We start from the raw sequence: 57,671 nt of genomic DNA, 5'->3' as shown, positions 1-57,671 counted from the left end.
GTGTACATTTTTCCCTTTTTTTCCACAGCGTTAACACTTCAAGCTTGTAAGTTTCGCGCCACGTTGTAGACTTTACAACGCCAAGGTTGCTCTATAATGCCAACGTAAAGTGGCAAGTTCTTAATTGACGCAATAACCTTGGCGCAAGGATTTTAACCAAGGGCTTACAGCTTAAAGCTCAATTGCCTATTTGGATGATAACGAGGCGCAAAAATGAAAAAGACAGCTATCGCATTAGCAGTGGCACTGGCAGGTTTCGCTACCGTAGCGCAAGCCGCCCCTAAAGATAACACCTGGTATACCGGTGGTAAATTGGGCTGGTCCCAATACCATGACACTGGTTTCGCAAATGCTTACGAAGGTATCGGCAACGGCCCTACCCACGAAAGCCAACTGGGTGCAGGTGCGTTCTTGGGTTACCAAGCGAACCAATACCTGGGCTTTGAAATGGGATATGACTGGCTTGGTCGCATGCCTTCTAAAGGCAGCGTAAACAACGGCGCGTTCAAAGCACAAGGCGTTCAGCTGGCTGCTAAATTGAGCTACCCACTGACTGACGATCTGGACCTGTACACCCGTCTGGGTGGTATGGTTTGGCGTGCAGATTCAAAAGGTAACTTCAACAATGGCGCTGCTGGCCGCATCAGCGACCACGACACCGGTGTTTCTCCACTGGCAGCCGTTGGTGTTGAATACGCAGTAACCAAAAACTGGGCTACCCGTCTGGACTACCAGTGGGTTAACAACATCGGTGACGCAGCTACAGTTGGCGCACGTCCTGATAACGGCATGCTGTCTGTGGGTGTTTCTTACCGTTTCGGTCAAGATGAAGCAGCTGCTCCAGTTGTTGCTCCAGCACCAGCTCCAGCTCCAGTTGTAGAGACTAAGAAATTCACTCTGAAATCTGACGTTCTCTTCAACTTCAACAAATCGACCCTGAAACCAGAAGGCCAACAGGCTCTGGATCAACTGTACAGCCAGTTGAGCTCAATCGATCCTAAAGACGGTTCTGTTATCGTTCTGGGTTACACCGACCGTATCGGTTCAGAACAATACAACCAGAAACTGTCTGAGCAACGTGCACAGAGCGTAGTAGATTACCTGGTATCTAAAGGTATCCCTGCTAACAAGATCTCTGCACAAGGCCAAGGTAAATCTAACCCAGTTACTGGTTCTACCTGTGACTCCGTTAAAGGTCGTGCTGCTCTGATCGACTGCCTGGCACCAGACCGTCGTGTAGAAATCGAAGTTAAAGGCTACAAAGATACTGTTACTCAGCCACAGGCTTAATAACACTCTTTAGCTTTTGCTACAGATACTAAAAACCCCGCCTCGGCGGGGTTTTTTTATGTCCTGATTTAACCATCAGAAGCGAAACCGGAACAGATAACGTTGCTAATCAGAAAGGATATAGCGACAGGTCAGCTATCTTGTTTACCCAGAATTTGCTGTAAATCTTCCTTCAGTGATGACATCTGATTCGCATATTTCTCTTTACGCTCAGCATCTTCAAGCAACTGTATAATCGTATCCGACAACGTTGCCCCGCGACGTTGTGCGAGCCCTGCAAGACGCTGCCAGACCAAAAACTCCAGATCGATAGACTTCTTACGGGTGTGCTGATGTTCAGCATTGAAATGGCGTTTACGGCGGGCGCGAATGGTTTGCTTGAGACGATTTTCCAGCGCCGGATTCATATTATTAGCAATCCAGTCCATGACCTTTACCGGTTCATTTTCCAGGCTAAGAAGTTGATTCACTGATTCATGCGCAGCGCTGTTTTCTAAATGGCGGGTGATCCGCTCACCTTCCCGGTGTTTTTTCACCAGATACTTCCATTTCCAACCGCTTTCGAGATTTTCCAGTTGCTGATATTTCATCGTGAACTCTTCTGTGACCACGTAACTTTAGTAAGCATAACAGTTTTATTTCAATTTTCACTGCAAATAAACCCGCCAATTTGTTTGTTTTTTGCGCACCCGTTCAGCAATGTGCGTTAACTCGGATTTGGGGGTGACTCTCATTGTATGCAGCCGTGTTTATTCTTGTATAATCGCACTTTCCCTTTTTATAGAAAACAGCTAACACATTGACCAATAACCGACTTGACTGGCAGCTTTTACTGCCCGACTCCGCGCCTTATGAGGCAATCTTTGCAACGGCTGCCCAGTTAGCCCCTGTCGATTTCGCTGGAACTCAGCCTCGGCTGGAAAATGGTTTAACGCTGTTTTGTCATCCCCGCTCGCGCCCCCGCTTTATGGTCCTTAAAGCACAGGAAAACCGTGAGTATCTGTCACGTATCTCGAATGTGGTCAGCGAGCTGCTCCCTGAGCCGCAAGAAATTGCCGGTAACCGCTATCACATCGAAGGCAATAAAGTGACGCTGCTGGCAGCAAAATCGGCAGAAGATGCCTTTGCAGCCAAAAATACCTGTCAGTACCGTGAGTGGGTTGAGCCGGAACAGCTGTTTGGCTGCGTGCGGATCTATAAAGACCAGATTCAGCTTGAACCGGGTTTAGTTCATCATCTGAACGGTGGCGTTCTGATTCTGTCGATTCGCAGCCTGCTCGCGCAGCCTCTGATGTGGTTACGTCTCAAGCAGATGATTACCGAAGGGCAATATCACTGGGTTTCTCCCGATGAAACACGCCCGTTGCCGGCAACCATTCCGCCAATGCCGTTGGATATCCGCCTGATTCTGGTGGGTGACCGCCTGTCTCTTGGCGATCTCAGCGACATGGAACCTGAGCTGATGGATTCCTCCATCTACGGTGAATTTGAAGCCGACCTGCCGTTGACTGAAACCAGCGATATGGAAACCTGGTGTGGTTACGTCAATACGCTGGCAGATGAGCTGGATGTCCCGCGTCTTGCCGCTGATGCCTGGCCAGAGTTCCTGAAGATAGCGATTCGCCAGAGCACCGATCAAGGCAGCCTGATTCTGGATCCGGTCTGGCTGAACACGCAGCTTAGTGAAGCCGCGCTCTACAATGAAGATGAATTGCTGAGTGCGAAAGCATTTGAAGCTGCGACCAGCTCCCGCGCATGGCGTGAGAGTTATTTACAAGAACGCATGCAGGATGAAATCGAACTTGGGCAAATTCTCATCGAAACCGATGGTGAAGTTGTCGGGCAGATCAATGGGCTGTCCGTTCTTGAATATCCGGGCCACCCGCGAGCACTGGGTGAACCTTCACGTATTAGTTGTGTCGTACACACCGGCGACGGTGAGTTTACTGACGTCGAGCGCAAAGCAGAACTGGGCGGTAATCTTCATGCGAAAGGCATGATGATCATGCAGGCCTTTCTGATTTCTGAACTGGAGCTCGACCAGCCTCTGCCCTTCTCCGCGTCTATTGTGTTTGAGCAATCTTACGGAGAAGTCGACGGCGACAGCGCCTCCCTGGCTGAACTTTGTGCACTGGTCAGTGCGCTTTCAATGCAGCCGATCAACCAGCAAATTGCTGTGACCGGTTCTGTTGATCAGTTTGGGAACGTGCAACCTATTGGTGGCGTAAATGAAAAAATCGAAGGTTTCTTCGAAGTTTGTCAGCGCCGTGGTCTGACCGGGAAACAAGGGGTCATTCTGCCCACCAGCAACGTGCGTAATTTGTGCCTGCATCCGCAGGTTATAGACGCCGTTCGCGAAGGCCAGTTTCATTTATGGGCAGTTGATAACGCAGCCGAAGCGCTGCCTATCCTGACCGGACTGATTTACTCAAACGAAGGTGAAGTTGAAGAAGAACGTCCGAGTTTGTTGGGGTTGATTCAGCAGCGCATTGCGCTGGCAACATCGCAAGGTGGCCCGCGTTATCCCTGGCCTCTTCGTTGGTTGAACTGGTTCAGTCGCAGCTGATCGGAGTTGTTCAGCTTACAGCTGTAAGCTAATCTTCGTCCTTCATTAAAATAAGGCTTACATAGAACATGGTAGATAAACGCGATTCCTATACGAAAGAAGACCTCATAGCTTCCGGCCGCAGTGAACTCTTCGGCGCAGGCGGTCCTCCGTTACCGTCAGGCAACATGCTGATGATGGATCGCATCGTCAAGATGCAAGAAGATGGCGGCACCCATGGCAAAGGCTATGTAGAAGCTGAACTGGATATCAATCCGGACCTGTGGTTCTTCGGTTGTCACTTCATCGGTGACCCGGTGATGCCTGGTTGTCTGGGTCTGGACGCTATGTGGCAGTTAGTGGGCTTCTATCTGGGCTGGCTCGGTGGCGAAGGCAAAGGCCGCGCACTGGGCGTCGGCGAGGTGAAATTCACCGGTCAGGTTCTGCCTACGGCTAGAGTGGTGACTTATCGCCTGAACTTCAAACGCGTGATTAACCGTAAACTGATCATGGGCGTTGCCGATGGTGAAGTGCTGGTTGACGGTGTTGTGATCTATACCGCAACAGATCTGAAAGTAGGTTTGTTCAAGGACGCTGCTGCGTTCTGATTCGGCAAATACTGCAGTTAACAGAACGGCGGGTCTTCGGATCCGCCGTTTTTTTATGCCTGATTTATCTCTGATCTCTGATAAGAGATAATTGTGAGTGAGATAAACGTCTCAGTGATGACTACCCGCATAAACGAAAACCTCCGCGCGTAGCGGAGGTTGTTCCTTTTTCTGCCAGTGCCGCCGCTTAAGCGGTTACGGCCCTGACCTCCATGGCTTGTCGCCAACCCCCGAGCCAATGTGATCGGGCATCTAATGATTGGTAGGGGCAAATCTCTTTTGAGCGCCCGCCAATACCTGCTTGATATCCACGTGATTGTGCCCGTTCCAGGCGATCGCGTTTTTGTCTCTTCATGCCTTGTATCCCTCATTATTCAGGTCAGGTGGAAAGAAAACAGTGGTGCGCTTCTGCGTCCACCCCTAATAAATAGCGGCTATCAGCAAGGAGGTCAATGCTCAAAATTCACGCCAATGTCATAAATATGAGATATTTTATCGGATTGCGCGCAAATGAATCGCGCCTTAAGAATCACATCTGGCTGATCACAAATAAAAAATCCCGGCATCTGAAAATCAGAAGCCGGGATTTTTATTATTTAGCTCAAATTAAATTAAGCTTAAAAAGTTTTTATCTTACCTGAGCCGCTATCTGGCTTGCTTCTTGCTGCCAGCCGGTAGCCAGAGTTCTGACCAGTGCATCATAACCGTCTTCACCCTGTTTCAGATTCAGCGCAAAATCACGCTGAATTGTCTGGCCGTTTCGGTTCAGCGTCCAGCTGCCGCTCACCACCACGATGCCATCGTATCGGCCATGGAAACCGGTGACATTAACGTTCAACACGTCCTGATCGTCAGAGCTGGCGGGCTGACCGGAAACCAGATACCCCGGTAAATCACGGCGCAGATAGGTCACCAGAGACTGCTGTAGCTGCTGATCCAGCGGGCTGGCCCACAGGTTATTTTGAGTCAGCGTGTATTGCACATCATTGGTCTGATACACCAGCCCTGAACCTGCCAGGTAATCAGCGACACTCACGTGCTCTACCCACAGCTTACGCTGCTCCGTCATGCCGGACGACATCACGCTACCGGCAGCCGTTGTACTGCTTAGCAGCGGCAGCTGGTAGTAGGTCTTCTGATTACTGCTGCTACAGGCAGTCAGGAATAATGCTAAGACGACAGGTATCCATTTTTTCATTATTTGGCCTTCTTCGGCTGAGGATCATCTTGCCCAGGGGCTGCGAAAATCAGAGCGTTACTTTTCTGGTTCAGCGTTTTCAGGACTGGCTGTAGCTCGCGCAACGTCTTGTCCAGACTTTGCATATCGCCCACCAGATTGCCGTACGCCGGAGAACCAGGCTGGAATCCTTTCAGACTGCGGTTCAGCTGGATTAGCGTCTGCTGCATGTCTTTCGGCAGATTCTTCATCTCTTTGCTGCCAACGATCGCATTAAGAGATTCGATCGTTTTCTGCGTTGCCCGCATCGTTTTCTGACTTTCCGCCAGCGTGCTGGTGGCTTCACGCATCATCGGTTCGATAGGCAGATTGTTGATTTTATCCAGTGTGGCAATGAGTTTCTGCTGGATCTGCGCAAACCCACCGCTCACCGTTGGCAGCAGTTTGTGCCCGGCCAGTTCCAGCGGCCCTTTCCACGGTTTCTCATTAGGATAGAAATCAAGATCGATGTACATCGAGCCCGTCAGCAGGTTAGCGGATTTCATCGACGCACGAAGACCATGAGCAATGCCATCACGAATGTGATCTTCAATATTGAAGTTACTGCCGAGCAATTGAACAAAGCGATCGGGTTCAATGCGGATCAGTACTGGAATACGATAATCGTCTGACATCTGCTGATTCAGCACATTCAACGGATAAGGAACTTCTGCTACTGTCCCCAGACGTATGCCACGGAATTCGACCGGCGCGCCAGGTTGCAGACCGCGAACGGAGTCAGAGAAGAACATCACGTAATCCATGTGGCGGGTATACAGCGATTCCTGAATACTTTTCTGGTCGTCAAACAGCTGATAGTTATCGCCGTTTTTAGCCGCCTGCCCCTGCGTCCAGCCATTAGGAATATCGAAGCTCACGCCACCGCTGAACAGCGTGGTCAGAGAGCCCATTTCCACACGCATTCCGGCAGCAGACATATCAAAATTCACGCCGCTGTCTTTCCAGAAGCGGACATTGTCGGATACCAGCGTGTCGTAAGGCGCACGAATGAACAGCTGATATTTGATATTGCGGGCTTTAGGATCGAAGTGGCTGGTTTCCACTGTACCGACCTGGAATCCACGGAACAGCACCGGGTCACCCGGACTTAGCTGACCGGAGCGTTCACTTTCCAGGACGACACGGATCCCTTTGGCATCCGGTGACGCCAGTGGCGGGGAGTCATCGAGTTTATATTCCGTTTTCTCGCCGCCTTTATTTCCCGGCTGAAGCTGGATATAAGCCCCGGATAACAGTGTCCCCAAACCAGAAACGCCTTCACGGCCAATTTGCGGTTTCACCACCCAGAAGACGGAGTCATCGTGCAGCATTTTTTCCATGCCGGTATTAAGACGCGCTTTGATAATCACCTGCTGAAGGTCATCGCTCAGGGTGACTGATTCAACTTTGCCGACGTCCACGTTACGGCTTTTGATGGTAGTTTTCCCACCCTCAATACCTTCGGCCGTCGCGGTAATCAGCGTCACTTCCGGTCCCTGGTGGCTGTAATGATAAAAAAGGATCCATGCACCGATCAGCGCAGTAACGATCGGGACAATCCACACCGGTGACCAGCGTTTAATCTTTTCTACTTTGGCAGTTCCGTCATGCTCTGCCATGTTATTTCCTGCCATCTTGTGGCTCCTTTGTAGACTTCATTCCGGCACGATCCCAAATGAGCCTTGGGTCAAACGTCATTGCAGCGAACATAGTGAGGATGACGACGCCAGCAAACAGCAGCGCGCCGATGTCCGGATAAATACTCATGAGCTGCCCCATTCTTACCAGTGCAGAAAGTACCGCAATCACAAACACGTCAATCATCGACCAGCGGCCAACAAATTCAACAAGTTCGTAAATCACATGCAACCTTTCACGGTCAATTTCTTTATTGCTGTTCGCATCCCAGCACAGCCAGGCAATCGCGATCATTTTTAACGTCGGCACCATGATACTGGCGATAAAAATCACCATCGCCACCGGATAAGAACCATCACTCCACAGCAGCACCACACCGGCCATGATCGTCGAAGGCATCGGGGTTCCCAGCACCTGAGTGATCATGATCGGCAACAGATTGGCCGGAAGATAGAGCAGAACCGAGGTGACCAAAAGCGCCATCGTCCATTGCAGGCTGTTTTTACGCCGTGCATGGCCATGGCTCTTGCAGCGGCCGCACTCTTTTTGATCAACGGGCAAAATCGCCATACAGCAGTGACATGAACGCAGCCCCTGTCGCAGGCCACTTTCGCCCACGCGAACAGGGTGTTCAACCGCCGGAGCAGGCTCGATATGCTGCCATAACCAGAAGCGGTCAGTGCACTGGAACGCGCGTAATTGCAATAAACAGAACAGAACATAGGGGATGAAACTGGTCCCGACGCCAACGTCGCCGTAGGCCATCAGCTTAACGAAACTGACCAGAACACCGGCGAGAAATATCTCCACCATGCACCAGCTTTTCAGCCTGAACAGGGTACGCGCGATACTCACTTTCCAGTGAACGGGGATGTTTATGCCCTGATAGAGAATAATGATAGACACCATGCAGATGGCCGGGAGCAGTTGCACCACGATCATAAACAGTGAGGCCATACTGGCGTAATCTTCTGACACCAGCACCTGCGGGATTTGCACCAGCGTAACTTCGCTGCTCAGTCCGGCAACGTTCATATTCACAAAGGGGAAAAGGTTGGCGAGCAACAGCATAAACAAGGCGCTGATTGCGTAACCGACAGGACGTCTGCGAGGCTCATTCCAGCGGGTTGTCAGCGTCGTATGGCAACGTGGACAAACGGCCTTTTGCCCGATATTCAAACCAGGTATTGCCACCAGCATGTCGCATTGGGGGCATAAGATGTGCGGACCATGGGCATCAGAACACACAAGCGACTCCTCAATAGCGGAAAGGCCAAAGATTTCGGCAACCGGTATTCCCTATAGCCGGTTGCCGATAAGCGTGCAGTGTTAGCCGTTTTTCTGCGCTTCCAGCGCTTCCCAACGTTCGAACGCCTGCTCTAACTCCTGCTCTGCAGCAGCGAAAGCCGCAAGCACTTGCTGAGTTTCTTCATGAGGAAGTGTGAAGAAATTCGCATCGCTCATCTGCTGTTGCAGTGCTTCAATTTTTTCTTCCAGTGTGCTGATTTGCAGTGGCAATTGTTCAAGCTCACGTTGTTGATTATAGCTGAGCTTGTTCGCCGTGCGTTTGGCCTGTTCTGCTTTCGGCTGCGCAGGTGCTTTATTTTCAGCTGCCGCAACCTGACGGATTGGCTTCTGATGACGGCGTTGATGCTGCGCGTCATGGTAACCGCCGACATAGCTGTTGATCACGCCGTTGCCTTCGTAAATCCAGCATTCAGTGGCCGAGTTATCAACAAATTCACGGTCATGGCTCACCAGCATTACGGTGCCCTGATAGGAATCGATCATCTCTTCCAGCAGCTCGAGAGTTTCCACATCCAGGTCATTGGTTGGTTCATCGAGAATCAACAGGTTGCTTGGGCGCAGGAACAATTTTGCCAGCAGCAGACGGTTACGTTCGCCGCCCGAGAGTGCTTTCACCGGGGTCATTGCACGTTTTGGATGGAACAGGAAGTCCTGGAGGTAGCCCAGAACATGGCGTGAACGGCCATTGACCATCACTTCCTGCTTACCTTCCGCGAGGTTATCCATCACGGTACGTTCAGGATCCAGCTCGGCACGGTGCTGATCGAAATACGCCACTTCCAGCTTGGTACCGCAGTGAACACGGCCACTGTCAGCCTTAATCTGGCTTAACATCAGTTTCAGCAGCGTCGTTTTGCCACAACCGTTCGGACCGATCAGCGCAATTTTATCGCCGCGCATCACCTGAGCCGAGAAGTTGCTGACCAGTTGTTTACCGGCCACGCTGTAGTTAACGTCTTCCATTTCAAAGACGATCTTGCCGGAGCTTGCGGCTTCAACCACCTGCATTTTGGCGGTGCCCATCACTTCACGGCGATCGGAGCGCTCTTTACGCAGGGCTTTCAGGGCGCGTACGCGGCCTTCGTTACGGGTACGTCGGGCTTTGATACCCTGGCGGATCCACACTTCTTCCTGCGCCAGTTTTTTATCGAACTCGGCATTTTGCAGCTCTTCAACGCGCAGCGCTTCTTCTTTCGCCAGCAGATAAGCTTCGTAGTTACCCGGGTAGGAAACCAGTTTGCCGCGGTCGAGATCGACAATGCGGGTCGCCATATTGCGAATGAAAGAACGGTCATGGGAAATGAAGATTATGCTGCCCTGGAATTCTTTCAGGAACTCTTCCAGCCACGCGATACTTTCGATATCCAGGTGGTTGGTCGGTTCATCGAGCAACAAAATCTGGGGAGCGCTGACCAGCGCACGTCCCAGCGCGGCTTTACGCAGCCAGCCGCCAGACAGTGCTTTCAGTTCGGTGTCAGCATCCAGACCCAGTTTCAAGAGCACTTCGTTGATACGGCTGTCGAGCTGCCACAGGCCCTGGTGATCGAGGATTTCCATCACCTGCGCCAGTTTGTTCAGGTTCTTTTCGCTCGGATCGGTTTCGACCAGATGCGAAATAGCGTGATACGCCTTCAGATGTTCAGCTTGCTCGAAGACGCCTTCAGAGACGAAGTCAAATACGGTACCGGCAACGTTACGCGGTGGATCCTGTTGCAGACGCGCCACAATCAAATCCTGCTCGTACACGATGCGCCCGTCATCCAGCGGCACTTCACGGTTGAGAATTTTCATCAGCGTCGATTTACCGGCGCCGTTACGTCCAACCAGACACACGCGCTCGTTCGGCTCGATGTGCAATTCGGTGTTATCCAACAGCGGCGAGTCACTGAATGACAGCCAGGCACCTGACATACTAATTAACGACATAAACTTTATTTTTCCTCGCCAGCGTGAGAGAGCAGCCAGCAGTTATGAATTTGACGATTACGGGCGAAATCCTGTGACAGGGTTTGGCTGGTGATTTCTTTCGCGCTCAGACCCAGTTTGCTCAGTCCGTCGAGATCCATCTGGAAGCCGCGCTTGTTGTTGGAGAACATGATGGTACCGTTGCGACGCAGGATACGCTTCAAATCTTTCATTAATGAAAGGTGATCGCGCTGCACGTCGAAACTTTCAGCCATACGTTTGGAGTTTGAGAATGTCGGCGGATCGATAAAGATCACATCGAACTGTTCGTCGCACATGCCGAGATAGGACAGGCAATCCGCCTGAATCAGACGATGCTGACGACCGGTCAGGCCATTAACGCGCAGGTTTTTCTCAGCCCACTCCAGATAGGTTCGGGACATATCTACGGTAGTCGTACTGCGTGCGCCGCCCAGACCTGCATGAACACTGGCTGTTCCGGTATAAGCAAACAGGTTCAGGAAGTCTTTACCGTTGCTCATTTCGCCCAGCATTTTGCGCGCGATACGGTGATCGAGGAACAGACCTGTGTCGAGATAATCGGTCAGGTTCACCCACAGCTTAGCGTTAAATTCTTCTACCAGCTGGAACTCACCTTTTTGCGCGAGTTTTTCATACTGGTTAGTGCCCTTCTGACGTTCACGGGTTTTCAACACCAGCTGGCTGGAGGAAACATCCAGCACCGCAAGCGTAGCGTTGATCACGTCGAACAGACGCTGACGGGCTTTTTGCGCATCCACGGTTTTTGGTGGCGCGTATTCCTGCACCACGACTTTACTGCCGTAGCGGTCAACCGCCACGTTGTAATCCGGCAAATCAGCGTCATACAGGCGATAGCATTCAATCCCCTGCTGTTTGGCCCATTTTTCCAGCTTTTTGACGTTTTTACGCAGACGGTTGGCATAGTCTTCTGCCATCTGCACGCCCGCAGCACCGGTTGGGTTTTCCGACAACTGATAGTTTTTCTGCACGCATTCCAGCGGGCCGTTCTTCGCTTTGAACTGGCGATCGGCGCGCAACTGCACACAGCTCAGCAGCTCAGGCGATGCGCTGAACAGGGACAACTGCCAGCCGCCAAACTGCATCTTCATGATGCGGCCCAGCTGATTATGCAAGGCAATCAGCGCCGGTTCACTTTCCAGACGCTCGCCGTATGGCGGGTTACTGATGACAGTACCGGTCGGGCCTTCAGGCAACGGATTAACCAGTTTGCCCACTTCAGCCGCTTCGAAGCTGATAATTTCTGACACACCGGCGCGACGGGCGTTGGAGCGCGCCATCTCGATCACACGGCGGTCGATATCAGAACCGAAGAAACGAGAGGACGTTTCCTGCACGGCGCGGCGGGTACGAACCTGCGCTTCCGTTGTCAGTTCACGCCACAGCTCGGTATCGAATTTGTTCCACCCGGTGAAACCCCAGTGTGGACGGTGCAGACCCGGTGCACGATCGGCGGCGATCATTGCGGCTTCAATCAGCAAGGTGCCTGAACCACACATCGGATCCAGCATCGGTGTGCCCGACTGCCAGCCGGAGCGCATCACGATAGCGGCAGCCAGATTTTCTTTCAGCGGTGCCTGACCGGCAAGGTCACGGTAGCCACGCTGATGCAGGCCTTCGCCGCTCAGATCCAGCGCGACGCTGGCGGTATCACGTTGCAGAAATACGTTAACGCGGATGTCGGGCAACTGCTTCGCCACATTCGGACGTTCATCCATTTTGCGGGTAAAGCTGTCAACGATGGCGTCTTTCACTTTCAGCGCACCGTACTGACTGTTGCGGATTTCGTCGTTCAGGCCGCTGAAATGCACCGCGAAGGTTTTATCAACGCTGAAAATTTCCGGCCAGTCGATGGCCATTACGCCAAGATAAAGATCTAAGTCACTGTGGACTTTAAATTCGTTCAGAGGCAGCAGGATGCGCGAAGCCAGGCGGCTCCACAGCAAGCTTTTATACATCAGGCGATCGTCACCTTCAAAATGCACCCCTCCCTGCACAACTTTGCAGGCTTGCGCACCCAGCGTTTCCAGTTCGCTTTTTAACAGTTCTTCCAGTCCACGCGCCGTGCTGGCAAACAAAGAGTTCATATCGACATATCACCAAAAATAAAATTGTTGCGCATTATAGCTAATCCCGGGCGCTTGTCATAAAGTCTCTGGTTCTCTTTTAAGATCGAAAATCAGAGAGGCGATGTTAAGTGCCCATTCTTTCACGTTTATTTGTTCACCCGATAAAATCCATGCGTGGCCTGCAAGTGTCTCATTCGCTGGTCACCGCAACGGGTCTGGCGTTTGATCGCCAGTTTATGCTGACCGACCCTCAGGGCATGTTTATTACCGCCCGCCAGTATCCGAGTCTGGTGTTGTTCACCCCGGTTCTGTTACCCGATGGCCTGATGATTGTCCCGCCGGAAGGCGAGAGCATCAGCGTCAAATTCAGTGAATTCAACGGCCAGAATCAGCCGACAGAAGTCTGGGGCAATCAGTTTACCTCACTCATCGCGCCAGAACCGGTAAATCGCTGGTTGAGTGGTTATTTAAAGCGTGACGTTCAGTTGCGCTGGGTAGGTGACGAACCGACCCGCCGGGTCAAAAAACATCCTGAAGTGCCGCTTTCGTTTGCCGACGGATTCCCGTATTTACTGATCAATGAAGCTTCGATGCAGGATTTACAACGTCGCTGTCCGGGTGGCGTCAGAACGGAGCAGTTCCGCCCTAATATCGTTGTGAGCGGCGCAGAAGCCTACGCCGAGGACACGTGGCAGACGATCCGTATCGGCGAAGTGATCTTCGATCTGGTTAAACCTTGCAGCCGCTGTATTTTCACGACCGTCAGTATTGAGCGAGGGCGTAAGCATCCGGGCGGGGAGCCGCTGAAAACTCTGCAAAGCTACCGTACGGCCAGCGACGGCGATGTGGATTTCGGTCAGAACATGATTGCCCGCAATTCAGGCGTGATCCGCGCCGGCGACAGCGTGCAGATCCTGACGACTAAACCGCCCCGCCCTTACGGCGCGGGTCAAGTGATTGAAAGTGTTGAAGCGCCTAAAAACAGCGCACAGACTCTGACCATTAATTATCAGGGCACCGAATTTACCGGCAACAATCAGCAGATTTTACTCGAACAGCTGGAGTTACAGGGGTTACGCATCCCTTATTCATGCAGGGCGGGAATTTGCGGAGCCTGTAAAATGACGTTGAAAGACGGGCAGGTGTCACCGCTGAAAGAAAGTGCGGTCGGTAAAGACGGGACGATTCTGGCGTGCAGTTGTATTCCGGCCTCGGATATCGTGCTCAGCTAGAATTGTAGAGTTCGGAAATTTGAGATCGGAAAGAACAGGCGGTTTTATCAGAGCGTCGCTGATAAAGGATTACACCGCCTGGTCATACACATCGCGGCTGCTGGTTCTGATCGTTGCGGGCATCAGCCGGTCATGCATGATTTTAATCGCATCCCCCAGCACCATGCCGCGCCCTGCCACTGTCAGCCTTTCCTGCGCCAGTAAGCACAAGCTCGCATTATCGCCTGACTCAACAATCAGCAGCGTGGCCTGTTCGCCGCTTTCCATCACCTGCACTTGTGCAAGCTGGCCGTTACCCGGCTGGAACGGACGCACCTGCTGACTGAAATGCCAGCTCTTGGGCATCAGCGGCTTTAAAAAACGAAAAGCGACCAGAGCATTTAATACTAATTCGGCGCGCTGCTCTGCCCCGAGTTTAATCTGTTTACATTGTTCTTCGAAATCGAAATACAGCGCCGCATCATCGACGCAAAAAGTCATTTCGCCAAAAGCATCAGGCGTGAGCATTTTAGCCGGAAAACGGGAACGGAAAATCATGCCATTGGCGAGATCCAACATCAGTCGGTCATGTTCAGCATCAAAATACCAACGCCAATTATCATCTGGTTTGATTTTCATTTCGTCATCCTGTTCACCCTCAATGCCCGCAATCTGACTTCATTACCTGCTATCCCGATAAGAATAGATTTTTTTATAATGAAAAGAAATCAGACAAATCCTGAGCCTGAATTAAACTCAGTGGACAAAATATAGACGAGCCGGGTTAATAAATAAACCCCTGACTCGTCATGAGGAAGAAAAATATTAGATGTGGGTAACAATATCTTTGATCAGACCAGGGCCTTTGAAGATAAATCCGGAATAGATTTGAATTAAGGATGACCCGGCAGCCATCTTTTCGCGCGCAGCGGTTAATGAATCAATCCCGCCCACGCCAATAATAGGCAGACGGCCTTGTAATTCATTCGACAACATACGGATGATTTCTGTACTGCGAAGCTGCACCGGACGCCCGCTGAGGCCACCGACCTGCTCACAATAATTAAGCCCCTGAACGAGTTTACGATCGAGCGTGGTGTTAGTCGCAATTACGCCATCCATATTATGACGCACCAGACTGTCAGCTATTTGGATCAATTCTTCCTGAGAAAGATCGGGCGCGATCTTCACGGCAACAGGAACATATTTCTGATGACGCTGTTGGAGTTCGAGCTGTTTATTCTTGATCGCTGCCAGTAAATCATCCAGCGCTTCGCCGTATTGCAGCGAACGTAATCCCGGTGTGTTGGGGGATGAAATATTCACGGCGATATAGCCCGCATACGGATATACCTTCTCCATACAGGTCAGATAATCGTCTTTGCCCTGCTCTACCGGCGTATCTTTATTCTTACCGATATTAATGCCGATGATGCCGCCAAAATGGGATTTTTTGACGTTATTGACCAGATTATCAACACCGTGGTTATTAAAGCCCATGCGGTTAATCAGGCCTTCCGCTTCCACTATACGGAATAAACGCGGTTTATCATTGCCGTCCTGCGCACGCGGGGTAACGGTTCCGACCTCAATAAATCCAAAGCCCATGGCACCAAACGCATCAATACATTCGCCATCTTTATCAAGACCGGCGGCCAGCCCTAGCGGGTTTTTAAAAGACAGCCCCATACAGTTCACCGGTTTCGTCGGTACTGACTGGCGGATCAAAAATTCAAGCGGTGTGCCGGAAATACGGCTCAGCTGACGAAAGGTTAACTCGTGGGCGCGCTCTGGATTGAGCTGAAACAGTGCTTTCCTGACAAGAGGATAATACATGGAGACTCCTGGATTCCCGGTGGCTAGACGGGGCAGTATTATCGACTAACCGCCGGTCAATTGGAAACGATAACCGGCCAATTGCCGTAATAAATGCCCACGTGCGCAAACGATTACTTTTTCTTTACTTCTGATTCACGTTTTCTTCCGTTCCTGCCTCAGGGTGCCCCTCCCGCTGAGGGCGCTTTATCCGTTTTGCGACTATTGATAGCCAAAATTGAGATTTCCGCTCCGCCGCCTCTGCCTGTTACGTTAATTTCACTTTGTTAATGAAAATAATGGTTCTATAACTATTTGTTATAAGGAATAGAGATGCGCGTTATAACTCTGGCAGGCAGCCCGCGACAACCTTCCCGCTCTTCTTCCCTGCTGGCGCTCAGTCACCAGTGGCTGGCGAGCCGTGGCGTGGAGGTCTTCACCTACAATCTTCAGGATTTTTCCGCCGATGACCTGCTGTTTGCAAATTTCTCCAGCCCGCAGCTGAAACAACTGATTGCCGAGCTGGCAAGTGCAGATGGTTTGATTGTCGCGACGCCGGTCTATAAAGCGTCGTTTTCAGGTGCGTTAAAAACGCTGCTGGATCTGCTGCCGGAACGCGCACTGGATCACAAAGTCGTTCTGCCCCTGGCCACGGCGGGTTCCATCGGCCACATGCTTGCGGTGGATTACGCACTCAAACCGGTGCTCGCTTCGCTGAAAGCGCAGGAAGTTCTGCAAGGTGTTTTCGCCGATGACAGCCTGATCACTGATTATCAAACGTTCCCGGCCACGCTGGACCCGGCACTGGCCGAGCGTCTTAACGAATCGCTGGAAAACTTCTATCTGGCACTCAGCCGTCGCCGTCCGGTTGCCACGCCCGCAGCCTCTCTTTCAGCGCAAGTTCTGCGCGTCTGACAAAAAGGAATTCGCCATGACTGCGTCATTTTCGTTCTCTTTATCGTCTCTTCGCCGTCTGCCGGTGGTCGCCAGCTTGCTCACCAGCCTGCTCCTCAGCAGTCACGCGGTGGCTGACGAAAAGGCGCCGGAGCAACTTCGCATCGCCTATCAGAAAGGCTCGGTTGGTCTGGTGCTGGCAAAATCGCACAAATTACTGGAAACACGTTTTCCGAATACCAAAATCACCTGGATTGAGTTCCCGGCCGGGCCGCAAATTCTGGAAGCCCTTAACGTCGGCAGTATCGATTTAGGCGGCACCGGTGATCTCCCCCCGTTGTTCGCTCAGGCGGCGGGTGCCGATTTGCTCTATATCGGTTCGGAACCGCCGAAGCCGAAAGCCGAAGTTATTCTGGTTGATGAAAACAGCCCGATCAAAAGCGTCGCCGATCTGAAAGGTCACAAAGTGGCATTTCAGAAAGGCTCCAGCTCGCATAATTTGCTGATCCGCGCCCTGCAACAGGCCGGGCTAAAACTCAGCGATATTCAGCCGGTATACCTGACGCCAGCCGATGCCCGCGCCGCCTTCCAGCAACATGACGTGGATGCCTGGGCCATCTGGGATCCCTATTATTCCGCCGCACAGGTACAGGGAAATGTCCGGGTGCTGACCGATGGTTCCTCATTGCATCAGACCGGTTCGTTCTATCTGGCACCCAAGAAATATACCGAAGCCAATCCGCAGTTTATTCAACAGGTTCTGACGGTGTTAACGCAGGCGAATGCGCTGACCAAAACCGATCGTGAGCAAAGTATCAAACTGCTTTCCCAGTCGATGGGACTGCCCGAAAAAGTGGTTGCGTCATATCTGGATCATCTGCCGGATCTGCCGATTACGCCGGTCAGCGCTGAAACAGAAAAGCGCCAGCAGCAAACCGCCGATCTGTTCTATGAGAATCACATTTTGCCTAAGCAGGTCGAGATCAAAGACCGCATCTGGAAACCGACCGTTCAGGCTAATTAATTATCTGACGACTTAACCGCCATCACGAGCGGAAACAAACGAGAGAGGAGTAACCCATGAGTCTCAACGTATTCTGGTTTTTACCTACCCACGGTGACGGTCGCTACTTAGGCACAGAAGAAGGTGCACGCGTCGTTGATCACAGTTATTTGCAACAAATTGCACAAGCGGCTGACCGCCTCGGTTTCGGCGGCGTATTACTGCCGACCGGCCGTTCCTGCGAAGACTCATGGTTAGTGGCTGCTTCACTGATTTCTGTCACGCAACGCCTGAAATTCCTGGTGGCGCTGCGTCCTGGCATTATTTCCCCGACACTGGCCGCCCGTCAGGCAGCGACGCTTGACCGGCTTTCCGGCGGCCGGGCGCTGTTTAATCTGGTTACCGGAGGCGATCCGGCCGAGCTGGCTGCCGAAGGTCTGCACCTCAATCACAAAGAACGTTATGAAGCCTCGGCAGAATTCACCCGCATCTGGCGTCGTGTGCTGGAAGGCGAAACGGTGGATTACGAGGGCAAACATATTCAGGTGAAAGGCGCGAGCCTGATGCACCCGCCGGTTCAGTACCCTCGCCCGCCGTTATATTTCGGCGGTTCTTCTGACGAAGCGCAGGATCTGGCCGCAGAACAGGTGGAACTGTACCTGACCTGGGGCGAGCCGCCGGCGTTAGTGAAAGAGAAAATCGAGCAGGTGCGCGCGAAGGCCGCCGCAAAAGGCCGCACGGTGCGTTTCGGCATTCGTCTGCATGTGATTGTGCGCGAAACCAATGAGGAAGCGTGGCGCGCCGCCGACAAGCTGATCGCAAACGTTGATGATGAAACCATTCAACGCGCACAGGCTGCGTTTGCCAAAACCGACTCCGTCGGCCAGCACCGCATGGCAGCTTTGCACGGTGGCGATCGCAATAAACTGGAAATTTATCCGAATCTTTGGGCCGGTATTGGTCTGGTGCGTACCGGTGCAGGCACTGCGCTGGTCGGTGACGGTCCGACCGTTGCGGCGCGGATGCAGGAATATGCCGATCTGGGCATCGACACCTTTATTTTCTCCGGCTATCCGCATCTTGAGGAAGCGTACCGCGTCAGCGAACTGCTGTTCCCGCATCTGGATCTGGCGAAACCGGAAGACGAGAGCGTGGTGAAGAAAGCCATTTTGCCGCGTGGTGAACTGGTCGCTCACGACTTTGCCAATAAAAGCGTCACCCGTCAGCATTAAGGAGAACGGACATGAACGCATCACAACGCTGGCTGCACCGTATTTTGCCGTGGATTGTACCGGTGGTGCTGATCGGAGGCTGGCAGGTGGCGGTCGAAGCGGGCTGGTTATCCAACCGCATTCTTCCTGCGCCCAGCGCCGTGGTCGAAGCCTTCTGGACCTTAGCGAAAAGCGGCGATCTTTGGCAAAACCTGAAGATCAGTACGTTTCGCGCGCTGACCGGTTTCGCCATTGGCGGCAGCCTGGGTTTACTGCTCGGCTTTATAACCGGACTCTCCCGCTGGGGCGAGCGTCTGCTCGACAGTTCACTGCAAATGCTGCGCAACATTCCCCATCTGGCGCTGATCCCGCTGGTGATTTTATGGTTCGGCATCGACGAAACCGCCAAAATTTTCCTGGTGGCACTGGGTACGCTGTTCCCGATCTATCTCAATACCTATCACGGCATCCGCAATATTGACCGTGGTTTACTGGAGATGTCCCGCAGCTATGGGTTGTCCGGTTTTCCGCTGTTTATTCAGGTGGTTTTACCGGGCGCACTGCCGTCCATTATGGTCGGTGTGCGCTTTGCGCTGGGTTTCATGTGGCTGACGCTGATTGTCGCCGAAACCATTTCTGCTAACTCAGGCATCGGCTATCTGGCGATGAATGCGCGCGAATTTTTGCAAACTGACGTTGTGGTCGTCGCCATCGTACTTTATGCCATCCTCGGCAAACTCGCCGATATTCTGGCCCGTCAGCTGGAAAGTGTCTGGTTGCGCTGGCACCCCGCTTATCAGAAAAAACAAGGAGACGCCGCATGAGCGCACCTGCACGCATACCGCAAGGCACGCCGGTCACATTGTCTGGCATCACCAAAAAATACGGCACCCGCACCGTGCTCAATGACATCAACCTGCGTATTCCTCCCGGCCAGTTTGTGGCGGTGGTGGGCCGCAGCGGTTGCGGAAAAAGTACGCTGTTGCGTCTTCTTGCCGGACTGGAAAAAACCACGCAGGGCGAACTGCTCAGCGCCAGCGCCCCGCTCAGTCAGGTGCGTGACGACACCCGTCTGATGTTTCAGGACGACCGCCTGCTGCCGTGGAAGCGGGTGATTGATAACGTTGGCTTAGGCTTAAAAGGCAAATGGCGCGATGCAGCGCTTGCGGCCCTGGAAGAAGTCGGGCTGGCCGATCGCGCTGACGAATGGCCCTCGGCGCTGTCGGGTGGACAAAAACAGCGGGTGGCGCTGGCACGTGCATTGATCCATCGCCCACGCCTGCTATTGCTCGACGAACCGCTGGGCGCGCTGGATGCCCTGACGCGCATCGAAATGCAAAGTCTGATCGAGCGACTGTGGCAGCAACATGATTTCACCGTGCTGCTGGTGACGCATGATGTCAGTGAAGCGGTGACTGTCGCCGACCGGGTGATCCTGATCGACCAGGGGCAGATTGGTCTGGATTTGACGGTGGATTTGCCACGCCCGCGCCGTAAAGGCTCGGCGAAACTGGCTGAACTGGAAGCCGAAGTGCTGGAACGCGTACTGACGCCGCAATCTCAGCAAACCGTGCCGCCGCAGGCAAAACGCGCACAACACTGACCCTGGCATTCTGTGAATTCACAATAAAAAAAGGGCGATGTTTCCATCGCCCTTTTGCATTCCCGCTATTTACCGTTAACGGTGATTACGCATCTAACGCTTTGGTAATTTTCTCGAACAAATCCCCGGACAGGTTTTCCAGTCCTTTCAGCTGTTCCAGCGCCTTGCGCATTTGCGCCTGACGGCCTGCATCATAACGTTTCAGGCGGATCAGCGGTTCAATCATACGTGCCGCCACCTGCGGGTTACGCGTATTCAAATCGGTCAGCATTTCGGTCAGGAACTGATAACCGCTGCCGTCGGCAGCGTGGAACGCTGAAGGGTTTGCAGACGCGAAGGCACCGACTAAAGAACGCACACGGTTCGGGTTGCCCATGCTGAATGAACGGTGGTTAAGCAGTGAACGCACTTTTTGCAGAACATCCGCAGACGGGCTGGTCGCTTGCAGGATAAACCATTTATCCATCACCAGGCCGTCGTGGTGCCAGCGCTCATCGTACGCCGCCATCAGCGCTTCACGGCAAGGCAACTGAGCAGACACAGCAGCCGACATCGCCGCCAGAGAATCGGTCATGTTGTCTGCCTGTTCGAACTGGGTTTTCACCAGCTGATCGGCCAGCGTCACATCGGCGAAGGCCAGATAACGCAGGCAGGTGTTACGCAGGGTACGTTTACCGATATCCTCGTGCACCACGCGGTAGGCTGGCAGACGGTTAGCGTTGTAAACCGCCAGGAACTCATCGGCCATTTCGGTTGCCAGGCAACGGGTAATGGCTTCATGCACGGCGCTGATCGCTTCGGGATCGATAATCTCAAACAACTCGGCGATTTCGTTATCCGTCGGCAGCGTAAGGATCTGCGCCGCCAGTCCCGGATCGATACTCTCATCCAGCAGTACTGCGCGGAATGCGTCAGCTACGTGCAGCGGCAACGACAGCGGTTGTTTCTGCTGGTGACGCGCGACGTTCAGTTTGATGTAGATAGCCAGCAGGCTTTGAGCCGCATCCCAGCGGGCGAAATCGTTGCGTGCGTGTTTCATCAGGAAAGTCAGCTGATGATCGCCCCACTTGTAATCAAGTTTGACTGGCGCGGAGAATTCACGTAACAGAGAAGGCACCGGTGGCGCTTCGACGTCGTCGAACACAAACGTCTGCTCAGCTTCAGTGACATTGAGCACGTTGCTGACGGTCTGACCATTTTGTTTCAGCGCAATCACATTGCCCTGCGGATCGTACAATTCGATGTCCAGAGGAATATGCAATGGCAGCTTTTCACTCTGATCTGGCGTCGGCGGCGTTTTCTGGCTGACGGTCAGGGTGTACTGCTGTTTTTCCACATCATAGTCGTCACGAACGGTCAGTACCGGCGTACCAGACTGACTGTACCAGCGGCGGAAAAGCGATAAATCCACATTGGAGGCATCTTCCATGGCCTGTACGAAATCGTCACAGGTCGCCGCACTGCCGTCATGGCGTTCGAAATAGAGCTGGATGCCGGCCTGGAATTTCTCTTCGCCAAGCAGCGTATGCAGCATACGGATGACTTCAGACCCTTTCTCATACACCGTCAGGGTGTAGAAGTTATTCATCTCAATGACTTTATCGGGACGGATCGGGTGCGCCATCGGGCTGGCATCTTCCGAGAACTGGGCGCCACGCATAACGCGGACGTTATCAATACGGTTGACCGAGCGCGAACCGAGATCTGAGCTGAATTCCTGATCACGGAAAACTGTCAGGCCTTCTTTCAGGCTCAGCTGGAACCAGTCGCGACAGGTCACGCGGTTACCGGTCCAGTTATGGAAGTATTCGTGGCCGATCACCGCTTCGATACCCAGATAATCTTTGTCGGTGGCGGTTTCGGCTTTCGCCAGCACATATTTGGAGTTAAAGACGTTAAGGCCTTTATTTTCCATTGCGCCCATGTTGAAGAAATCAACGGCGACAATCATAAAGATGTCGAGGTCGTATTCCAGATTGAAACGGGTTTCGTCCCATTTCATCGATTGTTTCAGGGATTCCATCGCCCAGCCGGCACGATCCAGATTGCCGCGGTCGACGAACAATTCCAGCGCCACATCACGGCCTGAACGGGTTTTAAACGTGTCACGCAGAACGTCGAAATCACCGGCCACCAGCGCAAACAGGTAGCAAGGTTTCGGGAACGGATCCTGCCATTTGATCCAATGTTTACCGCCTTCCAGTTCTCCCTGGTCGATACGGTTACCGTTCGACAGCAGGAACGGATAACGGGCTTTATCGGCCACGATGCGGGTCGAGAAACGCGCCAGCACATCCGGACGGTCAAGATAATAAGTAATGTGGCGGAAGCCTTCAGCTTCACACTGAGTACACAGCGCTTCACCCGACAGGTACAACCCTTCCAGCGCGGTGTTTTTCGCCGGATGAATTTCGTTGACGATGGTCAGTTCAAACGCTTCCGGCAGGCCGTCGATCGCCAGCGCACCTTCCTGCAGCTGATACTTCGGCCAGTCCTGACCGTTAATTTTCAGGCTGATCAGCGTCAGATCTTCACCATTGAGCACCAGGGAAGCGCCCTCGGCACCAAGACGTTTGATCTGGCTGACTGCGGTCACCAACGTCTTCTGTGCATCAAGTTCGAAATTAAGGTCGATATCCGTGATCGTAAAGTCCGGCGCACGGTAATCGTGGCGAAACTTGGCTTGCGGCAGTTGAGTCATAAAAAACCTTTTAGCGTTTTCATAGTTAAGGATGATGACAATTTATGGCGATGAAGGGAGGTTCCTGTCATCAGCGCACGGCTGCACAGAACCTGAAACGACCTTCAGCTTTCTCTCTAAACTCTAACACAGGCATCAGGAAATCCCAGATTGTTGCAAGGTTGTGAGTTCGTATGCGCACCTTTCAACCAAAACACAGAGTTTTCCACAAAGTGAAGGGAAAGAACCCGGATTTGCGCGCAAGAATGTAATCAATTTGTGCCTTATTTATTGCGAAGAATGGCGTAAACAGCCTTTCAGGCCGCCTGTGAGCACATTTAAGCCTCGACCGATCGCGGACAATTATGATGTGATGTGGGTTCTTTAGCGGGATATTACGGTATACTTCACAGACTTTTGCTGTTTTATTCAGAACGTTTTTTTACGGAACGGTTGTTTGTGTTCAAACACTCAGTTTCTGACGAGGATGCTGTAAAGCGCTATGACTCCATACGCCTCCCCGATTTTGACTTCGCTGTTAGATACCGATGCCTACAAGCTTCATATGCAGCAAGCGGTTTTCCATCGCTATCATCATATCAACGTGGTGGCCGAATTCCGATGCCGTGGCGATGAACTGCTGGGCGAATACGCCGACGATATCCGTCAGCAAATCCAGTTGATGAGCGAACTGGCGCTGACAGACGATGAGTTTACTTATCTCTCCGGGCTGCCGTTCTTCACGCAGGACTATCTCAGCTGGCTGAAAACGTTCCGCTATAATCCGCAACATGTCACGGTTTCTGACCGCGACGGGCATCTGCATGTGCGCATCGAAGGGCCATGGCGCGAAGTGATCATGTGGGAAGTGCCCCTGCTGGCCGTGATCAGCGAAGTGGTGCATCGTCATCGTTCACCACAGATCACCGCCGGAATGGCCGTGGAACAACTGCGCATGAATCTGGCCAGCTTTAATGAACAAGCCGCTGATGTTGATCTTTCCGCTTTCCGTCTGATGGATTTCGGTACACGCCGTCGTTTTTCAGGTGAGGTGCAGGAAGCCATTGTCAGCACCCTCAAAAACGAATTCCCCTACCTGGTCGGCACCAGCAATTACGATGTCGCCCACAAATTGCAACTGGCGCCGGTCGGTACGCAGGCGCATGAATGGTTCCAGGCGCATCAGCAGATAAGCCCGGTGCTGGCCAACAGCCAGCGGGCTGCGTTGCAGGCCTGGCTGGATGAATATCCTGACCAACTTGGCATCGCCCTGACCGACTGCATTACGATGGATGCCTTTTTGCGGGATTTCGGGCCGAAATTTGCCAACGCCTATCAGGGCCTTCGTCATGATTCCGGGGATCCGTTTGAATGGGGTGAAAAGGCTATCGCGCATTATCATGCACTTGATATTGATCCGATGACCAAGACGCTGGTGTTCTCCGATAATCTCGATCTGGATAAAGCGCTGCATTTATATCGCCATTTCCACAAGCGTGTGAATCTGGTCTTCGGAATAGGAACGCGGCTGACCTGTAATATTCCCGGTGTGAAACCGCTGAATATTGTGATCAAGCTGGTGCAATGTAATGGTAAACCGGTGGCGAAATTATCCGACAGCCCCGGTAAAACCATTTGTCAGGATAAAGCGTTCGTGAAAGCGCTGCGCAAAGCATTTGATCTGCCTCTGGTCAAAAAAGCCTCCTGATCTCCCCCCCACGCCGGATCGCAAACATCCGGCGTTTTGCTGCTTTTTTCCTCTCTTTCATTCTTTCCTTTATATAGATGATATTTAATTCGCTCGGCTTTCATTCATTCCATCCATAATTTCTGTTTATCGCAGGCCCGGCCTGATAATTCTTATCCCGCGACGATGATTTCTGCTTGTGTCCTGAGAAAGGCTAAGTAACATAGCAAAATCCCTTTTTACAGGGTGTCCATTATTTCTTAATCAACATCTGTATATAAAGAAAGAGAGAAATCTATGAGCGTTGTGCCTGTAGTCGACGTACTGCAAGGCCGTGCTGCGGTTGACAGTGAAGTCACCGTACGCGGTTGGGTACGTACCCGGAGAGATTCTAAAGCTGGTATCTCATTCCTCGCCGTTTATGACGGCTCCTGCTTTAATCCATTACAGGCCGTCGTCAATAATTCTCTGCCCAATTATCAGGACGATGTTCTGCACCTGACGACCGGTTGTTCTGTTGAAGTGACCGGCAACGTGGTGGCCTCCCCTGGCGAAGGCCAGAGTTTTGAACTGCAGGCGACCGCGATCAAAGTTGTAGGCTGGGTGGATGACCCTGATACCTATCCGATGGCAGCGAAACGTCACAGCATCGAGTATCTGCGTGAGGTGGCTCACCTGCGTCCGCGCACCAACCTGATTGGCGCAGTGGCTCGCGTGCGTAACACCCTGTCTCAGGCGATTCACCGTTTCTATCACGAAAACGGCTACTTCTGGGTGTCAACTCCGCTGATTACCGCATCCGATACTGAAGGTGCGGGTGAGATGTTCCGCGTATCTACACTGGACCTGCAAAACCTGCCGCGCACTGACAAAGGCGAAATCGACTTCAGTGAAGACTTCTTTGGTAAAGAATCCTTCCTGACCGTATCCGGTCAGTTGAATGGCGAAGCTTACGCTTGCGCACTCTCCAAGGTGTACACCTTTGGCCCGACGTTCCGTGCAGAAAACTCCAACACCAGCCGTCACCTCGCTGAGTTCTGGATGGTCGAACCGGAAGTGGCATTTGCCACGCTGGACGACATCGCCTCTCTGGCTGAAAACATGCTCAAATATGTTTTCCAGGCAGTATTGAACGAACGTTCAGACGATATGGCCTTCTTCGCTGAGCGCGTAGACAAAGATGCGGTTGCCCGCCTTGAGCGTTTTGTAACCTCCGATTTCGCGCAGGTGGATTACACCGAAGCAGTAGAAATCTTAATGAATTGCGGTCAGAAATTCGAAAACGCGGTTTCATGGGGTGTCGATCTTTCTTCCGAGCATGAACGTTATCTTGCTGAGCAACATTTCAAAGCGCCGGTGGTCGTGAAAAACTATCCGAAAGATATCAAGTCCTTCTACATGCGCCTGAACGATGATGGCAAAACCGTTGCCGCAATGGACGTGTTAGCACCGGGTATCGGCGAAATCATCGGCGGTTCACAGCGTGAAGAACGTCTGGACGTATTGGATGCACGAATGGTCGAAATGGGACTCAAAACTGAAGATTATTGGTGGTATCGCGATCTTCGCCGTTACGGCACAGTGCCTCATTCCGGCTTCGGTTTAGGGTTTGAACGTTTAGTGGCCTATGTCACCGGGGTTCAGAACGTTCGTGACGTGATTCCGTTCCCGCGCACACCACGTAATGCAACCTTCTAATAAATTAAACTATTTTTAATTTACAGAATAATTACAAAACTAAGGCCAGCATTGCTGGCCTTAGTCATTTTTAAAAATAGATCCCCGTCACAAAGTTCCCTAAAATACACATTTTGTAATACATTCTTTCCCGCTGAAACATATTTAGTAATTTAGTAGCATTTTCGCTGTAGATTAAGCGAACCTCGGATGGAATAGTGCGTTCAGACACAGGAGACACCAAACTTTCATGAATAGTTCCCCAAAGAATTATTGACGGCAGTGGCAGGTGTCCGAATAAAACCAATGAGGGTAATAATAATGATGAAGCGCAACATTCTTGCAGTAGTAATCCCAGCATTGTTAGTAGCTGGCGCAGCTAATGCAGCAGAGATCTATAACAAAGACGGCAACAAACTGGATTTGTACGGTAAAGTTGACGCACGCCACAACTTCTCTGATAACGCCAGCGATGATGGCGACCAGACTTATGTTCGTTTCGGCTTCAAAGGCGAAACCCAAATTACTGACCAACTGACCGGTTACGGCCAGTGGGAATACAACGTTCAGGCTAACCATGCAGAAAGCGCTGGTGACGAAGGCAACAAAACTCGTCTGGGCTTCGCAGGTCTGAAATTTGGCGATGCAGGTTCATTCGACTACGGTCGTAACTACGGCGTAATCTACGACGTAATGTCCTACACCGACCAATTGCCAATCTTTGGTGATGACACTATGTACCAGAACAACGACAACTTTATGATTGGTCGTGGTAATGGTATGGCAACTTACCGTAACAGCAACTTCTTCGGTCTGGTTGATGGCCTGAGCTTCGCTGTTCAGTACCAGGGCAAAAACGACGAAGGTCGTGATAGCCGTGGCCCAATTGATTCCAATGGCGACGGCTGGGGTACTTCTGCAGCATACGCACTGGGCAACTCCGGTGTTAGCCTGACAGGTGCTTACTTCTCTTCTAACCGTACCTCTACTCAGAAAGCAGACGGTAACGGCGACAAAGCTGACGCATACGCATTCGGCGCGAAATACGACGCTAACAACCTGTACCTGGCAACCTTCTACGGTGAATCACGCAACACCACCGATTACGGCAACCCGGCTGCAATTGCTAACAAAACTCAGAACTTCGAAGTGGTTGCACAGTACCAGTTCGACTTCGGTCTGCGCCCATCAATCGCTTACCTGCAGTCTAAAGGCAAGCAGCTGAACGGCTTCACCGACAACGGCTCTACTTACACCGGCGGCGATGCTGACCTGGTTAAATACGTAGAAGTTGGTACTTACTACTACTTCAACAAAAACATGTCTACCTACGTTGACTACAAAATCAACCTGCTGGACGACAACAGCTACACCAAAGCCGCCGGTCGCAGCACCGACGACACTGTGGGTGTTGGCTTGCAATACCAGTTCTAATATCGCTTAACGATGCACTTACGGGTGCATCAAAGTGGATATCAAGGCAGAGCTTCGGCTCTGCCTTTTGCATTTATGTCTTACTGAAAAGCCTCTTTACCCGCGGCTTGCCATAAAATATTTTAATCTCGGATTCGCCCTCACAACTCTGCTTACTTTTTCCCGCAAACGGTTGGCAAATAACCCTCTCTGGCGTTACCCTTAAAGCCTCTTTCGCACTATCAGGCTAATGGAAATTTCCAACATGTTTGAAAAAATCACAGCAGCACCCGCCGATCCTATTCTGGGTCTTTCCGATCTTTTCCGCGCTGACGACCGCTCTGATAAAATCAATCTTGGGATTGGTGTTTATAAAGATGAAACTGGTAAAACGCCGGTTCTGGCCAGCGTGAAAAAAGCCGAACAATTCCTGTTGGAAAATGAAACGACGAAAACCTATCTGAGCATCGACGGGTTGCCTGATTTCGCACACTGCACGCAGGAATTGCTGTTCGGAAAAGACAGTGCCGTGATCGCGGAAAAACGCGCCCGCACCGCGCAGACCCCAGGCGGCACCGGCGCATTGCGTATTGCTGCTGATTTCATTGCCACGCAGACCAGCGCTAAACGCGTGTGGGTCAGTAACCCGAGCTGGCCAAACCATAAAGGCGTGTTTAATGCCGCCGGTCTTGAAGTCGCTGAATACAATTATTACGACGCGCCGAATCACACCCTTGATTTCGACGGTATGCTGAAAAGCCTGAGCGAAGCCCAGGCCGGTGACGTGGTGTTATTCCACGGCTGCTGCCATAACCCGACCGGTATCGATCCTACGCAAGCGCAGTGGGCGCAACTGGCTGAACTCTCCGTCAGTAAAGGCTGGTTGCCGCTGTTTGATTTCGCCTATCAGGGCTTTGCCAAAGGTCTGGAAGAAGATGCGGGTGGCCTGCGCCTGTTCGTGGAAAAACACAAAGAGTTACTGGTTGCCAGTTCCTACTCCAAAAACTTTGGTCTGTATAACGAACGAGTGGGCGCATGTACTTTAGTTGCCGCAGATGCCGACACTGCAGATCGCGCCTTCAGTCAGGTGAAATCCGTTATCCGTGCAAACTACTCTAACCCACCGGCACACGGCGCAGCCGTTGTGGCGACCATATTGGGTAACCCTGCCCTGCGCACCTTGTGGGAGCAGGAACTGAGCGACATGCGCCAGCGTATCCACCGCATGCGTCAGTTGTTCGTCACCACCTTGCAGGAAAAAGGCGCTAAACAGGACTTTAGTTTTATTATCAATCAGAACGGCATGTTCTCTTTCAGCGGCCTGACCAAAGATCAGGTTTTGCGTCTGCGTGATGAATTCGGCGTTTACGCGGTGAATTCTGGCCGTATTAACGTGGCTGGTATTACGCTGGACAACATGGCTCCTCTGTGTGAAGCCATTGTCGCGGTCATCTAAAAGATAAGCAGCGCTGTTCCATTAAAAAAGCCCGTCAGGTGACTGACGGGCTTTTTGCTGTTCCCAATGCGGCAGAAAAATCACCAAACCGGCAATTCATCCTGCAGGAACGGATTGGTTTTACGCTCATAACCAAAATCAGACATCGGGCCGTGACCGGGGATGAAAACAATATCATCGCCCAGTGGCAATAATTTGGTTTTGATGGAATTGATCAGCGCCTGATGATCGCCGCGCGGGAAATCACTGCGGCCTACGCCACCTTTGAAAATCACGTCACCGGAAACGGCTAAACGCGCTTTGTCATTGATGAAGACAATATGCCCCGGCGTATGACCCGGACAATGCAGGACGGAGAGCGCTTCTTCGCCAACGCTGACGGTGTCGCCTTCTTCCAGCCAGGTGTCTGGCGTCAACGGGTCACAGTGTTCCAGTCCAAACATCTGGCTCTGAGCGGGCAGCCCATCCAGCAGGAATTGATCTTCTTTTTGCGGGCCGATCACTGGCACCTGATAATGTTCTGCCAGTTCAGCAGCGGCGCCGACGTGATCAAGATGTCCGTGAGTCAGCAGGATCTGAGTGACCAGAACGCCCTGAGCGGAAACTTCGCGAATAATTTTGGCTGCTTCACCGCCCGGATCGACAAGCGCGGCCTGATTGGTTTTAGTACACCAGATCAATGAGCAATTTTGGCTGAACGCCGTGACAGTAATGAGATGGGTTTTCATAGTGCTCCACAAAATGGCCTGTCCGTTTGGGCAGGCCACTAATGACACACATCACCAGGTCCGGGCAGGGCCGGTATCGATGTGCACAAAGTTACTTCGTGGATAATATCCTACACCACCCATCCGCATTTTTAATGCTGCTTTGCGGATATTACTCAGTTCAATGCCCTGGATGTGGAAATCCATTGCCTGCCCAAGCGTATGGTAGCTGTGTTTCGCTACCCCACTTCCTGGTTCGCGCATGCTGTTGTTGGTGGCCAGCGAACGGTAACCGGAAATCAGCTGAACGGGCTTGTTCGTTCCACCGAGCATGACCTGTAAACGATAAAGATGATCGAACAGAGCAGGATCAATGGACTTCACTTTTTCCGCACGATAGTCCCTGAACAAATGATTTAACCGGGCCAATTCATCCTTGTTGTAACGCTTTCCATCAAAAAATTCAGTTTTGAGGGTTTCGCCGGTATTTAGATTGTTAACGACCAGAATACGCGGACGAGGAGTGGAAAGAGTGGCGAATGCACGACTCGGAAGTAATGCAATCCCCATAGCGGCACTGCCTAATGCCAGCCATTTACGGCGATGTTTGTCGATTTCATTCATGTACAGTTTACTATCCGGTAAGAGTGTCAAAAATAGGTGCAATGCCAGCACCGTTTCGAACCTTAACGCCCTAAATAGAACGAGTCAAGGGACCCTAAAACGCAAAACGAGCGTGCCAGGGGCTCACGCTCTTTGTATGGCCAACTACTCAGACCGTTATCAGATTAGTTTTACTGCATTTATTGCAGTAATTTCTCTGCCTGAGGCAATATTTGTGCACCAGATCTCACGGTTGAATCATAATTGTAAATATCTGTGCGGAATTGCGGCTTACCATCTTCAGCAACCCAGGCTGTCAGATAAAACAGTTTAACGGGTATGTGATGGCGAATTGACACATACGTCGTATTCCCGCCCTGCAGGGCCGAGGAGATCCGCGTGTCATTCCAGCCGGCATCCTGCAACAGCATATTCGCCAGTTCTGACGCTTTATTTACCCGCACACAGCCTGAACTTAATGCGCGAATGTCTTTGCTGAACAGGTTGTGATTCGGCGTGTCATGCAGATAGATAGCATCCGAACTTGGCATATTAAACTTATAGCGGCCCAGCGAATTACTGGCACCCGGTGCCTGACGAATGCGATACGGGAAATGGCTCGGTGACACCATGGCCCAGTCAATCATCATCGGGTCGATCACTTCCGCATCATTGCTCCAGCCCGACAGAACCTGATAACCGTGTTGCTGGAAATACGTCGGGTTGTTCCTGGCTTTCGGCACAATATCTTCGCGCACCAGCGTGGTCGGCACGTTCCATGGCGGGTTCACCACCACATTATTCAACGCACTGCTCATCAGTGGCGTTTTACGGCTCGGACGCCCGACAATCACTCTTGAAGACAACACTTCGTTGCCGTTGAGATAGTAAGTCAGCTGGTAGTTGGGGATGTTCACCATAATGCCGGTGTTAACATTGCCCGGCAGAATTCGCAGACGCTGAATGTTCAACGCCAGCAACGTCGCGCGCAGCTGCGGGGATGCATTAAGCCACTGGCGGGTACGGGCACCAATGATGCCGTCAGCTTCCAAACCTTGCCATTTCTGGAAACGTTTGACCGCCTCCACCAGCTCTGGTGTGTACTGGTTATTGGATACCACAACAGGCGCGACCGGCGCCGGGCTTTCGGCAGACTGCACGGTAGGCAGGACATCCTGCACTGACGTTGCAGAAGGACTCACCGCAGGCGTTGCGTTCTGCGCTTTGTCAGCTGTTTCATCGACGGAAAGATCGTCATTGGCTGCGCTGCCCGGCACATTTGGCGCGATGGTTTCGTCCGTCGGCTTAGGTGCTTTGATCTCTTCCGGGGCGGCAACCATCATGCCGGTGCGGTCGAGAATTTCACGCAGGGCGGGAATGTCGTCACTGATCTGGTCAGGACGCAGGCTTGATGCTCCGGTCATGGCAGGCCATGGGCGGTTATCCGCCAGCATGATTTTCAGTGCTTCGTGCATTTTCGCGTAGTAAGGGTGCTGCGGAGTCAGTGTCGATAAATACTGCGCCGTTGTATCCTTGCGCACCGCCAGCTGCCACTGATTGATGACGGTGAGCGGTGGTGTGGTCATTTTGTAAGGGACATTGCTGTACAGCCAGGTGTCGCCTTTCGCTTCAACGCTGCTGGTGAACTGCAAATACCCAAGCATAGCGTCAGACAATACGACGTCACGCGCCATCCCGGTGATTTGCGGATCTGTCAGCCACCTTACCCATTGGGTAAATTGAGGCTGTATACCAGAAATAGCCAGTTCAGCAAGTTGTTGCTGGAAAATCTGGACGGCTTCCCTGTCCTTCCACATGGGCTGCATGTGGTTTGCCGCATACAGTGACGACAGAGAAGACAGATACAGCGGACGGATACCTCGCGGTAACAGTTCAGCCTGGAGCTGGCTCATACTCTGTACGCTGGAAAGCGTGGTAGTTCGCACTGGCATGGTCGGTACTGCCGCCCAGGCAGCAAACCATGGCGATAACCCGCTGGCCAGCAAGCAGCTGGCGACTAAAAACTTGAGAGACCTTTGATTCATCAACATCTTCCCTTGCCTCCCGGTAAATTTATCAATTTCATCCCCGAAATAATCCAGCGATACTGAGATTAAGTATATAAAGAGAATTCTTTTTTTGCGTAGAAACTCAATTAAATAGAGTCCGCGTCTGACGTGATGACTCTATGCCAGCCGTCAGCCGAAATAAAGCCTTCATTACAGCGTTTTTAAGTCATTCGCCTATATTTCAGGCAAGGCAGGACGATTGTTTTTTTTGCTATTTGAAACCACTTATTTTTTATCTGAAAGCATAAGTAAAATGAATAATTAGACGTAAAAAGCCCCGGCATTCTTCGCCAGGGCTTTCAGACATTCAAGACACTTTCATATTAAAAAAGGCTCAGGAAACGTCTTCTTCCGTGCTCGCCAGCGCAGGGACTTCTGGTGCAAAACCACGTAAGCCCACCACGTGAACATGCTCATTGTTACCGAACATTTTACGCACCAGCTTATAGGTCGTCCCCTTTTCAGGGCTGATGTTTTCCGGTGCGGCAATAATCAACTGCATTTCCAGACGATCGCACAACTCGAAAAGTGTCGCGATAGATTTGGCATCCAGACGCGCCGCTTCATCGAGGAACAACAGGCGGCACGGTGAAATATCTTTCCCGCGCATACGGCTCGATTCGTCTTCCCAGCTCTGTACGACCATCACCAGAATCGACATACCGGTACCGATCGCCTCACCCGTTGACAGCGCGCCACTCTCTGCACGCAGCCAGCCGTCAGAGCCGCGGTTTACCTCGACTTCCATCTCGAGATAGTTACGGTAGTCGAGCAGCTCTTCACCGATCGTTTGTGGCGTGCGTTGCCCCATGTCGATTTGCGGGTTCAGACGCTGGTACAACTTCGCCAGGGCTTCGGAGAAGGTCAGACGGTTGCTGCTGAACAGATCCTGATGTTGTTCCTGTTGCTCGGAGAGCACATCCAGCAAGCCGGCATGCGCCTCGCGCACATTGACGTTCAGCCGCACGCTCTTCACCTGACCAAATGCCACGGCTTGCAGCCCCTGGTTCAGCTGACGAATACGGTTCTGCTCACGCTGAATGGTTTTGCGAATAATGTTAGCCACGCTCTTAGAGCTAATCGCCAGTTGTTGTTCGCGGGCAGTCAGTTCTTCCGTCAAACGCCCAAGTTCAATTTCCATCTGTTCGATGGCTTCAACCGGATCATCAGTACGAATGATATCCTGCCGGATACGTTCGCGCAGATGCTGATACACCGCGATGTAGAACTGGATTTTACGCTCAGGACGTTTTGGATCTTCTGAAAGACGAAGCACATCACGCAGATGTTCGTTATCAGACACCGCCAGACGCAGCGCACCCAATGATTTGTCCGACATAGAACGCAGCTCATCGCCGTCCATATAGGCCAGCTCACGGCGATGTAAGCGACGCTCAACACCGTTATCTTTCACCAGTCGCATGACGGCACACCAGCCCGCTTTCGAGGAGACAACCTGCTCGCGGCTCTGATGATAATCACGTTCCAGCTTACGTAATTTCTTCTGCAGGTTATCCATTTCGGCTTCGCAGAAGGTAATCTGTTTTTCAAGCTGGTTGCAGCGCGCCCGGTTAGTGCTGAGCGCCGAGTGCAGCTCATCGCGACGCGTTTTGGCGCGCGCTTCGGCATTCGGATCGGCCTGAACGCCAATATCCTGCAACTCCTGCCCCAGTTCTTTAAGCATGTCACGCTTGGCGTCGAACGAGCTTTTCAGCGAGGCCAGCACCTGGCTGTATTGCGCATATTGCGCCTGATGCTGACGCATTTGTTCACGGGCACGGGTACGTTCGGCTTCGGCATGTTCGAGGCGCTGACGCAACTGGTCGTTCAGATCAGCATTCTCATTTAACATTCCGGCAGAGTCGGTATAGCTGAAATGAGCACGGCGCTGAACGACTTCAGTCAGAGCGAACGCCTGTTGTTTCGCCAGACGCTGGGCGTGCTGAGCCTCTGCATAATCTTCTTTCAGCTGTTCGTGTTGTTCCGGGTCGCTTTGCAGAACGGAAACCAGCGGTTCCAGCTTGCTGAGAGAGAGACCATGTTGCTGAATGAAACGGGCGGCATCCTGCGCCTCTTCCATTTCATCGCGAATTTCTTCCACACGATCGATCAACGTTTCATCGCACAGCAAACCTACGCGCGGCTGAAGTTTATTGAGCATCGCGATGGCGTCTTTTGCCTGCTCGTATTGCTGACGCTGCTGCTGATTCTGGCCTTCGTGCGCATTAAGTGCACGCTCCAGTTCACCACGGCGACCGCTCAGACTACGAATCTCAGCCTCAGGATCGGCATCAAACGCCACAGCGAGATGACTGCCGATAAAGCGGCTGAAAGCCTGATGTGCACGCTGAATTTTCTGCACATCGAATGACAGCGTAGCGTAACGCTCAGACAAACTTTCGCGTTCTTTATGCAGCGTTTCCAGACGGTTTTCACGGGCCGCACGGCCAAACAACGGCACCTGCGGGAAGTGCGAATAACGCCACTGGCGGTCACCGGTTTTCACCAGCACCGCGCCCTGCATTTCATCGACTTCAAAAACGTTATCATCGAAGGACTGCGGATCCCCTTCAATCAGATAGAGATCTTCAGGGCAATCGTCCAGGCCGTCCAGCTGATCGCGGATCAGCGATAAATCAGGCACCACAATTGCGTGGCGCGACGGGCCATACAACGCCGAGAAATAAGGTGCATCGTCGATGGTGACGTCATCGTAAATCTCTGACAGCAGCACGCCGCCAAAACGCTCAGCCAGCGCAATCATGCGGGAATCTTCCGCACCGCTTGGCTGGCTGAGACGGGTGATCTGGCCTTCGATTCGACGTTTACGTGCCGCCACTTCGTCACGTTCGACGGTGGTATCACGCTCACTTTCCAGCAACTGCTGCATGTACTCCGTGACCTGCTGGCTGTTTTCCAGCGGCTCTTTGCTCTGCTCGCTTAACTGACTCAGGGCTTCCTGAGCGGCCAGCCAGACGGGTGCGCGTGCGGTCAGTTCACGGATGCGGGCCTGCACCTGCTCAAGTTCCTGACGCATTTCCATGCGGCGTTCACCAGCCTGTGATACCACAATCTGTAATTCTTCAATCTGCACGTCCAGCTCGCGCTGCATTTCGTCCAGATCTTCAGGTTGCACATCCTGCCCGGTGCGTTTACAGAATTCCTGCAACTGACGCTCAGCGTCCTGCTGTTCGCGCAGACGCCCTTCCAGCTCGGACAAACGCATACGCAGCGGCTCAACGCGCTCAGCCTGATGCAGTTGTGAGGACCACTCGCGCAACAGTTCACGCGCCGTCTTCCAGGCATCACTGCGGCTGACTTCTCCGGCGATTTTCACGACCAGCTGGTAGGCCGTTTCGAACTGGCTGTGTGCGGCAGAGGCCACACTCATTTTTTGTTCCAGCATTAGCAGGATTTCGGTCGCTTCCTGCTCTTTGCTCTGGAACGTATCCAGCCATTGTTCACTGTTTTGCGTGCTCAGATCGGGGATCTGGCACAGCTCACGGGCGCGCTCGATCGCCTGTAAGGCTTGCTGATACTGGATAGCACGGGTCTGCTGAACATCCAGCGCCTGCTGATAATCTGCCAGCTGGCTCTTCAGTTCATCCACTTCCAGCTCGGCGGCCTCAGCACGGGCTTCATGCTCAGCGTGCAGTTCGCTGGCTTCAGCGACGACTTCGTTCTGCTCTTCCAGACGATAGGTCAGCTCTTCGAGATCGCTTTCATAACGCTCGATTTTTTCCTGCTGACGCATCGCTGTCTGTACCAGACTCAGATGGTCGCTGGCGGCCTGATAATCTGTTTCCAGATCGCTTTGCGCACCGCTTTGTTCTGCCAGCTCACGCGCCATTTCTACGTGGCGGTATTGTTCACCGGAGAGCTGTTTGCGGCTGGTTAACAAATCATTACGCAGCACCAGCGCACCATCGAGATGGATACGGCGTTCATTGGCGTGACGCATGTAGTCGGCGGCCACGTAAGAAGTCGCTTCAGAAATCAGATGCTTAAACAGGTCACGGTCAGATTGCGTAACGCGGATGGCTTCCAGCGTCATGCGGTTCTCGCGCAGCGCCGCTTCCATATCCTGGAAAGCTTTACGCACACCGCTGTTTTCCGGTAACAGGTAGTCACGCAGGGAACGGGTGATGGCGCTGGAGATACCGCCGTACAGCGAGGCCTCAATCAGACGATAGAACTTGCTGCGGTCTGACGCTGAACGTAAACGGCGCGGGATCACGCCCAGATCAAACATCAGGGCATGATAATCAGTAATCGAGTTGAACTGCTTAAACTGCACGCCTTCCATTGCCTCGACGCGATCTTTCAGTTCCTGCAAAGACAACACGCGCGCCTGGCGTTCTCCGACCGTTTCAGTCAGCATTTCCGTCGGATTTACCGCAACCGGCAATCCCTGAATGGTGAAGGGTTTGATATCGACTTTGCGATCGCGACCGGCAATTTGTTGCAGGCGAACGCCCACCACAATGCGCTGGTGACGTGAGTTCACCACGTCCAGTACCGAATAACACACGCCCGCACGTAATTTTCCGTGCAGACCTTTGTCGCGTGAACCGGAAGTCGCGCCCGCTTCCGTGGTATTACGGAAATGCAGCAGCGTCAGATCGGGGATAAGCGCCGTGACGAAGGCAGCCATGGTGGTGGATTTACCCGCACCGTTGCCGCCGGAAAGCGTAGTCACCAGTGAATCGAGGTCAAAAGTACGGGCAAAAAAGCCGTTCCAGTTAACCAGCGTCAGTGAGCGAAATTTACCGCGTTCAATCATTCCTGTTCATCCTCTGCGCTCTGGTGTCCTTGCTGCCCGGTCTGGGCTTCACTGTCATCGGGCTCATCGTTTAATGACAATGCGCTGTCAACGGGCATCGCTTCGCCGTCGCGGATCATCCGCAACTGCGCTTCACGGGCATCATCTCCGCTGCGGACATCCGCACCGAAACGAAATACAGCTTCGGTGATGCGGAATTTCGTGCTGTCGACGCCCATGAAAAACACCATACCCAGACGGCGCAGACGGTTCAGTGACGTTCTGACTTTGTCCTGTAACTTCTGGCGGTCGAGGTCGGAGCCGGTGGAGCGCTGGTTCACGTATTTAAGCAATTTGTTTTCATCAGCCAGGCTCAGCAACTCATCATAAAGTTCCTGCTGGGTGAAAATGCCTTCATGCGCCAGACGTTCAGGGCTGAGATACAGATAGCAAAGAATTTTCCCCACCATCATGTCCAGCTCAGATAAAACCGAGCGCGGGATAAGCGTGGTAGAACGCGGGCGTAAATAGAAGAAACCTTCCGGTGCCCGAATCAATTCCACGTGATAGCGGCTGTAAAAGAGTTCCATTTCTTCCTGATAGTCCATCAGGAAAGCGTGGTTATCCAGTTCATCAATGCCGATGTGGCGGCCGGAACGTAACTGGCTGTCGAGAGCAGGAAACACTGAGTTCGCCAGTGCCTGCGCCAGCTTAGCTGGCATTATGTGTTCAATATTTGTCGATGACATGGGCCTGCACCTTGGCTCCGTAATCATTGATTGCCTGCCATTCGGCGTGCAACCCTGAAAAATCTGCTTCAGCCACACCGAGGCGCACTGCCTGGTCGACCACAATTCGCGCGACATCAAAGTGTCGGGCTCGCGGATACTGTATGAGGTATTCGCGCATCACCATGCCCAGATTGAGCGGCGTTTTCTGTTGTTGATAAACTTGTAATGCCTGTTCAATCAATGCCGCAAGTTGTTCACGTATTTCGTTAAATTCTTCGAATTCAAGATCTGGCGGAAGTTCGCCCGTCACTTCCTCACTGCGCAACGCCAGTTCTTCGTCGCGCATGTCCAGCAGACGATCGGCATTGGCAAAAGTCAGTGTCCACGGCTGATCAAAATAGTTCTGAACCGACTGACGCAGACGCTGAGCAAATACGCGATTTTTATCCATGTCGATCGCGGTACGGATAAATTTGTGTACATGACGGTCATAACCGATCCACAGGTCAATGGCCTGCTGACCCCAACTGGTAATGCGATCGAGTTTGTTTTGTAAGTCGAAAACCAGTTTGTCGACGAATCCCAGATCCATGTCGATCATGGTGGCGTCCTGAATACGCATCAGGTGCGCCTGCAGCAGGTTACCCGCCGCTTCCAGCGTATCCTGCAATTCGCGCAGTGTACCGGAGGTTTCTGACAGAAGAAGTTCACAGCTGGAAATAGCTGCGCGCCAGTCTTTGTTGAGCAGCCCGGCAATATCGTCTTTCACGCCCTGCTGCTGCTCATCCATGATGCGCTGAGTCATATCTATGCTGTCGAAGATTTCCGCAACGGAATATTTCAGCGGCGCGTAAACGTTGCGATGCCAGTGGAAATCATCACCGCCTTCGTCGGCTGCATCGGCGGCGCGCTTGAGTTCCTGCGCCACGATCGACAGCTGCATAGACAGACGCAGCGTGGAGAACTCACGCTGACGGATATAATAATCGGAGATACCGATCGCCAGAGGCGTCAGGCGATAAATAGCATTGCCGTCTGCCATTTCACTGACAAAACGGTTGAGCAAACGCTGGCGCACCATGTCATTGATGGCGTTATTGGCACGTACGTTAATCGTTTCATTCGTCTGCTCAAAACCTTTACTGACATGACGAAACGCATCAACCAGTTCACCTTCACTCATTTCCCCATCAAGGCGCTCGCTGTTTAATGTGGCAATCGCCAGAAGAAAAGCCAGTCGCTCCGTTGGCAGCGAAATTGAGAAATCATTTTTCCGTGCCCAGGCGACCAGTTCGGGTACAGTCTGGGAAAATTCACTCATAATTCGTCCTTCAGAATGGGTTTGTGCGCCATCACGTGGATGTAACGTCCCAAACTAACAAAAGGTTCCTGGCGGCAATAGCGCTGTTCCAGCGCCAGAAGCTCGTCAAAATCCTGTTTATGTTGTTGTCTGTTTCGCAAATAATCGTGGAACACTCTAACACCGGTCTTGCCACTGATCTGCATTCCAAGCTCTTCCAGCCACTGATAGACCTGCGCAGGTTCCAGCGGGTGATCAGGTAACAGGGAGCTTTTTTTGATTTTTGGTACACCCGCATCGACATGACCAAAATTGCCGAGGATCATGTGCCGCATGACCAGGCCGTGGATATTGTAAAACATCAGCGATAGCGCGCCACCGGGTGCCAGACAATCGACCAGCGCGGCCAGCGCCGCTTGCGGCTCTGCCAGCCATTCGATGACCGCATGGAACAATATCAGATCAACCGGCTGTTCTAAATGTTCTGCGATGTGCTGAGCGGGGCATTGTACAAATTGCATGTTACCGCTCACACCTTTTTCAATCGCAGCGGCCTGAGCGCGGCGGATCATCTCACCTGACAGATCGCACAACAAGACCTGATGTCCTAAAGCGGCCAGTTCGCAGGCCATTTGTCCTTCGCCGCCGCCCGCATCTAAAATGCGCAGAGGCCGCTGCGGTAAAGATTTCATCAATTCCTGCAGATCCTGACCCAGCACAGCCTGACGGATACGTCCCTTCGTTGTGCCGTAGATATTGCGCGAAAATTTTTCGGCCATATCGTCAAAATTACGATCCTGCATGAAGTCTTACCTGTTCGCTGTTGAGCATTTTGGTGGAAACCTGTCCACGTGAATAATTTGGTGTGCAGCTATCTGGCTGCTATTTTGGCACAGGCGGGCATAGAATAAATCATCCTGACGCGGAATCACGCCCGGATGTCGTTTTTTCACCCAAAAGGAACGGTTTCAGATGTTATTTATCCTAAAAAAGACCCTTGGCGGCCTGCTGCTTCCCCTGCCCTTTATTTTGCTGATCATGGCAATCGCGCTGGTGTTGCTGTGGATGACCCGCTGGCAGAAAACCGGAAAAGTGTGTTTTTTGCTAAGTTGGCTGCTGTTGCTGCTTCTGAGCCTGCAACCCGTGGCTGACAGCCTGCTGCGACCGATTGAATCAGAATACCCGACTTATCAGGCGCAGGCGCACCCGCCGGTGAAATTTGTGGTGGTGCTGGGAGGCGGTTATACCTTCAATCCTGAGTGGGCGCCGAGCTCGAATTTGCTCAGCAACAGTCTGCCGCGCGTCACCGAAGGGATCCGTATTTATCGTGCTAATCCGGGAGCCAGGTTGGTATTTACCGGCGGCAAGGCAATGACGAACCCGGTCAGCAGTGCGTCAGTGGCAGGAAAAGTGGCAGAAAGTTTAGGCGTTCCTGAGAGCGATATCCTGTTGCTTGATAAACCGAAAGATACTCATGAAGAATCTGAGCAGGTCAAAGCTCTGATCGGGCAACAACCTTTCGCTCTGGTAACGTCCGCCAATCACCTCCCGCGCGCCATGATTTTCTTCCGGCAGCAGGGACTGACGCCAATACCTGCGCCAGCCAATCAGCTGGCGATCAATTCCCCGCTTAATCCGTGGGAAAAAGCCCTCCCGCAGGCGTTTTATTTATCTCACAGCGAACGGGTATGGTATGAATCGCTGGGACGCCTGTGGCAATGGTTTACCGGCTCGCAGTCTGCGGCGAACTGATTCAGTCCAGCCACGGCAGCAACTGCTGCCGTGCGTAATCAAACTGGCGACGATCGAGCTTGCCGGTATGAATCAGATGCGCCACCGATTCCCACACCAGATACATCCAGCGACGGGAAAGGAATGAGTCGGAAACTGGCGCTTTCTGTAAATAGGTAAATAGCAGCTGCTCGCTCATGCCCTTTTCCCATAACCGGAAAAGCTCAAATTCGCGTGGTGCCCAGAGTACAGTGCCGGGATTGATCATCGCTAACAACTGGTCGCTGCGCGGGTCTTTGAGCATACTTCGCAGGGAAAGATTGCCATGAACCAGGACCGGCGTGTCGTCAAAGTCTTTAAACATGGCGCCCAGACACTGACGTGAACGAAACAGCATTGTGCGGTCTTCTGCGGTGAGTTCGGGCGCCTGCAAATGAGTTAACGTCGCCCATAACACCTCTATCCGCTGCGGATACCAGTTTTCCCAGCGATTTTCCTGCGTACTGTCAACGGAACCCACGCAACCGTGACTGTCAATACGATGCCACGCCAGCATCGCCTCCACCATTTGCTCCTGCAAAACGTGCCAGCGTTCAGGCGTTCGGGTGGGCGCTTCTGCCGAAACGCCACGCAGCCGTTCAATCAGCAGGATCTCCTGGTAGGGTTTTTGATGGGTGGTGACCATGCCATAAACCGTCGGCACACGGACTACCCCTTCTCTCGCCAGCATGGAAAGTTTATAGGCCTCTTGCCCGGCGATCCCCTGACAGGTAAAGCTTTTCGCCATCAAAGGCATCGCATAGCCCTGCTCATCATAGAGTGAAAAAAGATGGGCGTAGGGCTGCTCACTGACGCATTCCAGGCGGGATAAACGCTCACCCAGCACAATACTTAATTCGGCTTTTAGCTGTTCCATAACGTGTTCGCAGTGACGAAAAGAGTAAGGGTTATGATGGAAGCTTCAATGCAGGAATACCCCGTTTCAGATCAAACAAAAACCGGATAATCGGAAGAGAAAAAGGAAGGAGGTGCGCAAAAAGGCATGAAAATAATGTAAATCAGAAATGAGTAAACGGAATGCCTTAACATTCCGTTTTCGCAAACATCAGTGACTCAGGATAGCGCGCACGCGTTCCAAATCTTCCGGAGTATCGACCCCGACGGAAGGGATGGCTTTTGCCACATCAACATGGATTTTTTCACCGTACCACAGCACCCGCAGTTGTTCGAGAAGTTCGATGTGCTCCAGTTCGCTCGGTTCCCATTTCACATACTGACGGATAAATCCGGCACGATAGGCGTAAATGCCGATATGGCGCAGGAAGACATCGCCAATTGTTTCTTTAGACACGGCAAAACGTTCGCGCTCCCAGGGAATGGCCGCCCGTGAGAAGTACATGGCATAGCCTTTAGCATTGCGCACAACTTTTACGGCGTTGGGATTGAAAGCTTCTTCTGCCGTTTCAATCGGCACGGCCAGCGTGGACATGCCCGCTTCGCTGTTTGCCAGATTTTCAGCCACCTGACGGATAATCACCGGCGGAATTAAGGGTTCGTCGCCCTGCACGTTAACGATGATTTCGTCATCAGCAAACTGGCATAGCTCGATCACTTCAGCCAGACGCTCAGTCCCGGACTGATGATCCGCACGGGTCATGCAGACTTCGCCACCGGCCGCTTCAACCGCTTTTACGACTTCCGGATGATCGGTTGCGACAATCACACGTTTCGCGCCAGATTCAAGCGCACGCTCCATGACATGGACAACCATCGGTTTACCGTTGATGTCCGCCAGAGGTTTACCCGGCAAACGACTTGAGCCATAACGGGCAGGAATAATGGCAATAAAACTCATGGATGTGTCTCATCTACAGAAAGCGGGCGGGCCTCATTTTCTAATAATACGGGAATTCCTTCACGAACCGGGTACGCGAGGCTGTCCGCTTTGCAGACCAATTCCTGAGACTCTTTATTAAAATACAACTTCCCGTTACAGACAGGGCAGGCAACGATTTCAAGCAAACGGTGATCCATAAATTTCTCCGGAGGCAAATACACCAGATTATCAATGTGGTGCAGCGCAAAAACGCATTGGAAAACACGATACGACGGTGCATCAGGATAGCATAACCGCCCCACCAGCGTTACTCCTCACACCTCTGCGTCACACAGATGTGGAACCTTCGTAATGTGACGATAAAATTTCACGTTGTAATGATTGCGTTGCAGATTGAGGCAGAGTAGAATTTTTTGTGACCTGCGTCACATAAATAACTTCAAATATGAGCCTTAAAATGAAAACCATTAACAAAATCATCGCAATGTTCGCAAACTTCAGCAACTAATAGTGCCTGACACCTGCAATCATCGTGAATAAACGGCTGCCTGGCGCAGCCGTTTTCTTTTGCTTAGCTCAGTTGCCAGTTTTTATTCCAGTGACGGGTTAAAGAGTCAGGAATGTTGCCCGTTGTGACTTCGCCAGCCCCCTGCCAAACCGCAAAACGGTTAATCGCACCAGTGAGATCCCGAACCCGCCGTGCAGTCAGTGTAATCCCCGGTTCAAAATGTAAGCTTTTGATCTCGAAAATTTTATTCTTGCGATGCATTTTGGCATCAACCCGACCGATCAGCTCCCCCCGCTGCAAAACAGGTAAGGTAAAATAGCCATATTGCCGCTTTGCCTCCGGCGTATAGCATTCGATCCGGTAGTCGAAATTGAACAAAACCGACACACGTTTACGATCCCATACCACCGGATCAAATGGCGAAAGTAATGTCGTCACCGTCGAAGAAATACCGGATTCCAGCGCCTGCTGCAAAAGAGGCCATTGCTGCTGATGGACATAGCAAACACCGGTCAACCCTTCCACTTCCACCGGCGTTATTTCGTTGTCTGCCAGCAACTGAGCAATCACCTTTTTGGTATCAACACGCTTAAGCCGGTAATAATCAGCCAGCCATTCGGGCCTGAACAATCCGAGGCATTGGGCCGAACGCCTGAGCATTTGAAACTCTGCGTCCTCTTTCGTGAGCGCCTGTGTCGCATCATCCCAACCCGGCATCACGCGCTCTGCTAAATCGTATACCCGGTGGAAATTACGTCGCTCAGCGACCATAAGTTTGCCGGAGGTAAATAGCGTTTCCAGATGCTTCTTATGCGGTTTCCAGTCCCACCATCCACTGTTCGATTTCTTTTCCGCGCTGAAATCTGCGGAACGAACAGGCCCGTTCTCAGCAATGTGTGTCAGCAAAGCCTGTATGTCATGCTCATGTTGATCAAACCACGTCTGTGAGAATTTCCAGCCCATTTTATCCGGGTTCAACATCCGGTGACGCAGCAGTCCATAATCTTCACTGGGAATAAAGCAGGCCTCATGCGCCCAATATTCAAAGATCTTTCCCGCCGACAATGATTCTTCAAGCCACTGCGTAGGGTAATTACCGAGGCGGCTGAACAACACCAGATATGGACTGCGTGCAACCACGCTGATCGTGTCGATTTGCAGCAATCCCATCTTACGAATCGCCTGAATGACATCAGCAGCAGTGAGTTTTTGGGTGGCAGGTTTTAAGAGATTTTGTGCAGATAAATGCAAGGTGCGGGCTGAAGCGAGAGATATAACCGGGTGAGACATATCGGTATCCATTGCAGCGAGTAGACTGCGGATACCGATAGCATATTTTTACCGAAGCGTAAAATTCAGCTTAACGGAGAACAACATAAATCAGATTCAGAACCCGATAACGTCAGCCGCTGAAGGACCGTGTGCGACGCTGCGGTAAGTGGTGAATTCAACTCGCTGACCGGCACTCAGGGATTTATTTCCCGTATTGGCGATTGAAGTACGCTGAACGTAAATTTCAGAAGAACCATCGAGCGGGCAAATAAAACCATAGCCTTTAGCCTGGTTGTACCATTTAACTAAACCCATTTTTAACATCATAATTTCTATCCTTTCTTTTGGGCATCCATGAACACACTTTTTTATTATTGTTCGGATGCGTTTGCCCATTTCTAAGTTATTTTTTTATAAAAAACCTCTAATGAGCGAATTTGTTTTAACGATTATTTTTACTACTTTTCGACGTTTTTATTAACGCCGCATTTACCTTCTCAGGTATGAAAAACCCGCGATCCGGCGGGCTTTACTCTGCTGATATGATTAGCGAATATCGTTATTTCATATCATCACGTCAGCCTCTTTTCAGAGCGCAATAACGTTAGCAGCAGCAGGGCCGCGCGGGCTATCCTGAATGGTGTATTCTACACGCTGGCCTTCAGCCAGAGTTTTGAAACCATCGGTTGCGATTGCAGAGAAATGTACGAAGACATCTTTCTCGCCATCAGCCTGCTCAATAAAACCAAAACCTTTGCTTTCATTGAACCACTTAACCTGACCATTTTTCTTAGACATATTTAAAACCTTTTAACGAAATATAAAATCCTGCCATTCGGCAATGTTAGCCAATAGTTCAGACAATTACTTATGGGGAGGACTTAGAAGGTTCGTCTTGGAAGCGGAATCATCGGGAAAGAGATAACGTCTGGGAGGAACTGCTTTACTCAACACTCATACATAAATAGCGCTGCAACACAGGCTGCACGCATTAACTCACACGCCAGAATGAATAGCAAGCACTGTGTTACTATTATTCTTACGGGCTGAATCAAAACCATAAAGATCTGTTTGAAATCAGGGTGTTTACGTTTTCCTGCACGAGTGAATATTTTCGTTAAAGCCTGAGCCTGACGTTTTTAATATGCTTTTTTCAAAATAAGATCAGTAATTTTTTGCAGCAGGTTTTCAGCCGAAATACCCTGAATCTTCGCTTCAACAGGTAAATACCACCAATTCTGCTGAGCAAAATCACGACATTTTACCGCGTCTTTTTCCGTCATCAGAAGCGTTCCTCCTCCCGGCACTAAGGCCGAAAGTTGTTCTGCCTGGTAAGCCTGATGATCGGCAAAAGTGACCTCTTTTTGCAACGTGACGCCCAATTGCTTAAGGGTGGCAAAAAAACGAGGCGGATGTCCGATTCCGGCCATCGCGACGACATTTTGCAACGCTGTAGCATCGCGTTGTTCGCCGGTAAGCAGGTTCACTGCTTTTCCCGGTTGCAACATCATTGACAGTTCACCTGTCTGCGCGTTTCCGCCGTTGGTAATCACTGCATCGACCGATAGCAAACGTGAAGCACGTTCCCGCATTGGGCCCGCAGGTAACCAGTGACCATTACCGAAACGTCTCACACCATCAACAACGACAATTTCGACATCCCGCTCAAGCGCGTAATGCTGCAAACCATCGTCCGTGACGATGACATCGAGCTCGTGCTCGCTCAATAACGCTTTGACTGCCTCAGAACGAACCGGGGATACCGCAACCGGTGCCCCTGTTCGCTGAAAAATCAGTACAGGCTCATCACCCGCCTGTACCGTCGAGGTATTTTCATTGAGCACCAGCGGATAGTGTGCTGATTTGCCACCATAGCCACGTGACACTACGCCAACACGAAATCCGTGCTGTTGCAGTGTTTCAACCAGCCAGATCACTACAGGCGTTTTACCGTTACCTCCGGCGGTCAGATTGCCGACCACCACCACTGGCACCGGAGCACGCCAGCTTTTTCTGAGCCCTGATGTGTAACTATAACGGATGACCGTTGCGATCAATCCGTATAACCACGACAGAGGCAAAAGTAACAAGTAAAGCGGTGATTTTCCTGACCAGATGCGCTCAATCATTGGCCAAACTGCATCCGGTAAAGCTGTGAATAAACACCACGCTCTTCCAGCAAGGCAACATGCGAACCACGCTCAACAATCCGGCCATCTTCAATCACCAGAATTTCATCGGCTTTTTCGATCGTTGATAAGCGGTGTGCAATCACCAGAGAGGTTCGGTTTTTCTGCAGTTCGTCGAGTGCAGCCTGAATGGCTCGCTCAGACTCTGTATCCAGCGCGGATGTTGCTTCATCAAGGATCAGGATTGGCGAGTCGCGCAACAATGCACGTGCGATAGCAATACGCTGACGCTGACCACCGGAAAGCAACACGCCGTTCTCGCCAATAACAGTATCCAGGCCCTGGTCCATTTTACCGATGAAGTCCATGGCATACGCCATGGTGGCGGCTTTTTCGATTTCTTCGCGTGAATACATATCCGTACGGGCATACGCAATATTGTTAGCGATCGTATCGTTAAAAAGATGAACGTTCTGCGATACCAGTGCGACCTGATCACGCAGTGAGGACAAAGTGTACTCACGCAAATCATGCCCATCCATCAGGATTTGCCCTTCCTGGATGTCGTAAAAACGCGTAAGGAGGTTGGCAATGGTAGATTTACCTGAACCAGAGCGGCCTACCAGCGCGATCGTTTTCCCTTCAGGCAGGTCGAAGGAAATATCACGCAGTGCAGGAATATCGCGGCCAGGGTACGTGAAGGTCACATTTTTGAACTCAACATCGCCTTTGGCACGTTTAACTTCCAGCTTACCTTCGTCCTTCTCCTGCTCCATATCGAGGATCGAGAACAGAGTCTGACAAGCTGCCATACCGCGCTGGAACTGTGAGTTAACGTTGGTCAGAGACTTGAGCGGACGCATAAGTGCAATCATCGATGAGAACACTACAGTGATCGTACCGGCACTCAGCGTTTCCATAACAGACGGGAAGCTCGCGGCATACAGCACGAAGGCCAGTGCAAGTGAGGCAATCAGCTGAATAATCGGGTCTGATATTGAAGAGGCAGAAACCATGCGCATACCTTGCTGACGCATGCGGTTACTGACTTTATCAAATCTCTGCGTCTCGACTTTCTGACCACCAAAGATAAGCACTTCTTTGTGACCTTTCAGCATTTGTTCAGCGCTGGTCGTGACTTGCCCCATGGTGTTCTGCATCGATTTACTGATGTTACGAAAGCGTTTCGACACCACGCGGATAACCACAGAAACAATCGGCGCGATAACCAGCAGGATCACAGATAACTGCCAGCTGTAGTAGAACATCATGATGAACAAACCGATAATCGACGCGCCTTCACGCACAACTGTCACCAGTGCGCTGGAGGAGGAAGATGCTACCTGTTCGGAATCATAGGTAATACGAGAGAGCAAAGTCCCCGTGGACTGTTGATCAAAGAAGGCAACAGGCATTCTCATCATATGGCCGAACAGGCGGCGACGCATATGCATGACCACTTTGCCTGACACCCACGAGATGCAGTAACTTGAAATATAGCCACTCACGCCACGCACAATCATCAAGCCGATAACGACCAGTGGCATCCAGAGTAAAATTGAGCGGTCGGCTTTGCCAAACCCATCATCAAGCAGCGGCTTCAGCAAAGACAGCATGAAAGTGTCACTGGCGGCGTTAGCGACCAGTGCAATAGCCGCAGCGATAAGCCCGGCCTTAAAAGGTGTGATCATCGGCCATAAGCGACGAAATGTCTGCCACGTGGAGAGATCTTTATCGTTCATCATGCAATATCAACCAGCATCGAAAGAAATAGCGGTCTATTCTACTCATTATCTTCTGATACTCCAAACCGGTGGTGGTACCAACGTGGGATTAATTGCTCACGTAAGCCCTTAATTGCCCAATAATCATCATAAATGAATAGACTCAGTTGGCCTGATATTGATGTCGAGCGCCAGTCATGGCGGGCTTTGTTGTATCTGCTAACAACTTTACGGGCAGGAAGGTGCCATTTATTGAAGCGGGCAGCCGATGCCAGGGCAATATCCGGCTGAACGGCACGCAGGAAAGGCGGCGTCGAGGAAGTATTGCTGCCATGATGCGGCACCTGAAGGAACGTAGACTTTAACCCCTCCCGCCATTTCTTGATGAGCGCTTTCTCGCTTGCCGACTCGATATCGCCGGTTAACAGGAGACTGTATCTTCCGTCATCAACACGTATGACACAGCTGTCAGCATTGCGCGCATCCGCAGTAGGCTTCTCCGGCCAAAGCACGGTGAAATTCAGCCCCTGCCACAGCCATTGCTGACCCGCAATACAGGGAAGATGAGGCACACCGGAAATCGAACTGTCACGAAGATTTGCAGCAGGATACATCGTTTGCAGAAACTCAAAGCCGCCGCGGTGGTCCATGTCATTGTGGCTGATAATAATCTGTTCAAGCTGAATATTTTTCCAGCGCAGAAATGGGGCGATATTTTGCTCTGCCGCGGAACCTCCTTCCCAGCGGTTGCCAGTGTCGTAAAGTACGCCTTTTCCGTCCTTACTGATAAGTACAGAAAGCCCGTGCCCGACATCCAGCATGTCCACCCTCCAGCGCTCAGGCGGTGTTCGTGTACACCAGCAGAACGAGATCAGCCCAAGTGAAATTAGCATCGACAGGTAATGCCTGAGACAACACAGTCGCCAAAAGACAATGCTCAGCCACCCTGAAAAGCTGATGAGCAGGAAAGATTCTCCCAGCGGATGCCAGCCCTCAGAAAACAGCTTAACCCCCCACATTGCCAGGCTGAGCGTATGGTCTGCCATCTCCCAGATTATATTCTGTACTTCTTGCATCCATCCGGCAGGCGGTATGTTTAGTATGAGTGCCAGCAAAACCAGCGGCACAGTCACCAGAGATACGATGGGAACCGCCCACATGTTAGCCATGAAGGACGATATGTTAAGACCGTGGAAAATGGCAATTTGTAAGGGCAGCAGCAGTAACGTCATGCCTGCCTGCAAATGTCCCCAGCGTAAAAAAGACCAATACCAAGCTCGCTGAAAATTTGCAGGTAATGGCATCCATTGAAACCAGAAAATTAATGAAGCCACGGCAAAACAGGATAGCCAGAAACTGTCTGACAAAATATTCATCGGGTCAGCCAGTAAAAGTAAAGCCACACCCCATAACCAGACCTGCCACGGATGGCAACGCAAGCGGAGCAAACGCAATAATATCCACAGTGAGACCGCGAGCGCGGCGCGCAATGCCGGCGCATTACCACCTGAAAGCCAGGTATAAGTCAGAAGGAAAAGCTCACTGATTAGCAGAGGGAACCGATAGTCAATCAGCCTTACCGGCAAAATAAATTGTAATCCACGTGCAAACCACCAACCAAACAAGGCCGCTATTCCGATGTGCAACCCTGAAATGGCCACCAGATGGGCAATACCCGTTCGTTGCAGCAGAAGTTTTTCTTCACCGTTGATCAACCCTTTCTCACCAAAAGCTAATGCAATCAGAACCGGTGTATTCTTAAGTTCGGGCATCGCATGTTGTACCCGCTGAATGAATTGCTGGCGAAACGAGCCGTCGGCATCAAGCAGCACGCCATGCTGGATAGTTGCCGTCAGCGGTGCATGGCCTGCCAGTGCCCAGCGTTGAGCGTCAAAACCGCCTTCATTTAACAGGCTATGAACTGGACGAATGTTGGCGGTCATTTTCCATCGTTGGCCTGCTAACAGCGGGGTTTGTGCCCCTTCCCACCTGGCACGAAATAGCAGAGGTGGAAATACCCACTTTCCTTCTATCTTTTCTATTTTATAAAACTGCGAGGAGGCGCCCTCTTCTCCCAGATTGATACTTTGCAAGCGAGCGACGACTTCACGATTCGTGCCCGTCAGTGTAAGCGCTTGCTGCACCAGTGTTCCGCCCTGTATCGCAGCCCAAATGAAAGCCAGCAGAGCGAATGAAGTCAGCGTGAATATTTTTGGCTGTAATCCCGGCAGCACCCAGGCGATACATCCCAGAACTATGAGTTGCAGTGTCGACGGAAGGTGAGCAATAAACACCAGCGGCACCATCCCGACAATGATGGCAACAGCGACCTCGTCCAATGAGATTTTAATAGTATTCCCTCTGCGTTAGTCATAGAGCCACCCTGGCCAGATTCTGGCTGGAGTATGTTATTCAGCACATGAGGGAACAAGCATCAGGTTGATACGGTGCGAGGTATTACGCAAAAAGTAAGAAGAAAATCAAAGAAAGGAGTTGGCTGAATTTGAAGCAAAAAAAACGGCGCCTTAAAGGCACCGTTTTAGCATTCGCTATAGGCAGTCATGTATGTTTCAGGCCGAAACCTTAGCCATAAATGTTCGCGCGATCACGCAGCTCTTTGCCTGGTTTAAAGTGAGGGACATACTTGCCATCCAGCTCAACTTTGTCGCCAGTTTTAGGGTTGCGCCCAACACGCGGAGCACGGTAGTGAAGAGAAAAACTGCCAAACCCACGGATCTCGATGCGTTCACCATCAGCCAAGGTTGCAGCCATATGTTCAAGCATCTCTTTCACTGCATCCTCAACAGCTTTCGCCGGGATATGAGAGTGCTGGCCAGCAAGTCTTTCAATAAGTTCAGACTTGGTCATAGTACCTCCAAGCTTTGCAGCTAAACTACCGTATCGGGGCGGCAGGACCGCCCCCCGTCATTACTCGCCTTTTGCCGCTTTGAACGCTTCAGCCATAGCGTTAGAGAAGTTGCTTTCTTCTGCTGGTTTGTTGTTAACCACAGCGATTGCATCTTTCTCGTCTGCTTCGTCCTTAGCACGGACGGACAGGCTTACTACGCGGTTCTTACGATCAACACCGGTGAATTTAGCTTCAACTTCATCACCAACGCTCAGAACCAGAGTTGCGTCTTCAATACGGTCGCGAGAAGCTTCTGAAGCGCGCAGGTAACCTTCTACGCCGCCAGCTAATTCAACTGTAGCACCTTTGGCGTCAACTGCAGTGACTTTACCAGTAACAATAGTACCTTTCTTGTTAACAGACAGGTAGTTATTGAATGGATCTTCAGCCAGTTGCTTCACGCCCAGGGAGATACGTTCACGTTCTGCGTCAACCTGCAGGACCACAGCTGCGATTTCGTCGCCTTTTTTGTATTCACGTACTGCTTCTTCGCCTGCAACGTTCCAGGAGATGTCAGACAGGTGAACCAGGCCGTCGATGCCGCCGTCCAGACCAATGAAGATACCGAAGTCAGTGATTGACTTGATTTTACCTTCAACACGGTCATTTTTGTTGTGGGTTTCTGCAAACAGCTGCCATGGGTTAGATTTGCATTGTTTCAGGCCCAGGGAGATACGACGACGTTCTTCGTCGATGTCCAGAACCATAACTTCAACAACATCACCCACGTTAACAACTTTAGATGGGTGGATGTTTTTGTTAGTCCAATCCATTTCAGAAACGTGAACCAGACCTTCAACGCCTTCTTCGATTTCTACGAAGCAGCCGTAATCAGTCAGGTTGGTAACGCGACCAGTCAGTTTAGTACCTTCTGGGTAACGTTTAGCGATAGCGACCCATGGATCTTCGCCCAGCTGTTTCAAGCCAAGGGATACACGTGTACGTTCACGGTCGAATTTAAGCACTTTAACAGTGATTTCATCGCCAACATTGACGATTTCGCTTGGGTGTTTAACACGTTTCCAAGCCATATCAGTGATGTGCAGCAGGCCATCAACGCCGCCCAGATCAACGAATGCACCGTAGTCAGTAAGGTTCTTAACGATACCTTTAACTTCCATGCCTTCCTGCAGGTTTTCCAGCAGTTGATCGCGCTCTGCGCTGTTCTCAGACTCAATTACTGCACGACGGGAAACAACAACGTTGTTGCGTTTCTGGTCCAGTTTGATGACTTTGAACTCAAGATCTTTGCCTTCAAGATGCAGCGTGTCGCGAACAGGACGAACGTCTACCAGTGAACCTGGCAGGAACGCACGGATACCGTTCAGCTCAACAGTGAAACCGCCTTTAACTTTACCGTTGATAACACCGGTAACAGTTGCAGATTCTTCGTAAGCTTTTTCCAGCGTGATCCAAGCTTCATGACGTTTAGCTTTTTCACGGGACAGCAGAGTTTCACCGAAGCCGTCTTCGACAGCGTCCAGCGCAACATCAACTTCGTCGCCAACCTGGATTTCCAGTTCGCCCTGTGCGTTTTTGAATTGTTCTGCCGGGATTGCAGACTCAGATTTCAGACCGGCGTCAACCAGTACGATATCTTTGTCGATGGACACAACAACACCACGAACGATGGAACCAGGACGGGTTTCGATTGTTTTTAAGGATTCTTCAAAGAGTTGAGCAAAAGATTCAGTCATGTTGTTAATCTTTAGGTTCTTAAGTTTAACGTCCATCTGGCGTCCTGCTGGATGGGGTTGTTTCAAATGCCCCGCTACAGATCCTTGCGGCGAGGTTAAAAAAAACTATAGCCAAAATTGGCACTGAATAGATTCCAGCGCCAAATTAAGGCTCGATTACCGGGTTTGTTTTTGCGGCAATCCTAAAATTTCTGTGGCATAAGCCAGCGCTTTTTCGATGACTTCATCAATGGACATACTGGTTGAATCCAGTAATAACGCATCGGAAGCAGCCACTAAGGGCGCAATGGATCGGTTACGATCTCGGTCATCACGTTCCTTGATCTCGGCTAAAAGCCGTTCAAAGTTAACACTAAAGCCCTTTTCCTGCAACTGTAGCATTCTTCTGTTTGCACGCTCTTCTGAGCTGGCGTCGAGAAATATTTTGACCGGCGCATCGGGAAAGACCACCGTGCCCATGTCTCGCCCGTCGGCAATCAGGCCTGGCGCCTCACGGAACGCGCGCTGACGACGCAGTAATGCTTCGCGAACGCGAGGGAAAGCGGCCGCTTGAGACGCGGTATTACCTACCGTTTCGGTGCGGATCTCATTGCTGACATCCTCACCTTCTAAAATTACCTTTAACTGCCCATCCTGAGCGACAAAACGCACGTCGAGATGTGCGGCAAGCGGAACTAACGCCTCTTCTGAGACGATATCAACCTGATGATGAAGTGCTGCCAGCGCTAAAACCCGGTAGATTGCTCCGGAATCCAGTAAACGCCAGTTAAGGGCTTCGGCCAAAGCTTTACACAATGTACCTTTACCTGCACCACTTGGCCCATCAACGGTGATTACCGGGGCTATAGCCGTCATTTTTGTCTCCTTTCGGTGGGTGATACCCGCTTCATTAGCCTCATAGGACTAATTCAGGAGCGGCATTATACGCTGCCTTTGCGGCAACTGTTACCCCACATTTATCAGTTGTCTAAAAAGCGGACGGTTCTCAATGATAAAAGCAAAAAAAACGGACATCCAGGATGTCCGCTCTCTGACCCACCTAGTTATAGACTATGCCAGCGTACTTATTGCGGCGAGACGATCAAAATAATCAGGGAAGGTCTTCGCGGTACACTTAGGATCGAGGATCGTTACCGGCGTATCGGACAACGCCACCAGCGAGAAACACATCGCCATGCGGTGATCGTTATAGGTGCCAATCTCTGCGAATCTAAGGGATTGCGGTGGCTCAATGCGAATATAATCCTCACCCTCTTCCACCGTTGCACCGACTTTACGCAGTTCGGTCGCCATTGCCGTCAGTCGATCCGTTTCTTTCACGCGCCAGTTATAAATGTTGCGCAGCGTAGTGGTCCCTTCGGCAAACAGCGCTGCCGTCGCGATGGTCATTGCAGCATCCGGGATATGGTTCATGTCCATATCAATGCCTTTCAGTTCGCCGCGGGTACATTCGATGTAATCATCCGCCCAATGAATAGTTGCACCCATTTTTTCCAGCACATCTGCAAAGCGGATATCACCCTGCATACTGTTTTTGCCGATACCGGTGACGCGAACGGTGCCGCCTTTGATCGCCGCAGCGGCCAGGAAATAGGACGCAGAAGACGCATCGCCTTCAACGAGGTACGAACCTGGAGAGACATACTGCTGACGGCCTTTGATGCTAAATGTCTGGTACTGGTGATTTTCTACAACAATACCAAAGGTTTTCATCAGATTTAGCGTGATATCAATATAAGGTTTGGAAACCAGATCACCTTTAATCTGAATCGTTGTGTCGTTATCAGCCAGCGGAGCTGTCATTAATAACGCGGTCAGGAATTGGCTGGAAACACTTCCATCGACACTGACATCCCCGCCGGTAAAGCCACCGCGCAGGCGCAATGGCGGATAATCTTGTTGCTCGAGATAATCAATTTGCGCACCGCCCTGACGCAGCGCGTCAACCAGATGCCCGATCGGCCGCTCCTTCATGCGTGGCTCACCGGTCAGCACAACATCCTGTTCCCCCAGGCATAACGCCGCAGCCAGCGGACGCATTGCTGTACCTGCGTTACCGAGAAACAATTCCAGGCCTTTAGCATTGGAGAAAGCGGTGCCCAGCCCCTCGATTTCACACTCAGTACGGGAGGCTGACAGGCGATGAGTCACACCCAGATGTGTCAGTGCATTTAGCATGTGGCGCACATCGTCACTGTCGAGCAGGTTAGTCAGGCGGGTTGTGCCCTGTGCAAAAGCAGCCAGTAACAGTGCACGGTTAGAAACACTTTTTGAGCCAGGTAAATTGATGCTGCCGTTAACCAGTGCAACGGGTTGTAATGTCAGGGATTCCACTCTTTCTCCAATTCTTCTTTTCATAAAATGACCCCGGACATTGAGCCGGGGTCATTTTTAAGGCTTCTTACTAAAGCATTCTGCAGGCCTGAAAGCCAGCACACTTAACCGTGGCGTTTTTCGAACTCAGCCATAAAGTCGGTCAGGGCTTTTACGCCTTCAATCGGCATTGCATTATAAATAGATGCGCGCATACCGCCAGCAACACGGTGACCTTTAAGCGCATGCAGGCCAGCGTCCTGTGCCTGATCGAGGAACAATTTGTCCAAAGAAGCATCCGCCATCTGGAAAGGAACGTTCATCCACGAACGGTTGGCCGTCGCTACCATGTTGCGGTAAAAGCCGGTGCGATCGATAGCGCCATAAAGTAATTCGGCTTTGGCCTGGTTACGTTTCTCCATCTCGCGTAAACCGCCCTGCTCTTTCAGCCACTTAAAGACCATACCAGAGAGGTACCAGGCGAAAGTGGGCGGAGTATTGAACATAGAGTCGTTCTCAGCCAGCACGGTGTAATCAAGGATGGACGGCAGTTCAGTGCGGGCTTTCCCCAGCAAATCTTCGCGGACGATCACCAGCGTCAGACCTGCAGGGCCAATATTTTTCTGCGCGCCCGCGTAAATCACGCCAAAGCGGCTGACATCAATCGGGCGGGACAGGATACAAGAGGAATAGTCGGCGACCACAATTTTGTCACCGAAATCAGGCATTTCATCAATGGAAACACCGTCGATTGTTTCATTCGGGCAGTAATGAACGTAAGCGGAATCTGCATTCAGTTTCCATTCGCTCATCGGCAGAATGCCACGCTTACCGTCAAGGTTCGTGGTGACATCAATCACGTTCGGGGTGCAGTATTTTTTGGCTTCATTGACTGCGCTGTGTGCCCAGTAACCACCATCGATGTAATCAGCAGAGGATTTATCGACCAGCAGGTTCATTGGCACCGCGGCGAATTGAGCACGTGCGCCACCGTGGCAGAACAGCACTTTATAGTTCTGGGGAATATTCAGCAGGTCACGGATATCCTTCTCGGACTCTTCAGCAACCTGGATAAACTCCTTACTGCGGTGACTGATTTCCATCACCGATGTACCCAGTCCGTGCCAGTTACAAAGTTCCTGTTCCGCACGACGCAATACTTCAGCCGGGATCATTGCCGGGCCAGCACTAAAATTATAAACCTGAGTCATTTCCCCTCACCACTTCTCTGAGACAGCCACATTGTAAGCACTAATTTAACGGTTTTATCATCCGAGACAAGGAGTCTGCAACGGATATTCATTACGACCTGATAAACAGCGATGAGATCTCGGTCACAAGGTTCATTCCTCCCTGGAAAGCTGATTTAACAGGATTATCTGTTCATGCCAGAACCCTGCTCCGCGCCTTTGACCAGGCGAGTTACAACGCGATTACATTCTTAACACGAATACATGGAGGTGCATCGCAAAACCCCGTATCATTGCGCGTTTTTAGCACGCTCAAAAGTGAACTCAATGACGCAAACTTTTATTCCTGGTAAAGACGCGGCGCTGGAAGACTCCATTTCCCGCTTCCAACAAAAACTCACCGATCTCGGTTTTAATATCGAAGAAGCCTCCTGGCTGAACCCGGTTCCGCACGTCTGGTCAGTGCACATTCGCGACCGCGACTGCCCGCTGTGCTTCACCAACGGAAAAGGTGCGAGCAAGAAAGCCGCTCTGGCGTCTGCACTGGGTGAATATTTTGAGCGTCTCTCGACGAACTATTTCTTTGCCGATTTCTATCTGGGTAAAGAAATTGCCAATGGTGATTTCGTTCATTATCCAAACGAAAAATGGTTCCCTGTGGCTGAAGATAACAGCCTGCCGGAAGGAATTCTGGACGAGCGTCTGCATGAATTTTACGATGCCGATAAAGAGCTGGTTGCCAGTGATCTGATCGATCTGCAATCAGGCAACCCGGATCGCGGGATCTGCGCGTTACCGTTCACCCGTCAGTCAGATCTGCAAACCGTTTATATTCCCATGAATATCATCGGCAACCTCTATGTTTCTAACGGGATGTCAGCGGGTAATACCGCTAATGAAG

General features: G+C 51.6%; 46 protein-coding genes (1 of these 46 only partly in view). 15 read left to right on the top strand and 31 right to left on the bottom strand.

Translation table 11 applies throughout. The features are described 5' to 3' along the window. Positions 1–213: 213 nt before the first annotated feature. A complete protein-coding gene (gene ompA / locus J1779_RS13815; RefSeq protein WP_056769336.1) occupies positions 214–1,290 on the top strand; it encodes a porin OmpA in 1,077 nt (358 codons plus the stop codon). Positions 1,291–1,421: 131 nt separating this feature from the next. Here ompA and matP read toward each other — a convergent pair whose 3' ends face one another. Then, on the bottom strand, positions 1,422–1,880 hold the full coding sequence (gene matP / locus J1779_RS13810) for a macrodomain Ter protein MatP (protein ID WP_056769334.1): 459 nt from the start codon (positions 1,878–1,880) through the stop codon (positions 1,422–1,424). Between the two features lie 209 nt (positions 1,881–2,089). On the opposite strand from matP, the gene J1779_RS13805 reads away from it, so the two are divergent. Then, the gene (locus tag J1779_RS13805; protein ID WP_217204011.1) at positions 2,090–3,856 is read left to right on the top strand and encodes an AAA family ATPase; all 1,767 of its coding nucleotides are present in this window, start codon (positions 2,090–2,092) and stop codon (positions 3,854–3,856) included. A 68-nt stretch (positions 3,857–3,924) separates the two neighbouring features. Continuing rightward, positions 3,925–4,443, top strand: coding sequence for a bifunctional 3-hydroxydecanoyl-ACP dehydratase/trans-2-decenoyl-ACP isomerase (fabA, locus tag J1779_RS13800; RefSeq protein ID WP_217204010.1), 519 nt, complete (start codon positions 3,925–3,927; stop codon positions 4,441–4,443). Positions 4,444–4,630: 187 nt separating this feature from the next. Here the strand turns inward: fabA and rmf are convergent, their stop codons facing one another. The 6 genes from rmf to rlmKL all read right to left on the bottom strand — a co-directional run bounded on the left by rmf (position 4,631) and on the right by rlmKL (position 12,657). Beyond that, positions 4,631–4,798: a ribosome modulation factor gene (gene rmf / locus J1779_RS13795; RefSeq protein WP_072158021.1), complete on the bottom strand. Its 168-nt coding sequence runs from the start codon at positions 4,796–4,798 to the stop codon at positions 4,631–4,633. Between the two features lie 273 nt (positions 4,799–5,071). Next, positions 5,072–5,641: a membrane integrity-associated transporter subunit PqiC gene (gene pqiC, locus J1779_RS13790; RefSeq protein WP_056769326.1), complete on the bottom strand. Its 570-nt coding sequence runs from the start codon at positions 5,639–5,641 to the stop codon at positions 5,072–5,074. Continuing rightward, positions 5,641–7,293, bottom strand: coding sequence for an intermembrane transport protein PqiB (gene pqiB / locus J1779_RS13785; RefSeq protein ID WP_122094807.1), 1,653 nt, complete (start codon positions 7,291–7,293; stop codon positions 5,641–5,643). Before pqiB ends, pqiC begins: the two co-directional genes overlap by 1 nt. Then, entirely contained in the window at positions 7,280–8,545 is a 1,266-nt protein-coding gene (gene pqiA, locus J1779_RS13780) for a membrane integrity-associated transporter subunit PqiA (protein WP_056769322.1), read from the bottom strand. The genes pqiB and pqiA overlap by 14 nt, the downstream gene beginning before the upstream one ends. An 81-nt stretch (positions 8,546–8,626) precedes the next feature. Then, entirely contained in the window at positions 8,627–10,531 is a 1,905-nt protein-coding gene (locus J1779_RS13775; protein WP_056769319.1) for an ABC transporter ATP-binding protein, read from the bottom strand. A gap of 5 nt (positions 10,532–10,536) precedes the next feature. Then, entirely contained in the window at positions 10,537–12,657 is a 2,121-nt protein-coding gene (rlmKL, locus tag J1779_RS13770; protein ID WP_122094804.1) for a bifunctional 23S rRNA (guanine(2069)-N(7))-methyltransferase RlmK/23S rRNA (guanine(2445)-N(2))-methyltransferase RlmL, read from the bottom strand. A gap of 110 nt (positions 12,658–12,767) precedes the next feature. Here rlmKL and J1779_RS13765 point away from each other — a divergent pair, with 110 nt between their 5' ends. Continuing rightward, the gene (locus J1779_RS13765) at positions 12,768–13,871 is read left to right on the top strand and encodes an MOSC N-terminal beta barrel domain-containing protein (RefSeq protein WP_072158020.1); all 1,104 of its coding nucleotides are present in this window, start codon (positions 12,768–12,770) and stop codon (positions 13,869–13,871) included. A 69-nt stretch (positions 13,872–13,940) separates the two neighbouring features. Here J1779_RS13765 and J1779_RS13760 read toward each other — a convergent pair whose 3' ends face one another. Both J1779_RS13760 and pyrD read right to left on the bottom strand, forming a co-directional pair. After that, positions 13,941–14,489, bottom strand: a complete 549-nt coding sequence (locus tag J1779_RS13760; protein WP_217204009.1) for a cell division protein ZapC — start codon at positions 14,487–14,489, stop codon at positions 13,941–13,943. A 186-nt stretch (positions 14,490–14,675) separates the two neighbouring features. Continuing rightward, positions 14,676–15,686 (bottom strand): quinone-dependent dihydroorotate dehydrogenase, encoded by a 1,011-nt coding sequence (gene pyrD, locus J1779_RS13755; protein WP_056769311.1) that lies wholly within the window; start codon positions 15,684–15,686, stop codon positions 14,676–14,678. A 312-nt stretch (positions 15,687–15,998) separates the two neighbouring features. On the opposite strand from pyrD, the gene ssuE reads away from it, so the two are divergent. From ssuE to ssuB, 5 genes are read left to right on the top strand one after another with little or no spacing between them, the layout of a single operon-like run. Then, positions 15,999–16,580: an NADPH-dependent FMN reductase gene (ssuE, locus tag J1779_RS13750; RefSeq protein WP_056769309.1), complete on the top strand. Its 582-nt coding sequence runs from the start codon at positions 15,999–16,001 to the stop codon at positions 16,578–16,580. Between the two features lie 16 nt (positions 16,581–16,596). Next, positions 16,597–17,583, top strand: coding sequence for a sulfonate ABC transporter substrate-binding protein (locus J1779_RS13745; RefSeq protein WP_238485164.1), 987 nt, complete (start codon positions 16,597–16,599; stop codon positions 17,581–17,583). A 56-nt stretch (positions 17,584–17,639) separates the two neighbouring features. Next, a complete protein-coding gene (gene ssuD, locus J1779_RS13740) occupies positions 17,640–18,794 on the top strand; it encodes an FMNH2-dependent alkanesulfonate monooxygenase (RefSeq protein ID WP_217204008.1) in 1,155 nt (384 codons plus the stop codon). Positions 18,795–18,805: 11 nt separating this feature from the next. Next, on the top strand, positions 18,806–19,597 hold the full coding sequence (gene ssuC, locus J1779_RS13735) for an aliphatic sulfonate ABC transporter permease SsuC (protein WP_056769304.1): 792 nt from the start codon (positions 18,806–18,808) through the stop codon (positions 19,595–19,597). Beyond that, a complete protein-coding gene (gene ssuB / locus J1779_RS13730; protein WP_056769303.1) occupies positions 19,594–20,376 on the top strand; it encodes an aliphatic sulfonates ABC transporter ATP-binding protein in 783 nt (260 codons plus the stop codon). Before ssuC ends, ssuB begins: the two co-directional genes overlap by 4 nt. 85 nt (positions 20,377–20,461) lie before the next feature. Here ssuB and pepN read toward each other — a convergent pair whose 3' ends face one another. After that, entirely contained in the window at positions 20,462–23,077 is a 2,616-nt protein-coding gene (gene pepN, locus J1779_RS13725; protein ID WP_056769301.1) for an aminopeptidase N, read from the bottom strand. Positions 23,078–23,558: 481 nt separating this feature from the next. Between pepN and pncB the strand changes: the two genes are divergently transcribed. The 4 genes from pncB to J1779_RS13705 all read left to right on the top strand — a co-directional run bounded on the left by pncB (position 23,559) and on the right by J1779_RS13705 (position 29,289). After that, positions 23,559–24,764 carry a nicotinate phosphoribosyltransferase gene (pncB, locus tag J1779_RS13720; RefSeq protein WP_183847605.1) on the top strand — a complete coding sequence of 402 codons (1,206 nt, stop codon included), beginning with the start codon at positions 23,559–23,561 and terminating at the stop codon, positions 24,762–24,764. Between the two features lie 276 nt (positions 24,765–25,040). After that, a complete protein-coding gene (gene asnS, locus J1779_RS13715; protein ID WP_056769297.1) occupies positions 25,041–26,441 on the top strand; it encodes an asparagine--tRNA ligase in 1,401 nt (466 codons plus the stop codon). Between the two features lie 300 nt (positions 26,442–26,741). Then, entirely contained in the window at positions 26,742–27,854 is a 1,113-nt protein-coding gene (gene ompC / locus J1779_RS13710; protein ID WP_274388810.1) for a porin OmpC, read from the top strand. Positions 27,855–28,098: 244 nt separating this feature from the next. Next, the gene (locus J1779_RS13705) at positions 28,099–29,289 is read left to right on the top strand and encodes an amino acid aminotransferase (RefSeq protein WP_217204007.1); all 1,191 of its coding nucleotides are present in this window, start codon (positions 28,099–28,101) and stop codon (positions 29,287–29,289) included. Positions 29,290–29,369: 80 nt separating this feature from the next. Here the strand turns inward: J1779_RS13705 and J1779_RS13700 are convergent, their stop codons facing one another. From J1779_RS13700 to cmoM, 7 genes are all read right to left on the bottom strand, one after another. After that, positions 29,370–30,017 (bottom strand): MBL fold metallo-hydrolase, encoded by a 648-nt coding sequence (locus J1779_RS13700; protein ID WP_056769290.1) that lies wholly within the window; start codon positions 30,015–30,017, stop codon positions 29,370–29,372. A gap of 51 nt (positions 30,018–30,068) precedes the next feature. After that, positions 30,069–30,620, bottom strand: a complete 552-nt coding sequence (gene mepK, locus J1779_RS13695; protein ID WP_056769288.1) for a peptidoglycan L,D-endopeptidase MepK — start codon at positions 30,618–30,620, stop codon at positions 30,069–30,071. A 179-nt stretch (positions 30,621–30,799) separates the two neighbouring features. Then, positions 30,800–32,650: a L,D-transpeptidase gene (gene ldtD, locus J1779_RS13690; protein ID WP_217204006.1), complete on the bottom strand. Its 1,851-nt coding sequence runs from the start codon at positions 32,648–32,650 to the stop codon at positions 30,800–30,802. 352 nt (positions 32,651–33,002) lie between these two features. Continuing rightward, complete coding sequence (mukB, locus tag J1779_RS13685; protein WP_217204005.1) at positions 33,003–37,451, bottom strand: chromosome partition protein MukB; 4,449 nt, start codon at positions 37,449–37,451, stop codon at positions 33,003–33,005. Next, positions 37,448–38,179, bottom strand: coding sequence for a chromosome partition protein MukE (gene mukE, locus J1779_RS13680; RefSeq protein WP_056769283.1), 732 nt, complete (start codon positions 38,177–38,179; stop codon positions 37,448–37,450). The genes mukB and mukE overlap by 4 nt, the downstream gene beginning before the upstream one ends. Beyond that, entirely contained in the window at positions 38,160–39,482 is a 1,323-nt protein-coding gene (mukF, locus tag J1779_RS13675; RefSeq protein ID WP_056769281.1) for a chromosome partition protein MukF, read from the bottom strand. The genes mukE and mukF overlap by 20 nt, the downstream gene beginning before the upstream one ends. Beyond that, positions 39,479–40,264 carry a tRNA uridine 5-oxyacetic acid(34) methyltransferase CmoM gene (gene cmoM / locus J1779_RS13670; protein ID WP_056769279.1) on the bottom strand — a complete coding sequence of 262 codons (786 nt, stop codon included), beginning with the start codon at positions 40,262–40,264 and terminating at the stop codon, positions 39,479–39,481. The genes mukF and cmoM overlap by 4 nt, the downstream gene beginning before the upstream one ends. Before the next feature lie 169 nt (positions 40,265–40,433). On the opposite strand from cmoM, the gene elyC reads away from it, so the two are divergent. After that, the gene (elyC, locus tag J1779_RS13665) at positions 40,434–41,213 is read left to right on the top strand and encodes an envelope biogenesis factor ElyC (protein ID WP_136376727.1); all 780 of its coding nucleotides are present in this window, start codon (positions 40,434–40,436) and stop codon (positions 41,211–41,213) included. Position 41,214: 1 nt separating this feature from the next. Here elyC and J1779_RS13660 read toward each other — a convergent pair whose 3' ends face one another. The 14 genes from J1779_RS13660 to serC all read right to left on the bottom strand — a co-directional run bounded on the left by J1779_RS13660 (position 41,215) and on the right by serC (position 56,791). Further along, positions 41,215–42,108, bottom strand: coding sequence for a YcbJ family phosphotransferase (locus tag J1779_RS13660; RefSeq protein WP_217204004.1), 894 nt, complete (start codon positions 42,106–42,108; stop codon positions 41,215–41,217). 189 nt (positions 42,109–42,297) lie between these two features. Next, positions 42,298–43,047 (bottom strand): 3-deoxy-manno-octulosonate cytidylyltransferase, encoded by a 750-nt coding sequence (kdsB, locus tag J1779_RS13655; RefSeq protein ID WP_056769274.1) that lies wholly within the window; start codon positions 43,045–43,047, stop codon positions 42,298–42,300. Continuing rightward, entirely contained in the window at positions 43,044–43,226 is a 183-nt protein-coding gene (locus tag J1779_RS13650; protein ID WP_013574842.1) for a Trm112 family protein, read from the bottom strand. Before J1779_RS13650 ends, kdsB begins: the two co-directional genes overlap by 4 nt. A 374-nt stretch (positions 43,227–43,600) precedes the next feature. After that, complete coding sequence (locus J1779_RS13645; RefSeq protein WP_217204003.1) at positions 43,601–44,827, bottom strand: winged helix-turn-helix domain-containing protein; 1,227 nt, start codon at positions 44,825–44,827, stop codon at positions 43,601–43,603. Between the two features lie 96 nt (positions 44,828–44,923). Then, positions 44,924–45,136 carry a cold-shock protein gene (locus J1779_RS13640; protein ID WP_056769270.1) on the bottom strand — a complete coding sequence of 71 codons (213 nt, stop codon included), beginning with the start codon at positions 45,134–45,136 and terminating at the stop codon, positions 44,924–44,926. Positions 45,137–45,397: 261 nt separating this feature from the next. Further along, positions 45,398–45,607 (bottom strand): transcription antiterminator/RNA stability regulator CspE, encoded by a 210-nt coding sequence (gene cspE / locus J1779_RS13635; protein WP_056769269.1) that lies wholly within the window; start codon positions 45,605–45,607, stop codon positions 45,398–45,400. 341 nt (positions 45,608–45,948) lie between these two features. Further along, positions 45,949–46,938 carry a tetraacyldisaccharide 4'-kinase gene (gene lpxK, locus J1779_RS13630; RefSeq protein WP_217204002.1) on the bottom strand — a complete coding sequence of 330 codons (990 nt, stop codon included), beginning with the start codon at positions 46,936–46,938 and terminating at the stop codon, positions 45,949–45,951. After that, positions 46,935–48,683 carry a lipid A ABC transporter ATP-binding protein/permease MsbA gene (gene msbA, locus J1779_RS13625; RefSeq protein WP_217204001.1) on the bottom strand — a complete coding sequence of 583 codons (1,749 nt, stop codon included), beginning with the start codon at positions 48,681–48,683 and terminating at the stop codon, positions 46,935–46,937. The genes lpxK and msbA overlap by 4 nt, the downstream gene beginning before the upstream one ends. 38 nt (positions 48,684–48,721) lie before the next feature. Further along, positions 48,722–51,001, bottom strand: a complete 2,280-nt coding sequence (locus J1779_RS13620) for a ComEC family protein (RefSeq protein WP_217204000.1) — start codon at positions 50,999–51,001, stop codon at positions 48,722–48,724. Between the two features lie 244 nt (positions 51,002–51,245). Beyond that, positions 51,246–51,530, bottom strand: a complete 285-nt coding sequence (ihfB, locus tag J1779_RS13615) for an integration host factor subunit beta (RefSeq protein ID WP_013574835.1) — start codon at positions 51,528–51,530, stop codon at positions 51,246–51,248. 60 nt (positions 51,531–51,590) lie between these two features. Next, positions 51,591–53,303 (bottom strand): 30S ribosomal protein S1, encoded by a 1,713-nt coding sequence (gene rpsA, locus J1779_RS13610; protein WP_056769263.1) that lies wholly within the window; start codon positions 53,301–53,303, stop codon positions 51,591–51,593. Positions 53,304–53,423: 120 nt separating this feature from the next. Beyond that, complete coding sequence (gene cmk, locus J1779_RS13605; RefSeq protein WP_056769261.1) at positions 53,424–54,122, bottom strand: (d)CMP kinase; 699 nt, start codon at positions 54,120–54,122, stop codon at positions 53,424–53,426. Between the two features lie 195 nt (positions 54,123–54,317). Beyond that, on the bottom strand, positions 54,318–55,601 hold the full coding sequence (gene aroA, locus J1779_RS13600) for a 3-phosphoshikimate 1-carboxyvinyltransferase (protein ID WP_217204035.1): 1,284 nt from the start codon (positions 55,599–55,601) through the stop codon (positions 54,318–54,320). Positions 55,602–55,705: 104 nt separating this feature from the next. Then, positions 55,706–56,791 carry a 3-phosphoserine/phosphohydroxythreonine transaminase gene (gene serC, locus J1779_RS13595; protein WP_217203999.1) on the bottom strand — a complete coding sequence of 362 codons (1,086 nt, stop codon included), beginning with the start codon at positions 56,789–56,791 and terminating at the stop codon, positions 55,706–55,708. Positions 56,792–57,097: 306 nt separating this feature from the next. Here serC and ycaO point away from each other — a divergent pair, with 306 nt between their 5' ends. Further along, a protein-coding gene (gene ycaO, locus J1779_RS13590; RefSeq protein WP_056771810.1) for a 30S ribosomal protein S12 methylthiotransferase accessory factor YcaO crosses the window boundary here: on the top strand, positions 57,098–57,671 show its 5' end (the start). It continues 1,190 nt past the right edge of the window; 574 of the gene's 1,764 nt are visible here — the first part of the coding sequence; it begins with the start codon at positions 57,098–57,100; its stop codon lies off the right edge, out of view.

Origin of the sequence: Rahnella rivi (assembly GCF_019049655.1) — a bacterium.
GTDB classification, from domain to species: Bacteria; Pseudomonadota; Gammaproteobacteria; order Enterobacterales; family Enterobacteriaceae; genus Rahnella; species Rahnella rivi.
This window is presented reverse-complemented; position numbering and strand designations above follow the sequence as displayed.

Coding starts and splice junctions, on each gene's coding strand:
- ompA (WP_056769336.1), top strand. CDS start 214: ATGAAAAAGACAGCTATCGCATTAGCAGTGGCACTGGCAGGTTTCGCT.
- matP (WP_056769334.1), bottom strand. CDS start 1,880: ATGAAATATCAGCAACTGGAAAATCTCGAAAGCGGTTGGAAATGGAAG.
- fabA (WP_217204010.1), top strand. CDS start 3,925: ATGGTAGATAAACGCGATTCCTATACGAAAGAAGACCTCATAGCTTCC.
- rmf (WP_072158021.1), bottom strand. CDS start 4,798: ATGAAGAGACAAAAACGCGATCGCCTGGAACGGGCACAATCACGTGGA.
- pqiC (WP_056769326.1), bottom strand. CDS start 5,641: ATGAAAAAATGGATACCTGTCGTCTTAGCATTATTCCTGACTGCCTGT.
- pqiB (WP_122094807.1), bottom strand. CDS start 7,293: ATGGCAGGAAATAACATGGCAGAGCATGACGGAACTGCCAAAGTAGAA.
- J1779_RS13775 (WP_056769319.1), bottom strand. CDS start 10,531: ATGTCGTTAATTAGTATGTCAGGTGCCTGGCTGTCATTCAGTGACTCG.
- rlmKL (WP_122094804.1), bottom strand. CDS start 12,657: ATGAACTCTTTGTTTGCCAGCACGGCGCGTGGACTGGAAGAACTGTTA.
- J1779_RS13760 (WP_217204009.1), bottom strand. CDS start 14,489: ATGAAAATCAAACCAGATGATAATTGGCGTTGGTATTTTGATGCTGAA.
- pyrD (WP_056769311.1), bottom strand. CDS start 15,686: ATGTATTATCCTCTTGTCAGGAAAGCACTGTTTCAGCTCAATCCAGAG.
- ssuE (WP_056769309.1), top strand. CDS start 15,999: ATGCGCGTTATAACTCTGGCAGGCAGCCCGCGACAACCTTCCCGCTCT.
- J1779_RS13745 (WP_238485164.1), top strand. CDS start 16,597: ATGACTGCGTCATTTTCGTTCTCTTTATCGTCTCTTCGCCGTCTGCCG.
- ssuD (WP_217204008.1), top strand. CDS start 17,640: ATGAGTCTCAACGTATTCTGGTTTTTACCTACCCACGGTGACGGTCGC.
- ssuC (WP_056769304.1), top strand. CDS start 18,806: ATGAACGCATCACAACGCTGGCTGCACCGTATTTTGCCGTGGATTGTA.
- ssuB (WP_056769303.1), top strand. CDS start 19,594: ATGAGCGCACCTGCACGCATACCGCAAGGCACGCCGGTCACATTGTCT.
- pepN (WP_056769301.1), bottom strand. CDS start 23,077: ATGACTCAACTGCCGCAAGCCAAGTTTCGCCACGATTACCGTGCGCCG.
- pncB (WP_183847605.1), top strand. CDS start 23,559: ATGACTCCATACGCCTCCCCGATTTTGACTTCGCTGTTAGATACCGAT.
- asnS (WP_056769297.1), top strand. CDS start 25,041: ATGAGCGTTGTGCCTGTAGTCGACGTACTGCAAGGCCGTGCTGCGGTT.
- ompC (WP_274388810.1), top strand. CDS start 26,742: ATGATGAAGCGCAACATTCTTGCAGTAGTAATCCCAGCATTGTTAGTA.
- J1779_RS13705 (WP_217204007.1), top strand. CDS start 28,099: ATGTTTGAAAAAATCACAGCAGCACCCGCCGATCCTATTCTGGGTCTT.
- J1779_RS13700 (WP_056769290.1), bottom strand. CDS start 30,017: ATGAAAACCCATCTCATTACTGTCACGGCGTTCAGCCAAAATTGCTCA.
- mepK (WP_056769288.1), bottom strand. CDS start 30,620: ATGAATGAAATCGACAAACATCGCCGTAAATGGCTGGCATTAGGCAGT.
- ldtD (WP_217204006.1), bottom strand. CDS start 32,650: ATGTTGATGAATCAAAGGTCTCTCAAGTTTTTAGTCGCCAGCTGCTTG.
- mukB (WP_217204005.1), bottom strand. CDS start 37,451: ATGATTGAACGCGGTAAATTTCGCTCACTGACGCTGGTTAACTGGAAC.
- mukE (WP_056769283.1), bottom strand. CDS start 38,179: ATGTCATCGACAAATATTGAACACATAATGCCAGCTAAGCTGGCGCAG.
- mukF (WP_056769281.1), bottom strand. CDS start 39,482: ATGAGTGAATTTTCCCAGACTGTACCCGAACTGGTCGCCTGGGCACGG.
- cmoM (WP_056769279.1), bottom strand. CDS start 40,264: ATGCAGGATCGTAATTTTGACGATATGGCCGAAAAATTTTCGCGCAAT.
- elyC (WP_136376727.1), top strand. CDS start 40,434: ATGTTATTTATCCTAAAAAAGACCCTTGGCGGCCTGCTGCTTCCCCTG.
- J1779_RS13660 (WP_217204004.1), bottom strand. CDS start 42,108: ATGGAACAGCTAAAAGCCGAATTAAGTATTGTGCTGGGTGAGCGTTTA.
- kdsB (WP_056769274.1), bottom strand. CDS start 43,047: ATGAGTTTTATTGCCATTATTCCTGCCCGTTATGGCTCAAGTCGTTTG.
- J1779_RS13650 (WP_013574842.1), bottom strand. CDS start 43,226: ATGGATCACCGTTTGCTTGAAATCGTTGCCTGCCCTGTCTGTAACGGG.
- J1779_RS13645 (WP_217204003.1), bottom strand. CDS start 44,827: ATGTCTCACCCGGTTATATCTCTCGCTTCAGCCCGCACCTTGCATTTA.
- J1779_RS13640 (WP_056769270.1), bottom strand. CDS start 45,136: ATGATGTTAAAAATGGGTTTAGTTAAATGGTACAACCAGGCTAAAGGC.
- cspE (WP_056769269.1), bottom strand. CDS start 45,607: ATGTCTAAGAAAAATGGTCAGGTTAAGTGGTTCAATGAAAGCAAAGGT.
- lpxK (WP_217204002.1), bottom strand. CDS start 46,938: ATGATTGAGCGCATCTGGTCAGGAAAATCACCGCTTTACTTGTTACTT.
- msbA (WP_217204001.1), bottom strand. CDS start 48,683: ATGATGAACGATAAAGATCTCTCCACGTGGCAGACATTTCGTCGCTTA.
- ihfB (WP_013574835.1), bottom strand. CDS start 51,530: ATGACCAAGTCTGAACTTATTGAAAGACTTGCTGGCCAGCACTCTCAT.
- rpsA (WP_056769263.1), bottom strand. CDS start 53,303: ATGGACGTTAAACTTAAGAACCTAAAGATTAACAACATGACTGAATCT.
- cmk (WP_056769261.1), bottom strand. CDS start 54,122: ATGACGGCTATAGCCCCGGTAATCACCGTTGATGGGCCAAGTGGTGCA.
- serC (WP_217203999.1), bottom strand. CDS start 56,791: ATGACTCAGGTTTATAATTTTAGTGCTGGCCCGGCAATGATCCCGGCT.